This window comes from Pseudomonas fluorescens (genome assembly GCF_902497995.1).
Classification (GTDB): Bacteria; Pseudomonadota; Gammaproteobacteria; order Pseudomonadales; family Pseudomonadaceae; genus Aquipseudomonas; species Aquipseudomonas fluorescens_BK.
In genome coordinates, this window is sequence record NZ_CABVII010000006.1 from 57,672 (window position 1) to 115,342 (window position 57,671).

General features: G+C 58.3%; 49 protein-coding genes and 2 pseudogenes (2 of these 51 cut by a window edge). 39 read left to right on the plus strand and 12 right to left on the minus strand.

The features are described 5' to 3' along the window. The 22 genes and pseudogenes from yidC to F8N80_RS09055 all read left to right on the plus strand — a co-directional run. Nucleotides 1-1,227 carry the 3' portion of a membrane protein insertase YidC gene (gene yidC, locus F8N80_RS08945; RefSeq protein WP_150746245.1) on the plus strand. Its footprint begins 462 nt before the window's first position, so 1,227 of the gene's 1,689 nt are visible here — the last part of the coding sequence; its start codon lies beyond the left edge, outside the window; its stop codon occupies nt 1,225-1,227. Between the two features lie 79 nt (nt 1,228-1,306). Further along, nucleotides 1,307-2,677 (plus strand): tRNA uridine-5-carboxymethylaminomethyl(34) synthesis GTPase MnmE, encoded by a 1,371-nt coding sequence (mnmE, locus tag F8N80_RS08950; RefSeq protein WP_150783710.1) that lies wholly within the window; start codon nt 1,307-1,309, stop codon nt 2,675-2,677. Between the two features lie 731 nt (nt 2,678-3,408). Continuing rightward, nucleotides 3,409-4,800, plus strand: a complete 1,392-nt coding sequence (locus F8N80_RS08955) for a YncE family protein (protein WP_150783711.1) — start codon at nt 3,409-3,411, stop codon at nt 4,798-4,800. Nucleotides 4,801-5,395: 595 nt separating this feature from the next. Continuing rightward, nucleotides 5,396-7,294, plus strand: a complete 1,899-nt coding sequence (gene mnmG, locus F8N80_RS08965) for a tRNA uridine-5-carboxymethylaminomethyl(34) synthesis enzyme MnmG (protein WP_150783712.1) — start codon at nt 5,396-5,398, stop codon at nt 7,292-7,294. Continuing rightward, nucleotides 7,291-7,935 carry a 16S rRNA (guanine(527)-N(7))-methyltransferase RsmG gene (gene rsmG, locus F8N80_RS08970; protein ID WP_150783713.1) on the plus strand — a complete coding sequence of 215 codons (645 nt, stop codon included), beginning with the start codon at nt 7,291-7,293 and terminating at the stop codon, nt 7,933-7,935. Before mnmG ends, rsmG begins: the two co-directional genes overlap by 4 nt. 18 nt (nt 7,936-7,953) lie before the next feature. Continuing rightward, the gene (locus F8N80_RS08975) at nt 7,954-8,751 is read left to right on the plus strand and encodes a ParA family protein (protein WP_128874600.1); all 798 of its coding nucleotides are present in this window, start codon (nt 7,954-7,956) and stop codon (nt 8,749-8,751) included. A 9-nt stretch (nt 8,752-8,760) separates the two neighbouring features. Further along, a complete protein-coding gene (locus tag F8N80_RS08980) occupies nt 8,761-9,633 on the plus strand; it encodes a ParB/RepB/Spo0J family partition protein (RefSeq protein WP_150746240.1) in 873 nt (290 codons plus the stop codon). 148 nt (nt 9,634-9,781) lie between these two features. Beyond that, on the plus strand, nt 9,782-10,189 hold the full coding sequence (locus F8N80_RS08985) for a F0F1 ATP synthase subunit I (protein ID WP_007948092.1): 408 nt from the start codon (nt 9,782-9,784) through the stop codon (nt 10,187-10,189). A gap of 16 nt (nt 10,190-10,205) precedes the next feature. After that, the gene (atpB, locus tag F8N80_RS08990; RefSeq protein ID WP_150783714.1) at nt 10,206-11,075 is read left to right on the plus strand and encodes a F0F1 ATP synthase subunit A; all 870 of its coding nucleotides are present in this window, start codon (nt 10,206-10,208) and stop codon (nt 11,073-11,075) included. A 133-nt stretch (nt 11,076-11,208) separates the two neighbouring features. Then, entirely contained in the window at nt 11,209-11,466 is a 258-nt protein-coding gene (gene atpE, locus F8N80_RS08995) for a F0F1 ATP synthase subunit C (protein WP_002555987.1), read from the plus strand. 56 nt (nt 11,467-11,522) lie between these two features. Next, nucleotides 11,523-11,993: a F0F1 ATP synthase subunit B gene (locus tag F8N80_RS09000; protein ID WP_007903028.1), complete on the plus strand. Its 471-nt coding sequence runs from the start codon at nt 11,523-11,525 to the stop codon at nt 11,991-11,993. Between the two features lie 12 nt (nt 11,994-12,005). Next, nucleotides 12,006-12,542: a F0F1 ATP synthase subunit delta gene (locus tag F8N80_RS09005; protein WP_150746238.1), complete on the plus strand. Its 537-nt coding sequence runs from the start codon at nt 12,006-12,008 to the stop codon at nt 12,540-12,542. Between the two features lie 21 nt (nt 12,543-12,563). Continuing rightward, nucleotides 12,564-14,108, plus strand: coding sequence for a F0F1 ATP synthase subunit alpha (gene atpA / locus F8N80_RS09010; RefSeq protein WP_150746237.1), 1,545 nt, complete (start codon nt 12,564-12,566; stop codon nt 14,106-14,108). 50 nt (nt 14,109-14,158) lie between these two features. Further along, entirely contained in the window at nt 14,159-15,019 is an 861-nt protein-coding gene (gene atpG / locus F8N80_RS09015; RefSeq protein ID WP_045061245.1) for a F0F1 ATP synthase subunit gamma, read from the plus strand. Nucleotides 15,020-15,046: 27 nt separating this feature from the next. Further along, nucleotides 15,047-16,426, plus strand: a complete 1,380-nt coding sequence (atpD, locus tag F8N80_RS09020) for a F0F1 ATP synthase subunit beta (protein ID WP_038980433.1) — start codon at nt 15,047-15,049, stop codon at nt 16,424-16,426. 45 nt (nt 16,427-16,471) lie between these two features. Further along, nucleotides 16,472-16,897 (plus strand): F0F1 ATP synthase subunit epsilon, encoded by a 426-nt coding sequence (locus F8N80_RS09025; protein WP_150746236.1) that lies wholly within the window; start codon nt 16,472-16,474, stop codon nt 16,895-16,897. A 114-nt stretch (nt 16,898-17,011) separates the two neighbouring features. Then, nucleotides 17,012-18,379: a bifunctional UDP-N-acetylglucosamine diphosphorylase/glucosamine-1-phosphate N-acetyltransferase GlmU gene (glmU, locus tag F8N80_RS09030; protein ID WP_150783715.1), complete on the plus strand. Its 1,368-nt coding sequence runs from the start codon at nt 17,012-17,014 to the stop codon at nt 18,377-18,379. 286 nt (nt 18,380-18,665) lie between these two features. Further along, nucleotides 18,666-19,445 carry a DeoR/GlpR family DNA-binding transcription regulator gene (locus F8N80_RS09035; protein ID WP_191632894.1) on the plus strand — a complete coding sequence of 260 codons (780 nt, stop codon included), beginning with the start codon at nt 18,666-18,668 and terminating at the stop codon, nt 19,443-19,445. Nucleotide 19,446: 1 nt separating this feature from the next. Then, complete coding sequence (gene glmS / locus F8N80_RS09040) at nt 19,447-21,279, plus strand: glutamine--fructose-6-phosphate transaminase (isomerizing) (protein ID WP_150746233.1); 1,833 nt, start codon at nt 19,447-19,449, stop codon at nt 21,277-21,279. Nucleotides 21,280-21,396: 117 nt separating this feature from the next. Continuing rightward, nucleotides 21,397-22,299 carry a LysR family transcriptional regulator gene (locus tag F8N80_RS09045; RefSeq protein ID WP_150783716.1) on the plus strand — a complete coding sequence of 301 codons (903 nt, stop codon included), beginning with the start codon at nt 21,397-21,399 and terminating at the stop codon, nt 22,297-22,299. A 130-nt stretch (nt 22,300-22,429) separates the two neighbouring features. Next, nucleotides 22,430-23,056 (plus strand): glutathione S-transferase family protein, encoded by a 627-nt coding sequence (locus tag F8N80_RS09050; protein ID WP_150783717.1) that lies wholly within the window; start codon nt 22,430-22,432, stop codon nt 23,054-23,056. A gap of 63 nt (nt 23,057-23,119) precedes the next feature. After that, nucleotides 23,120-24,058 (plus strand): annotated as a pseudogene (locus tag F8N80_RS09055) (pyridoxamine 5'-phosphate oxidase family protein); the annotation flags it as partial. 84 nt (nt 24,059-24,142) lie between these two features. Here the strand turns inward: F8N80_RS09055 and F8N80_RS09060 are convergent. Further along, nucleotides 24,143-24,772 (minus strand): LysE family translocator, encoded by a 630-nt coding sequence (locus tag F8N80_RS09060; protein ID WP_150783719.1) that lies wholly within the window; start codon nt 24,770-24,772, stop codon nt 24,143-24,145. 145 nt (nt 24,773-24,917) lie between these two features. Here F8N80_RS09060 and F8N80_RS09065 point away from each other — a divergent pair, with 145 nt between their 5' ends. The 6 genes from F8N80_RS09065 (at nt 24,918) to cfaB (ending at nt 32,994) form a co-directional block, all read left to right on the plus strand. Beyond that, nucleotides 24,918-25,391, plus strand: coding sequence for an Lrp/AsnC family transcriptional regulator (locus tag F8N80_RS09065; RefSeq protein WP_150747601.1), 474 nt, complete (start codon nt 24,918-24,920; stop codon nt 25,389-25,391). A 252-nt stretch (nt 25,392-25,643) separates the two neighbouring features. Beyond that, nucleotides 25,644-27,602, plus strand: a complete 1,959-nt coding sequence (gene hflK / locus F8N80_RS09070; RefSeq protein ID WP_150783720.1) for a protease modulator HflK — start codon at nt 25,644-25,646, stop codon at nt 27,600-27,602. Further along, nucleotides 27,599-28,630: a protease modulator HflC gene (gene hflC / locus F8N80_RS09075; RefSeq protein ID WP_150783721.1), complete on the plus strand. Its 1,032-nt coding sequence runs from the start codon at nt 27,599-27,601 to the stop codon at nt 28,628-28,630. Before hflK (F8N80_RS09070) ends, hflC begins: the two co-directional genes overlap by 4 nt. Further along, the gene (gene hflK / locus F8N80_RS09080) at nt 28,627-29,685 is read left to right on the plus strand and encodes a protease modulator HflK (protein ID WP_150783722.1); all 1,059 of its coding nucleotides are present in this window, start codon (nt 28,627-28,629) and stop codon (nt 29,683-29,685) included. Before hflC ends, hflK (F8N80_RS09080) begins: the two co-directional genes overlap by 4 nt. Beyond that, the gene (locus F8N80_RS09085) at nt 29,682-31,592 is read left to right on the plus strand and encodes a cation-translocating P-type ATPase (protein ID WP_150783723.1); all 1,911 of its coding nucleotides are present in this window, start codon (nt 29,682-29,684) and stop codon (nt 31,590-31,592) included. The genes hflK (F8N80_RS09080) and F8N80_RS09085 overlap by 4 nt, the downstream gene beginning before the upstream one ends. 217 nt (nt 31,593-31,809) lie before the next feature. Further along, on the plus strand, nt 31,810-32,994 hold the full coding sequence (cfaB, locus tag F8N80_RS09090) for a C17 cyclopropane fatty acid synthase CfaB (RefSeq protein ID WP_150783724.1): 1,185 nt from the start codon (nt 31,810-31,812) through the stop codon (nt 32,992-32,994). Here the strand turns inward: cfaB and cls are convergent. After that, a complete protein-coding gene (gene cls, locus F8N80_RS09095) occupies nt 32,991-34,430 on the minus strand; it encodes a cardiolipin synthase (RefSeq protein ID WP_150783725.1) in 1,440 nt (479 codons plus the stop codon). The two genes, cfaB and cls, sit on opposite strands and share 4 nt — an antisense overlap. Before the next feature lie 131 nt (nt 34,431-34,561). Between cls and F8N80_RS09100 the strand changes: the two genes are divergently transcribed. Next, on the plus strand, nt 34,562-35,083 hold the full coding sequence (locus F8N80_RS09100) for a DUF3617 domain-containing protein (protein WP_150783726.1): 522 nt from the start codon (nt 34,562-34,564) through the stop codon (nt 35,081-35,083). Between the two features lie 78 nt (nt 35,084-35,161). On the opposite strand, the gene F8N80_RS09105 is transcribed toward F8N80_RS09100, so the two are convergent. After that, nucleotides 35,162-36,067, minus strand: coding sequence for a His/Gly/Thr/Pro-type tRNA ligase C-terminal domain-containing protein (locus tag F8N80_RS09105; RefSeq protein ID WP_150783727.1), 906 nt, complete (start codon nt 36,065-36,067; stop codon nt 35,162-35,164). Between the two features lie 105 nt (nt 36,068-36,172). Beyond that, nucleotides 36,173-36,667: pseudogene (locus F8N80_RS09110) on the minus strand (GTP cyclohydrolase, FolE2/MptA family). Between the two features lie 111 nt (nt 36,668-36,778). Between F8N80_RS09110 and zigA the strand changes: the two are divergent. After that, nucleotides 36,779-37,987 carry a zinc metallochaperone GTPase ZigA gene (zigA, locus tag F8N80_RS09115; RefSeq protein ID WP_150783728.1) on the plus strand — a complete coding sequence of 403 codons (1,209 nt, stop codon included), beginning with the start codon at nt 36,779-36,781 and terminating at the stop codon, nt 37,985-37,987. Then, nucleotides 37,987-38,637 (plus strand): DUF1826 domain-containing protein, encoded by a 651-nt coding sequence (locus F8N80_RS09120; RefSeq protein WP_150747591.1) that lies wholly within the window; start codon nt 37,987-37,989, stop codon nt 38,635-38,637. The genes zigA and F8N80_RS09120 overlap by 1 nt, the downstream gene beginning before the upstream one ends. Nucleotides 38,638-38,641: 4 nt before the next feature. Here the strand turns inward: F8N80_RS09120 and F8N80_RS09125 are convergent, their stop codons facing one another. Then, nucleotides 38,642-38,998: an NADH:ubiquinone oxidoreductase gene (locus F8N80_RS09125; RefSeq protein ID WP_150783729.1), complete on the minus strand. Its 357-nt coding sequence runs from the start codon at nt 38,996-38,998 to the stop codon at nt 38,642-38,644. A gap of 26 nt (nt 38,999-39,024) precedes the next feature. Here F8N80_RS09125 and F8N80_RS09130 point away from each other — a divergent pair, with 26 nt between their 5' ends. Beyond that, nucleotides 39,025-39,990, plus strand: a complete 966-nt coding sequence (locus F8N80_RS09130) for a CobW family GTP-binding protein (RefSeq protein ID WP_150783730.1) — start codon at nt 39,025-39,027, stop codon at nt 39,988-39,990. 12 nt (nt 39,991-40,002) lie between these two features. Here F8N80_RS09130 and F8N80_RS09135 read toward each other — a convergent pair whose 3' ends face one another. Further along, nucleotides 40,003-40,416 carry a DUF3301 domain-containing protein gene (locus tag F8N80_RS09135; protein ID WP_150747588.1) on the minus strand — a complete coding sequence of 138 codons (414 nt, stop codon included), beginning with the start codon at nt 40,414-40,416 and terminating at the stop codon, nt 40,003-40,005. A gap of 117 nt (nt 40,417-40,533) precedes the next feature. Here F8N80_RS09135 and pdxY point away from each other — a divergent pair, with 117 nt between their 5' ends. Further along, complete coding sequence (gene pdxY / locus F8N80_RS09140) at nt 40,534-41,406, plus strand: pyridoxal kinase PdxY (RefSeq protein ID WP_150747587.1); 873 nt, start codon at nt 40,534-40,536, stop codon at nt 41,404-41,406. 147 nt (nt 41,407-41,553) lie between these two features. Here pdxY and F8N80_RS09145 read toward each other — a convergent pair whose 3' ends face one another. Continuing rightward, nucleotides 41,554-42,036, minus strand: a complete 483-nt coding sequence (locus F8N80_RS09145; protein ID WP_150747586.1) for an acyl-CoA thioesterase — start codon at nt 42,034-42,036, stop codon at nt 41,554-41,556. Nucleotides 42,037-42,323: 287 nt separating this feature from the next. Here F8N80_RS09145 and F8N80_RS09150 point away from each other — a divergent pair, with 287 nt between their 5' ends. Beyond that, a complete protein-coding gene (locus tag F8N80_RS09150) occupies nt 42,324-44,087 on the plus strand; it encodes a cation:proton antiporter (RefSeq protein ID WP_150783731.1) in 1,764 nt (587 codons plus the stop codon). A 23-nt stretch (nt 44,088-44,110) separates the two neighbouring features. Here F8N80_RS09150 and F8N80_RS09155 read toward each other — a convergent pair whose 3' ends face one another. The 3 genes from F8N80_RS09155 to uvrD all read right to left on the minus strand — a co-directional run bounded on the left by F8N80_RS09155 (nt 44,111) and on the right by uvrD (nt 47,998). Beyond that, a complete protein-coding gene (locus F8N80_RS09155) occupies nt 44,111-44,518 on the minus strand; it encodes an SMI1/KNR4 family protein (RefSeq protein ID WP_150747584.1) in 408 nt (135 codons plus the stop codon). Between the two features lie 135 nt (nt 44,519-44,653). Beyond that, nucleotides 44,654-45,526, minus strand: a complete 873-nt coding sequence (locus F8N80_RS09160) for a Tim44 domain-containing protein (RefSeq protein ID WP_150783732.1) — start codon at nt 45,524-45,526, stop codon at nt 44,654-44,656. Nucleotides 45,527-45,814: 288 nt separating this feature from the next. Further along, the gene (gene uvrD, locus F8N80_RS09165; RefSeq protein ID WP_150783733.1) at nt 45,815-47,998 is read right to left on the minus strand and encodes a DNA helicase II; all 2,184 of its coding nucleotides are present in this window, start codon (nt 47,996-47,998) and stop codon (nt 45,815-45,817) included. 258 nt (nt 47,999-48,256) lie between these two features. Between uvrD and F8N80_RS09170 the strand changes: the two genes are divergently transcribed. The 3 genes from F8N80_RS09170 to F8N80_RS09180 all read left to right on the plus strand — a co-directional run bounded on the left by F8N80_RS09170 (nt 48,257) and on the right by F8N80_RS09180 (nt 52,543). Further along, nucleotides 48,257-51,130 carry an EAL domain-containing protein gene (locus F8N80_RS09170; protein WP_150783734.1) on the plus strand — a complete coding sequence of 958 codons (2,874 nt, stop codon included), beginning with the start codon at nt 48,257-48,259 and terminating at the stop codon, nt 51,128-51,130. 136 nt (nt 51,131-51,266) lie between these two features. Next, a complete protein-coding gene (gene hexR / locus F8N80_RS09175) occupies nt 51,267-52,133 on the plus strand; it encodes a transcriptional regulator HexR (RefSeq protein ID WP_150745101.1) in 867 nt (288 codons plus the stop codon). A 197-nt stretch (nt 52,134-52,330) separates the two neighbouring features. After that, on the plus strand, nt 52,331-52,543 hold the full coding sequence (locus F8N80_RS09180) for a PA3496 family putative envelope integrity protein (protein ID WP_150745102.1): 213 nt from the start codon (nt 52,331-52,333) through the stop codon (nt 52,541-52,543). Here F8N80_RS09180 and F8N80_RS09185 read toward each other — a convergent pair. Beyond that, on the minus strand, nt 52,485-53,447 hold the full coding sequence (locus F8N80_RS09185; protein WP_150745103.1) for a LysR family transcriptional regulator: 963 nt from the start codon (nt 53,445-53,447) through the stop codon (nt 52,485-52,487). The genes F8N80_RS09180 and F8N80_RS09185 overlap by 59 nt on opposite strands. A 190-nt stretch (nt 53,448-53,637) precedes the next feature. Between F8N80_RS09185 and F8N80_RS09190 the strand changes: the two genes are divergently transcribed. Beyond that, nucleotides 53,638-55,053 (plus strand): acetyl-CoA carboxylase biotin carboxylase subunit, encoded by a 1,416-nt coding sequence (locus tag F8N80_RS09190; protein ID WP_150745104.1) that lies wholly within the window; start codon nt 53,638-53,640, stop codon nt 55,051-55,053. Between the two features lie 11 nt (nt 55,054-55,064). Next, nucleotides 55,065-56,873, plus strand: a complete 1,809-nt coding sequence (gene oadA / locus F8N80_RS09195; RefSeq protein ID WP_150745105.1) for a sodium-extruding oxaloacetate decarboxylase subunit alpha — start codon at nt 55,065-55,067, stop codon at nt 56,871-56,873. A 210-nt stretch (nt 56,874-57,083) separates the two neighbouring features. Here the strand turns inward: oadA and F8N80_RS09200 are convergent, their stop codons facing one another. Further along, nucleotides 57,084-57,671 carry the 3' portion of a GNAT family N-acetyltransferase gene (locus F8N80_RS09200; RefSeq protein WP_150745106.1) on the minus strand. It continues 84 nt past the right edge of the window, so 588 of the gene's 672 nt are visible here — the last part of the coding sequence; its start codon lies off the right edge, out of view; it ends in the stop codon at nt 57,084-57,086.

The window sequence follows — 57,671 nt, forward strand, 5'->3', positions numbered from 1 at the left end:
TACTCCTCGGAGAAGAAGACTTATCAACTGGCTGACGGTCAGGACCAATTGGTCGTGGACCTGAAGTTCAGCAAGGATGGCGTCAATTACATCAAACGTTTCACCCTGAAACGTGGCCTGTATGACGTAACCGTTTCCTACCTGATCGATAACCAGAGCGCACAACCCTGGTCCGGTGCGATGTTCGCGCAACTGAAGCGTGACGCCAGCGGCGATCCTTCCTCAACCACCGCTACCGGTACCGCGACTTACCTGGGCGCTGCCCTGTGGACAAGTAACGAGCCGTACAAGAAAGTGTCCATGAAGGACATGGACAAGGCGCAGTTGAAGGAAACGGTCAGTGGTGGTTGGGTTGCGTGGTTGCAACATTACTTCGTCACCGCATGGATTCCGGCCAAGGGCGAAAACAACGTCGTCCAGACCCGTAAAGACAGCAAGGGCAACTACATCATCGGTTATACCGGCCCGGCAATGAGCGTCGCGCCAGGTGCAAAAGCCGAAACCAGCGCCGTTCTGTACGCTGGTCCGAAAAGCCAGGCAGTACTCAAAGAGTTGTCCCCAGGTCTGGAACTGACCGTCGACTACGGCATTCTGTGGTTCATCGCCCAGCCAATCTTCTGGTTGCTGGGACACATCCACGCAATCGTCGGTAACTGGGGCTGGTCGATCATTTTCCTGACCATGCTGATCAAGGGGATTTTCTTCCCGCTGTCGGCGGCCAGCTACAAATCCATGGCGCGCATGCGTGCAGTGGCACCGAAACTGGCTGCGCTGAAAGAGCAGCATGGCGACGACCGGCAGAAAATGTCGCAAGCCATGATGGAGCTGTACAAGAAAGAGAAGATCAATCCACTGGGTGGTTGCTTGCCAATCCTCGTGCAGATGCCGGTTTTCCTTTCGCTGTACTGGGTTCTGCTGGAAAGCGTCGAGATGCGCCAGGCGCCGTTCATGCTGTGGATTACCGACCTGTCGATCAAGGATCCGTTCTTCATTCTGCCGATCATCATGGGTGTAACCATGTTTATCCAGCAGCAGTTGAACCCGACTCCTCCGGATCCGATGCAGGCCAAGGTGATGAAGCTGATGCCAATCATCTTCACCTTCTTCTTCCTGTGGTTCCCGGCTGGTCTGGTACTGTACTGGGTAGTGAACAACGTGTTGTCGATCGCCCAACAGTGGTACATCACGCGTAAGATCGAAGCGGCTGTGAAAAAAGCCGAGGCGTAACTTGCTCTGTGGATAACCACTCAAAACGCCCCCTAGTGGGGCGTTTTGCTATCTGTCACTTTTGTCTGGATACCGGTTTATGAGCGTTCCTCGTGAAACCATCGCTGCCGTCGCCACTGCCCAAGGTCGTGGCGGTGTCGGCATCGTCCGTATTTCCGGGCCGCTGGCGAGTGTGGCGGCCAAGGCCTTCAGCGGTCGTGAACTCAAACCCCGATTCGCCCACTACGGCCCCTTTCTCAGTGGAAACGATGAGGTCCTGGACCAAGGCATTGCCCTGTATTTCCCTGGACCGAACTCGTTCACCGGCGAAGATGTGCTGGAACTCCAGGGTCATGGTGGTCCGATTGTTCTGGATATGCTGCTCAAGCGTTGCCTGGAACTGGGCTGCCGACTGGCCCGCCCCGGCGAATTCAGCGAACGCGCCTTCCTCAACGACAAACTCGACCTGGCCCAGGCTGAAGCCATCGCAGACTTGATCGAGGCAAGCTCGGCCCAGGCGGCACGCAATGCACTGCGATCGTTGCAGGGCGCATTTTCCGAACGTGTGCATAACCTCACCGAGCAATTGATTGGCCTGCGGATCTACGTCGAAGCGGCCATCGACTTCCCGGAAGAAGAAATCGACTTCCTTGCCGATGGCCATGTACTGAGCATGCTCGACAAGGTACGTGATGAGTTATCCACCGTATTGCGCGAAGCCGGGCAGGGTGCATTGCTGCGCGATGGCATGACAGTGGTGATCGCCGGGCGACCGAATGCGGGTAAATCCAGCCTGCTGAACGCATTGGCCGGTCGTGAGGCGGCGATCGTCACCGAAATTGCCGGCACCACCCGGGACATTCTTCGCGAACATATCCACATCGATGGCATGCCGCTGCATGTGGTCGATACCGCAGGCTTGCGGGATACCGATGATCAAGTGGAAAAAATCGGCGTTGAACGGGCGTTGAAAGCCATCGGCGAAGCAGATCGGGTATTACTGGTGGTCGATGCCACCGCTCCCGAAGCACTTGATCCATTCGCGTTGTGGCCTGAATTCCTGGAAATCCGTCCGGACCCGGCGAAAGTCACGTTGATCCGTAACAAGGCGGACCTCACCGGCGAAGCCATTGCCCTTGAAGTCAGCGAGGATGGCCACGTCACCATCAGCCTCAGCGCCAAGTCCGCCGGCGATGGCCTGGAACTGCTACGAGACCATCTCAAGGCCTGCATGGGCTATGAACAGACCTCCGAGAGCAGCTTCAGCGCTCGCAGGCGTCACCTCGAAGCGTTGCGCCATGCCAGTGCTTCCCTTGAGCACGGCCGTGCGCAGCTGACATTGGCAGGTGCCGGTGAGCTGCTGGCCGAAGATTTGCGCCAAGCCCAACACGCTTTGGGTGAGATCACTGGTGCTTTCAGCTCCGATGACCTGTTGGGGCGGATTTTCTCCAGCTTCTGCATTGGTAAATAACCAAACATCACTTTGTTACGGAATGATGAAAACCTGTAGGAGCCAAGCTTGCTGGCGATAGCGATCTCAAAGACGCCATCGCCGGTAAGACGGGATCCTACAGGGGTTATGTGCGCGACAGCTAAGTGTCGGAGAGGCGGCGGCTCATATCCACTGTGAAGCATACCATCTATATAGTCACGAAAATTAGGCGCTGTGATATTGGCCAGAGCTTACAGTGCGTTTATTGGCCTGCAATCAGCAAGACCATAACTTAAATCAACTAATTTTTGGTCAGATTAATTGCGATTGAACTCCCATTCAACTTTGCAGGCTATCATTCTATTCCCACGGTTTAACCTTAGTCGCAACTGAACATAGAGGGTAGGAAGCAATGGTACTGACTATCCATTTAAGCCGTGCCACTTGCGGCTCTCCCGCACTGATGATTTTGGCCTAATATATTATTCTGGACTACGTGTTTTTTATCTTCACTAGCGATTCGGCGATGAACGCAAAGTAAAAATGTTCCGAACAGGAACATCTCTACCTCATGAACATAAACTGATTAAACCATTTCCACTGGAAGTCAGCGAGGATCGTCACGTCATCGTCCGAACGTTGAAATAACGCGCGCAAAGTCCTCGCCCCCATCGGTCGGAAAAGAGCTCACCTCTGTCATATCTGACAGTAGTCGTTCGCAGCGATTTCCCCTTCAATGAGCGCTCCATCATAGAGAAAGGAATTGCTCCATGAACACACAATTGCCAAACCCAATACTGACGGCTCCTGCAGTGGTAGTCATACGCGATACCGTCGACCAGGATGACTACCGGGTCAGGCTTGCGTCCTGCGAAGGTTTCCTTCCTCACAAAGGATTGAATGTAACGATTGATGACCCTTGTATGTCGCCAGGCACCGAGCTGGAGCTGCTGCTCGACGATCAGGTCATTGTTCGACACATCGTCACGGCCGCAGAGCTGCATACGCCTTTAACAGTTCAGGTGGGTCCTGAAAATCTTACTAAAGACCTGCATGAATTGAACTATCGAGTGAAGAGAAATAATCAACCATTTCAAACATGCGATCAACCCGCAACAGTTCATATTGTAATAAAATCCATGACCGACCTAGGACTGGACGAGGTGACTTCCCGCTACCGAGGTTCATTTGCACGAATCCATATTAGCTACCCACAAGACGAACAATACGCCTCTCCCCCGACGACACTGGCGAACGAAAAAATAGTGTTGGTCCAAGGTCTCAATAGTCTCGTACTCGATCAGGTTAATCCTTTCTTGCATTTCGTTGCGATAAACAGAAGCGAGATTTGCGCAATAGATACACGTACCGGGACAATTGTTCGACGCCACCAAACTTCATTTAGTGGCGCCAAGATAGGTGGATTGTCCCCAGACGGCGTGTATGCCTATATCCATGATCGCGTTAACAAAAACATACTGAAACTCAACACTGTCACAGGTGAGGCCCATGACATCGCCATCACCATCGACATCCCTAGAGAGATGGTGCTGAGCAAATCCGGTGAACGTCTCTACGTCGCCACCAGTTCGGACCTTGAAGTAATCGATACGCCTAGTCAGGGAGTTATCAGGAGGCTGCCGATTAAAAATATAATAGGCCTCGCTATCCATCCCGACGGTCGGCACCTGTATGTATTCACTTTGATCGGCGAAGGAAGCACCGTTTATACTTGGATTCACGCCTATGACACTCAAAGTTTTGAATGGGTCAGAAGAAATCTGATTAGTGGATTTGTAGAGGGGATAGCCATAAGCCCCGATGGAGCTCGTCTTTATGTGGCTGATGAATGGAACGGTAAAATTTCGCTGATCACTACTGCAAACCACCAAACTATCAAGGTCTCCAAGAGTGTGAGACGCCCCTACCGCTTGGGGGTCAGCGCCGACGGTAGACACGTTTATGTAACTGAAACTGACCAGACCACCATTTGGGTTTTGGATGCCGAAAGTCTGGACATTGTCCGGGTTCTCGAAGGGGGACGATTCTATATAAGGGCCCTGCTTGGGGGACCTGATGACACCATTTTTGCGCTTCATCTATCTGCGGACGTGACGTCAGTTCCTGACGACCACGCTGGTGCCAACCCACGGTTAGATTGATGGATTGACATCCATTCTGTTTTCAAGCGTAAGCGATCTAAAAAGCCCTTCCCTTGTCCACAGACAGGTCACCTCGCCTGTCTGTTACCTCCTTTCCCCGACGCCTCCTCCAGTGCCGAGCAGAGTTTCTTCTGCTTGAGCGGATCTTCTGTGCACGGAATTTGCCCAATTGGCGCTTTCCTGTGGATTAAGCCCTGTGAATAACTGCCACTAAGGGCAGTGGATAACAGCGTCAGAAAACTGGCGGTAACTACCCCTGTGGATAACACTGCGTTTTACTCACAGGCTTATAGCGGTTATCCAAGGGCCTCATTGGCACATGATCACAGGGTTTTGATTCTCTGTACGCATTGAATATAAAGGCCTGTAGTAATCTATCCACAGAAATGCACCTCAGTAGAAATAAACATAAAAACAAAGATTTAATATATTTCTTTCTTTTTAATTTCTGTTAAGCCGACTTTTCCACAGCTGGTTAAATTTTGTGCAAAGGGTTCTTTAGGAAGGGCGAAGTCCCTATACTTGCCGACCAGGTCCAAAAACCTGTGGTCAAACTATTTCTGATTACCTGACTGAAGCAGGCACGAGGTGCGTGGTGGATTTCCCTTCCCGTTTTGAAGTGATCGTCATCGGCGGCGGTCATGCCGGTACCGAGGCAGCACTGGCGTCAGCACGCATGGGGGCAAAAACCCTGTTGCTGACGCATAACGTGGAAACCCTCGGTGCCATGAGTTGCAACCCTGCCATTGGCGGGATCGGCAAAAGCCACTTGGTCAAGGAAATCGATGCCCTCGGCGGCGCGATGGCCATGGCTACCGATAAGGGTGGTATTCAGTTTCGCGTGTTGAACAGCCGCAAAGGCCCGGCCGTGCGAGCGACTCGCGCTCAGGCGGATCGGGTTCTGTACAAGGCCGCTGTCCGCGAAGCCCTGGAAAACCAGCCGAACCTGTGGATATTTCAACAAGCAGCCGATGACCTGATCGTCGAACAGGACCAGGTGCGCGGTGTAGTCACCCAAATGGGTCTGCGTTTCCTCGCCGATTCCGTGGTGTTGACCACTGGCACCTTCCTCGGTGGACTTATCCACATCGGCATGCAGAATTTTTCCGGCGGTCGCGCCGGTGATCCGCCATCGATTGCCCTGGCCCATCGTCTGCGTGAATTGCCGCTGCGTGTCGGTCGCCTGAAAACCGGTACACCACCACGCATCGACGGTCGCTCTGTGGATTTCTCGGTGATGACCGAGCAAGCAGGCGATACACCGATTCCGGTGATGTCGTTCATGGGCTCCAAAGAGCAGCACCCGAAACAGGTCAGCTGCTGGATTACCCATACCAACGCCCGCACCCACGAGATCATCGCCGCGAACCTCGACCGTTCGCCGATGTATTCCGATGCAGGGTCGATCGAAGGCATCGGCCCGCGTTATTGCCCGTCGATCGAAGACAAGATCCACCGCTTTGCCGACAAGGAAAGCCATCAGGTCTTCATCGAACCCGAAGGCCTGACGACCAACGAGCTGTACCCGAACGGAATATCCACATCCCTGCCGTTCGACGTGCAATTGCAGATCGTGCAATCGATCCGTGGCATGGAAAACGCGCACATCGTGCGTCCGGGCTATGCCATCGAGTACGACTACTTCGACCCGCGTGACCTGAAGTACAGCCTGGAAACCAAAGTCATCGGCGGTCTGTTCTTCGCCGGGCAAATCAACGGCACCACCGGTTACGAAGAAGCCGGCGCCCAGGGTTTGCTGGCCGGGGCCAACGCCGCATTGCGTGCCCAGGGCAAAGAGGCCTGGTGCCCGCGTCGCGACGAGGCGTACATCGGGGTATTGGTCGACGACCTGATTACCCTGGGTACTCAGGAACCGTATCGGATGTTTACCTCCCGCGCCGAGTACCGCCTGATCCTGCGCGAAGACAACGCCGACCTGCGCCTGACCGAGAAAGGTCGCGAATTGGGTCTGGTGGATGACGCCCGTTGGGCGGCGTTCTGCACCAAACGCGAAAGCATTGCCCTGGAAGAACAACGCTTGAAAAGTACCTGGGTTCGCCCGGGCACTGAGCAAGGCGATGCAATCTCGGAGAAATTCGGCACGCCTCTGACCCACGAATACAATTTGCTCAACCTGTTGAGCCGTCCGGAAATCGACTACGCTGGTCTGATCGCCGTGACCGGTGGTGGCGCAGAAGATCCACAAGTGGCGGAACAGGTCGAAATCAAGACCAAATACGCCGGTTACATCGATCGGCAGCAGGATGAAATCGCACGCCTGCGGGCCAGTGAAGACACGAAACTGCCTGTGGATATCGATTACACCAACATTTCCGGTCTCTCCAAAGAGATCCAGAGCAAGCTCGGTGCGACCCGTCCAGAGACCCTGGGCCAGGCGTCACGTATTCCGGGCGTTACTCCGGCAGCGATTTCGCTGTTGATGATTCATTTGAAAAAACGCGGCGCTGGCCGTCAGTTGGAGCAAAGCGCTTGAGTTCCTCGGTCACCTCGCAACACGCAGAAGAGTTATCAACAGGTGCTCACCAGCTCGGTGTCACACTGACAGAAACCCAGCACGCGCAGCTGCTGGGTTATCTGGCCCTGTTGATAAAATGGAACAAGGCTTACAACCTGACCGCCGTACGCGATCCGGACGAAATGGTGTCCCGCCACCTGCTCGATAGTCTGAGCGTGATGTCGTTCGTCGAAAACGGCCGCTGGCTGGACGTTGGCAGCGGCGGCGGCATGCCGGGTATTCCGTTGGCCATCCTGTTCCCCGAGTCTTCAGTGACTTGCCTGGACAGCAATGGCAAGAAAACCCGCTTCCTGACCCAGGTCAAACTCGAACTCAAACTGGATAACCTTCAAGTTATCCACAGTCGCGTCGAAGAATTTCAGCCTGCTCAAGCCTTCAACGGGATCATCTCCCGGGCGTTCAGCAGTATGGAGAACTTCAGCAACTGGACTCGCCACCTCGGCGACACGGACACACGTTGGCTGGCAATGAAGGGCGTCCATCCGGCTGATGAGCTGGTAGCATTGCCGGCGGACTTCCACCTCGATAGCGAACACGCCCTGGCCGTACCTGGTTGCCAAGGCCAACGCCATCTGCTGATACTGCGCCGCACGGCATGATTGGGAACACAAGCAAGAATGGCTAAGGTATTCGCGATTGCGAACCAAAAGGGTGGTGTGGGCAAAACCACCACCTGTATCAACCTCGCAGCTTCCCTGGTCGCTACCAAGCGCCGGGTGTTGTTGATCGATCTCGATCCACAGGGCAACGCCACCATGGGTAGCGGTGTGGATAAACACGGCCTGGAAAACTCGGTCTACGACCTGCTGATCGGCGAATGTGATCTGGCTCAGGCCATGCACTACTCCGAGCACGGTGGTTACCAGCTTTTGCCGGCTAACCGCGACCTGACCGCCGCGGAAGTGGTTCTGCTGGAAATGCAGATGAAGGAGAGTCGCCTGCGCAGTGCGTTGGCGCCGATCCGTGAGAACTACGATTACATTCTGATCGATTGCCCGCCGTCGCTGTCGATGCTCACGCTTAACGCCCTGGTCGCTGCCGACGGGGTGATTATCCCCATGCAGTGCGAGTACTTCGCACTCGAAGGCTTGAGCGACCTTGTGGATAACATCAAGCGCATCGCCGAGCTGCTCAACCCGAACCTGAAGGTCGAAGGCCTGTTGCGGACCATGTACGACCCGCGCCTGAGCCTGATGAATGATGTTTCGGCCCAGCTCAAGGAACACTTCGGCGAACAGCTTTACGACACGGTCATTCCGCGCAATATCCGCCTGGCCGAAGCGCCAAGCTATGGCATGCCGGCGCTGGTGTACGACAAGACTTCGCGAGGCGCGATTGCCTATCTGGCATTGGCGGGCGAGATGGTTCGCCGTCAACGCAAAAACTCACGCACCGCCGCCGCTCAGGCAACTTAAGGAATCCCCATGGCCGTCAAGAAACGAGGTCTCGGACGAGGACTGGATGCACTGCTGAGTGGTCCGACTGTCAGTTCGCTTGAAGAACAGGCGGTGCAGGCGGATCTTCGTGAGCTGCAGCACCTGCCCCTGGACCTGATCCAGCGCGGCAAGTACCAGCCACGGCGGGACATGGATCCTCAGGCGCTGGAAGAGCTCGCGCAGTCGATCAAGGCCCAGGGCGTGATGCAGCCGATCGTGGTTCGTCCCATCGGCAGCGGCCGCTACGAAATCATTGCCGGCGAACGCCGCTGGCGCGCCAGTCAGCAAGCCGGCCAGGAAACCATCCCGGCGATGGTTCGCGATGTACCGGATGAAACCGCGATCGCCATGGCGCTGATCGAGAACATCCAGCGCGAAGACCTCAATCCGATCGAAGAAGCGGTAGCCTTGCAGCGTTTGCAGCAGGAATTCCAGCTGACTCAGCAACAGGTTGCCGAAGCGGTGGGCAAATCCCGCGTGACCGTGGCCAACCTGCTACGCTTGATCGCGTTGCCGGAAGTCATCAAAACCATGCTGTCCCACGGCGACCTGGAAATGGGTCATGCCCGCGCTTTGCTCGGTTTACCGGAGAATCAACAGGTTGAGGGGGCGCGACACGTTGTCGCACGAGGGCTGACCGTACGCCAGACTGAAGCACTGGTTCGCCAGTGGTTGAATGGCAAACCGGAGCCTGCTGAACCGGTAAAGCCGGACCCGGATATCGCCCGACTCGAACAGCGTCTGGCCGAGCGCTTGGGCTCTGCGGTGCAGATCCGGCACGGGAAAAAGGGGAAGGGGCAGTTGGTGATCGGTTACAACTCCCTCGATGAGCTTCAAGGTGTGCTTGCACACATTCGCTGAAACATTTCCTCATGTAGCGTGCAGGTGGAAATCACTACCTGACAGTTGAATAGGGGCAGAACCGCCCCTATACTCTGCGCGCATTTTGTCGGCACAAATTATGCCAGGTTATTGAGTTCTGGCAGCCGATCATTGGGGAGCAAATACGATGGAAAGCCGCACGCCAAACCGCTTGCCGTTCCATCGCCTGGCAGTTTTTCCGGTCTTACTGGCTCAATTTGTCGTTTTGGTACTGGCCGCTTTGGCGCTTTGGTACTGGCATGGAGTCGTAGCCGGGTACTCGGGACTTTGCGGAGGCCTGATAGCCTTGCTGCCCAATGTTTATTTCGCTCACAGGGCATTTCGGTTTTCCGGCGCCCGAGCAGCTCAAGCCATCGTCCGGTCTTTTTATGCCGGCGAGGCGGGCAAACTGATTTTGACGGCAGTGCTCTTTGCATTGACGTTCGCAGGAGTGAAGCCATTGGCGCCGCTAGCTGTATTCGGCGTCTTCGTGTTGACCCAACTGGTCAGCTGGTTCGCGCCCCTGCTGATGAGAACAAGACTTTCGAGACCTTAGGGCGTTTGAGGCAACCATGGCAGAGACAACCGCTTCGGGCTATATCCAGCACCACTTGCAGAACCTGACCTTCGGGCAGCTACCTAACGGCGGCTGGGGTTTTGCCCACACCGCAGCAGAGGCCAAGGAAATGGGCTTCTGGGCTTTCCACGTCGATACCCTCGGCTGGTCGGTCGCGTTGGGTCTGATCTTCGTTCTTCTTTTCCGCATGGCGGCAAAGAAAGCGACTTCCGGTCAGCCTGGTGCTTTGCAGAACTTCGTTGAAGTATTGGTCGAATTCGTCGATGGCAGCGTGAAAGACAGCTTCCATGGCCGTAGCCCGGTGATTGCACCGCTGGCACTGACCATCTTCGTCTGGGTCTTCCTGATGAACGCCGTCGACCTGATTCCGGTTGACTGGATTCCTCAAGTGGCCATGGCGATCTCCGGCGATCCGCACATTCCGTTCCGCGCCGTATCGACCACTGACCCGAACGCTACCCTGGGCATGGCCCTGTCGGTGTTCGCGTTGATCATTTTCTACAGCATCAAGGTCAAGGGCATCGGCGGTTTCATCGGCGAATTGACCCTGCACCCGTTCGGCAGCAAGAACATTTTCGTTCAAGCCCTGCTGATTCCGGTGAACTTCCTGCTGGAGTTCGTGACGCTGATCGCCAAGCCTATCTCCCTGGCACTGCGTCTGTTCGGCAACATGTACGCCGGCGAGCTGGTCTTCATTCTGATTGCTGTGATGTTCGGCAGCGGTCTGCTCTGGCTTAGCGGCCTGGGCATTGTTCTGCAGTGGGCGTGGGCTGTGTTCCACATCCTGATCATCACCCTGCAGGCGTTTATCTTCATGATGTTGACCATCGTCTATCTGTCGATGGCGCACGAAGAGAACCATTAAGACCAGTCTCGACTGGTCTGATGTCCCACCCGGTCAAACGGGTGGGTGCCCGAACAGGGCTATGAAACGATTTGTTTTACCGCTTTAAAATCTAAAAAACCTAAACCATACGACGTAAAAGTCGGGAGGAAAGATGGAAACTGTAGTTGGTCTAACCGCTATCGCTGTTGCACTGTTGATCGGCCTGGGCGCACTGGGTACCGCAATTGGTTTCGGCCTGTTGGGCGGCAAGTTCCTGGAAGGCGCCGCGCGTCAGCCAGAAATGGTTCCAATGCTGCAAGTCAAAATGTTCATCGTTGCCGGTCTGCTCGACGCCGTAACCATGATCGGTGTTGGTATCGCTCTGTTCTTCACCTTCGCGAACCCATTCGTTGGTCAACTCGCTGGCTAATCACTCGAATCGTCGAGTGATTGGTGTGTTGTGCAACGAACGAGCGAGGTGTTGGCGTGAACATTAATGCAACCCTGATTGGCCAGTCCGTTGCGTTCTTAATTTTTGTACTTTTTTGCATGAAGTTCGTATGGCCTCCGGTCATCGCGGCTTTGCACGAACGTCAGAAGAAGATCGCGGATGGACTGGACGCTGCCGCCCGAGCAGCTCGCGACCTGGAGTTGGCCCAAGATAAAGCGGGTCAGCAACTGCGCGAAGCGAAAGCTCAGGCAGCGGAAATCATTGAGCAAGCCAAGAAACGCGGTAACCAGATCGTTGAAGAGGCTGTTGAAAAAGCCCGTATCGACGCTGACCGTGTGAAGGTTCAGGCTCAGGCCGAGATCGAGCAGGAACTGAACAGTGTCAAAGACGCGCTGCGTGCCCAACTGGGTGCGCTGGCCGTTGGCGGCGCCGAGAAGATCCTGGGTGCCACAATCGATCAAAACGCGCACGCGGAGCTGGTAAACAAACTGGCTGCTGAAATTTAAGCGAGGGCGATCATGGCAGAATTGACCACGTTGGCCCGACCTTACGCTAAGGCAGCCTTCGAGCACGCCCAGGCCCACCAGCAACTGGCCTCTTGGTCAGCCATGCTCGGCCTGGCTGCAGCAGTGTCGCAAGACGACACCATGCAGCGCGTGCTCAAGGCCCCGCGACTGACGAGCGCAGACAAGGCCGCCACGTTTATTGACGTGTGCGGCGACAAGTTTGATGCCAAGGCACAGAACTTCATCAACGTCGTTGCCGAAAACGACCGTCTCCCGCTGTTGCCGGAGATCGCCGCTCTGTTCGACCTGTACAAGGCCGAACAAGAGAAATCGGTAGACGTTGAAGTGACCAGTGCTTTTGCATTGAACCAAGAACAGCAAGACAAACTCGCCAAGGTTCTCAGTGCACGACTCAACCGGGAAGTGCGCCTGCAAGTTGCGGAGGATGCCGCCCTTATTGGTGGTGTCATCATTCGCGCCGGCGACCTGGTAATCGATGGTTCGATTCGCGGCAAACTCGCGAATCTGGCCGAAGCATTGAAATCTTGAGTTTGAAGGGGCAGCAGAGCAATGCAGCAACTCAATCCTTCCGAAATAAGTGAAATTATCAAGGGCCGCATCGACAAGCTCGATGTGACCTCCCAAGCCCGTAACGAAGGCACAGTCGTCAGCGTATCTGACGGTATCGTGCGGATTCACGGTCTGGCCGACGTCATGTACGGCGAGATGATCGAGTTTCCGGGCGGCGTCTTCGGTATGGCTCTCAACCTGGAGCAAGACTCCGTAGGTGCCGTTGTATTGGGCGCTTACCAGTCTCTGGCTGAAGGCATGAGCGCCAAGTGCACCGGCCGCATCCTCGAAGTTCCTGTTGGTAAGGAACTGCTGGGTCGCGTAGTCGACGCACTGGGTAACCCTGTTGATGGCAAAGGTCCGCTGAACAACACCTTGACCGATGCGGTCGAGAAAGTTGCTCCAGGCGTGATCTGGCGTAAGTCGGTAGACCAGCCTGTACAGACTGGCTACAAGGCTGTCGATGCCATGATCCCTGTCGGCCGTGGCCAGCGTGAGCTGATCATCGGTGACCGTCAGATCGGTAAAACCGCTCTGGCGATCGACGCGATCATCAACCAGAAGAACAGCGGCATTTACTGCGTCTACGTAGCGATCGGTCAGAAGCAATCGACCATCGCCAACGTGGTTCGCAAGCTGGAAGAAAACGGCGCCCTGGCCAACACGATCATCGTGGCTGCCAGTGCTTCGGAATCTCCTGCGCTGCAGTTCCTGGCACCGTACTCCGGTTGCACCATGGGTGAATTCTTCCGCGACCGCGGTGAAGACGCGCTGATCGTTTATGACGATCTGTCCAAGCAAGCAGTGGCTTACCGCCAGATTTCCCTGCTGCTGCGCCGTCCACCAGGCCGTGAAGCTTACCCAGGCGACGTGTTCTATCTCCACTCCCGTCTGCTGGAGCGCGCATCCCGCGTTTCGGAAGAATACGTAGAGAAGTTCACCAACGGCGCAGTGACCGGCAAAACCGGTTCCCTGACCGCACTGCCGATCATCGAAACCCAGGCTGGCGACGTTTCCGCGTTCGTTCCGACCAACGTGATTTCCATCACCGACGGTCAGATCTTCCTGGAATCGGCCATGTTCAACTCCGGGATCCGTCCTGCTGTGAACGCCGGTGTTTCGGTATCCCGTGTGGGTGGTGCCGCTCAGACCAAGATCATCAAGAAGCTCTCCGGTGGTATCCGTACCGCTCTGGCTCAGTACCGTGAACTGGCGGCATTCGCCCAGTTCGCTTCTGACCTGGACGAAGCGACCCGTAAGCAACTTGAGCATGGTCAGCGCGTTACCGAGCTGATGAAGCAGAAGCAATACGCACCAATGTCGATCGCTGACATGGCGCTGTCGCTGTATGCCGCTGAGCGTGGGTTCCTGACTGACGTTGAAATCGCCAAGATCGGCAGCTTCGAACAAGCGCTGATTGCTTTCTTCAACCGCGATCACGCCGAATTGATGGCGAAGATCAACGTGAAGGGTGACTTCAATGACGAAATCGACGCTGGCATGAAAGCCGGTATCGTGAAGTTCAAGGCCACCCAAACCTGGTAAGCCGCAGCGGGAGTCGCAAGGCTCCCGCTTGCTAACCTGATAGGTGTTACATGGCAGGCGCAAAAGAGATTCGCAGTAAGATTGCGAGCATCAAAAGCACGCAAAAGATTACCAGCGCCATGGAAAAAGTGGCGGTCAGTAAAATGCGCAAGGCACAAATGCGCATGGCTGCTAGCCGTCCTTACGCGGAGCGCATCCGCCAGGTTATTGGCCATCTGGCCAACGCGAACCCGGAATATCGCCACCCGTTCATGATCGACCGTGAAGTAAAGCGCGTCGGTTACGTCGTGGTGAGCAGTGACCGTGGTCTGTGTGGTGGCTTGAACACCAACCTGTTCAAGGCCCTGGTCAAGGACATGGCGGTAAACCGCGAAAACGGCGTCGAGATCGATCTGTGTGTCGTTGGTAGCAAGGGTGCGGCTTTCTTCCGCAACTTCGGCGGTAACGTCGTAGCAGCTATCAGCCACCTGGGTGAAGAGCCGTCGATCAATGATTTGATCGGCAGCGTCAAGGTGATGCTGGACGCTTACCTGGACGGCCGTATTGACCGCCTGTCCGTGGTGTCCAACAAGTTCATCAACACCATGACGCAACAGCCTACCGTGGAGCAGTTGATTCCACTGGTGGCAACCCCGGAACAGGAACTCAAGCACCACTGGGATTATCTGTACGAACCGGATGCCAAAGAGCTGCTTGACGGCTTGATGGTCCGCTACGTGGAGTCGCAGGTCTACCAGGCGGTGGTCGAGAACAACGCGGCTGAACAAGCTGCGCGGATGATCGCGATGAAGAACGCTACCGACAACGCCGGTGATTTGATCAGCGATTTGCAGCTGGTCTACAACAAGGCGCGTCAGGCTGCGATCACCCAAGAGATCTCGGAAATCGTCGGCGGCGCTGCCGCGGTTTAACGGTTCAAATATTCAGAGGATCCAGCTATGAGTAGCGGACGTATCGTTCAAATCATCGGCGCCGTTATCGACGTGGAATTTCCACGCGACAGCGTACCGAGCATCTACAACGCGCTGACAGTTCAAAGCGCGGCCGGGACCACCCTGGAAGTTCAGCAACAGCTGGGCGACGGCGTGGTTCGCACCATTGCGATGGGTTCCACCGAAGGCTTGAAGCGCGGTCTGGACGTCATCGACTCCGGCGCAGCCATCTCCGTACCAGTCGGTAAAGCGACCCTGGGCCGGATCATGGACGTTCTGGGCAACCCGATCGACGAAGCTGGCCCGATCGACACCGAAGAGCGCTGGGGCATTCACCGTCCTGCGCCATCCTTCGCTGAACAAGCGGGCGGCAACGACCTGCTGGAAACCGGCATCAAGGTTATCGACCTGGTTTGCCCGTTCGCCAAGGGTGGTAAAGTCGGTCTGTTCGGTGGTGCCGGTGTAGGCAAAACCGTAAACATGATGGAACTGATCCGTAACATCGCCATCGAGCACAGCGGTTATTCCGTGTTCGCCGGTGTGGGTGAGCGTACTCGTGAGGGTAACGACTTCTACCACGAGATGAAGGATTCCAACGTTCTGGACAAAGTGGCACTGGTTTACGGTCAGATGAACGAGCCGCCGGGTAACCGTCTGCGCGTAGCACTGACCGGCCTGACCATGGCCGAGAAGTTCCGTGACGAAGGTAACGACGTTCTGCTGTTCGTCGACAACATCTATCGTTACACCCTGGCCGGTACTGAAGTATCCGCACTGCTGGGCCGTATGCCTTCGGCAGTAGGTTACCAGCCGACCCTGGCTGAAGAGATGGGCGTTCTGCAAGAACGTATCACTTCGACCAAGGAAGGCTCGATCACTTCGATCCAAGCGGTATACGTACCTGCGGATGACTTGACCGACCCATCGCCAGCGACCACCTTCGCCCACTTGGACGCCACCGTCGTTCTGTCCCGTGACATCGCTTCCCTGGGTATCTACCCGGCGGTCGATCCACTCGACTCGACTTCGCGCCAGCTGGACCCGAACGTGATCGGCCAGGACCACTACGATACCGCTCGCGGTGTACAGTACGTTCTGCAGCGTTACAAAGAACTGAAGGACATCATTGCGATCCTGGGTATGGACGAGCTGTCGGAAGCCGACAAGCAGTTGGTAAACCGTGCTCGTAAGATCCAGCGTTTCTTGTCGCAGCCGTTCTTCGTGGCTGAAGTCTTCACCGGTGCTTCGGGTAAATACGTTTCCCTGAAAGACACCATTGCTGGCTTCAAAGGCATCCTCAACGGTGACTACGACCACCTGCCAGAACAAGCGTTCTACATGGTCGGCGGCATCGAAGAAGCGATCGAGAAAGCCAAGAAACTGTAATCCCGGCGCCCGGCAACGGGCGCTCATTTAGGTTGAGGCAATCAGATGGCTATGACAGTCCATTGCGATATCGTCAGCGCGGAAGGAGAAATCTTTTCCGGTCTGGTCGAGATGGTGATTGCGCACGGTGCACTGGGTGATCTTGGTATCGCCCTGGGCCACGCGCCGCTGATCACTAATCTGAAGCCAGGCCCGATCCGCCTGATCAAGCAGGGCGGGGAAGAGGAGGTGTATTACATCTCCGGCGGTTTCCTCGAGGTTCAGCCGAACATGGTCAAGGTTCTTGCCGACACCGTGCAACGGGCTGCCGACCTGGACGAAGCCTCCGCTCAGGAAGCCGTCAAGGCTGCCGAGAAGGCCTTGCATGACCGTGGTGCAGAATTCGATTACGGTTCTGCTGCTGCTCGACTGGCCGAGGCTGCAGCTCAGCTGCGCACCGTCCAGCAGATCCGCAAGAAGTTCGGCCATTAAGGCAGCGCTTGTTGTGTGATTGATAAAAAAGGGTAGCCTCGGCTACCCTTTTTTCTTTTCCGATATTCATCACGTTGGTCGCATCCGCTGACCACCCAGGATTGGTAGCCAGTCATGTCTCTAGAAATCGTTATCCTCGCTGCCGGTCAAGGCACTCGCATGCGTTCGGCGTTGCCAAAGGTTCTGCACCCGATTGCCGGCAATTCGATGCTCGGCCATGTTATCCACAGCGCCCGGCAACTTGATCCGCAGCGCATCCACGTCGTGATCGGCCATGGCGCTGAAGCGGTGCGTGAACGCCTGGCCGCCGATGATTTGAATTTCGTCCTTCAGGACAAACAGCTCGGCACCGGCCATGCCGTGGCTCAGGCCGTACCGTTCATCGAATCCGACACTGTTCTGATTCTTTACGGTGATGTGCCGCTGATTGAGGTCGAAACACTTCAGCGCCTGCTCAAGAAAGTAGCCCCTCAACAGCTGGGCTTGCTCACCGTTGAACTGGAGGATCCTACCGGTTACGGCCGTATCATCCGCGATGCCGCTGGCAAGGTGACGGCCATCGTCGAGCAGAAAGATGCCAACGAAGCCGAGCGAGCGATCACCGAAGGCAACACCGGCATCCTGGCCCTGCCTTTCGCAAAACTGGGCGCCTGGATGAGCCGTCTCTCGAATAACAATGCCCAGGGCGAGTACTACCTGACCGACGTGATCGCCATGGCAGTCAGCGATGGTCTCGTGGTGGCTACCGAACAGCCTCACGACGCGATGGAAGTGCAGGGTGCCAACGATCGCAAGCAGCTCTCCGAGCTTGAGCGTCACTATCAATTGCGCGCGGGTCGCCGTTTGATGGCTCAGGGTGTGACGCTGCGAGACCCGGCACGTTTCGATGTGCGCGGTGAAGTGACCGTCGGTCGCGACGTGCTGATCGATATCAACGTGATCCTTGAAGGCAAGGTCGTCATCGAAGACGACGTCGTGATCGGTCCGAACTGCGTGATCAAGGACAGTACCCTGCGCAAAGGCGCTGTGATCAAGGCCAACAGCCATATCGAAGGCGCTATTCTTGGTGAAGGCAGCGATGCCGGTCCGTTCGCTCGTCTTCGTCCAGGTACGGTGCTGGAGGCACGGGCCCATGTGGGTAACTTTGTCGAGCTGAAAAATGCTCATCTGGGTGAAGGCGCCAAGGCGGGTCATTTGACTTACCTGGGCGATGCCGAGGTCGGCGCGCGCACTAATATCGGCGCGGGCACCATCACCTGCAACTATGACGGCGCCAATAAGTGGAAAACCGTATTGGGCGAGGATGTGTTCATCGGTTCCAATAACTCGTTGGTGGCGCCTGTGGATATCTCTACCGGTGCAACCACGGCGGCCGGTTCGACCATTACGCAGGATGTGGATAACGCGCAACTGGCTGTGGGTAGAGCGCGCCAAAAGAATATCGACGGCTGGAAGCGGCCGGAGAAGATCAAGAAGAGCTGAGTTATCCACAGCGCTTCGTGGCGGTCTTGAGATCGCCTTCGCGGGCAAGCCGGTGCGCCACCGGCTCGCTCTTGCAGGCTTGGTTATCCACATCCAGTTTTGGATATCCACATGCAGGTTATCCACACAATGTGTGTACGGCCCTGGTCTGCAGGACGAGGCTTGCCACGAAGCTTTTTATCCACAGGCACTTTTATCCACAGATCGTTCCATCGTTTTCCGCTTGACGAGGTTTCACTTATAGGTTTTGATTGCTTCCGTTATCTTTCGAATCGAAACTTACCAAATCATGTCGAAGCGCAATACACCTCAACGCCGTCATAACATCCTCGCCTTGCTCAATGAGCAGGGCGAAGTCACTGTGGATGAGCTGGCCAAACGCTTCGAAACGTCGGAAGTTACGATACGCAAGGATCTGGCGGCGCTCGAAAGCAATGGGCTGCTGCTGCGCCGTTATGGCGGCGCCGTCACCATGCCTCAGGAATTGGTCGCCGATATCGGTCAACCGATTTCCAGATACAAGCAGGCAATCGCTCGCGCCGCCGTTTTGCGGATTCGCGAGCATGCGCGAATCATCATCGACAGCGGCAGCACGACGGCGGCAATGATTCCGGAACTCGGCCAACAACCGGGCCTGGTGGTGATGACCAATTCGCTGCATGTCGCCAATGCCTTGAGCGAACTCGAACACGAGCCGGTGCTGTTGATGACCGGTGGTACCTGGGACCCGCATTCCGAATCCTTTCAGGGGCAGGTTGCCGAACAGGTACTACGCTCTTACGACTTCGACCAGTTATTCATCGGGGCCGATGGCATTGACCTGGTGCGCGGCACGACTACTTTTAACGAATTGCTGGGACTGAGCCGGGTCATGGCGGAGGTCGCCCGTGAAGTGGTGGTGATGGTGGAGGCTGACAAGATCGGTCGCAAGATTCCCAACCTGGAGCTGCCATGGAGCAGCATCCATACCCTAATTACCGATGATCGACTGCCACTCGAGGCACGGGATCAGATTCAGGCCCGCGGTATCACTTTGATCTGCGCGGCTGCCAGTCAGGAGAAATAGCATGTGTGGAATTGTCGGCGCAGTCGCAGAACGTAACATTACCGCCATTTTGCTCGAAGGCCTCAAACGCCTGGAATACCGTGGTTATGACAGTGCCGGTGTGGCGGTCTTCACTAACAACGAGACCCTTGAGCGCACGCGTCGCCCGGGTAAGGTCAGTGAGTTGGAACAGGCCCTCGAAAGCGAACCGCTGATCGGTCGGCTGGGCATCGCCCACACTCGCTGGGCTACTCACGGTGCGCCTTGCGAACGTAACGCTCACCCGCATTTCTCTGGTGATCTGGCGGTGGTGCACAACGGCATCATCGAAAACCACGAAGCTTTGCGCGAACAACTCAAAGACTTGGGTTACGTCTTTACCTCGGACACCGACACCGAAGTCATCGCCCACCTGCTGGCGCACAAGCTCAAGGACTTGCGCGATCTGACCGTGGCTCTCAAGGCGACTGTCAAAGAGCTGCATGGCGCTTATGGCCTGGCGGTGATCAGTGCCCGGCAACCGGATCGTCTGGTCGCAGCCCGTAGCGGCAGCCCGTTGGTGATCGGTCTGGGCATGGGGGAAAACTTCCTGGCCTCCGACCAATTGGCACTGCGTCAGGTCACGGATCGATTCATGTACCTTGAAGAAGGTGATATCGCCGAAATTCGCCGCGAGAGCGTGCAGATCTGGGACGTTAACGGCCAGGTCGTCGAGCGCGAATCCGTGCAGTATCGTGACGGAGCAGAAGCCGCCGACAAGGGCGAATTCCGCCATTACATGCTCAAGGAAATCCATGAGCAACCGGCCGTGGTGCAGCGCACCCTGGAAGGTCGCCTGAGTCAGAACCAGGTGTTGGTCGAGGCGTTTGGCCCACAGGCAGCCGAGCTGTTCGCCAAAGTGCGTAATGTGCAGATCGTCGCATGCGGTACCAGCTACCACGCCGGCATGGTTGCCCGCTACTGGCTCGAAGAGCTGGCGGGTATCCCTTGCCAGGTCGAAGTCGCCAGCGAATTCCGTTATCGCAAGGTAGTGGTGCAGGCTGACACCTTGTTCGTGACCATTTCCCAGTCCGGTGAAACCGCCGACACCCTGGCCGCTCTGCGCAACGCCAAAGAGCTGGGCTACCTGGCGAGCCTGGCGATCTGCAACGTCGGTATCAGCTCGTTGGTACGTGAATCGGACCTGACACTGTTGACCCAGGCCGGTCGCGAAATCGGCGTGGCCTCCACCAAAGCCTTCACCACTCAGTTGGTAGGCTTGTTGTTGCTGACCCTGTCCCTGGGCCAGGTTCGCGGCACGCTGGCCAATGGCGTCGAGGCCACCCTGGTCGAAGAGTTACGTCGCCTGCCGGCCCGCCTGGAAAAAGCCCTGGCCATGGACAGCATTGTGGAGAAAGTGGCCGAGTTGTTCGCCGAGAAGAACCACACCCTGTTCCTCGGTCGTGGCGCGCAATTCCCGGTGGCAATGGAAGGAGCCCTCAAGCTCAAGGAAATTTCCTATATCCATGCCGAAGCCTATCCGGCCGGCGAGCTGAAACACGGTCCGTTGGCGCTTGTGGATAACGACATGCCGGTAGTCACCGTAGCTCCGAACAACGAACTGCTGGAGAAGTTGAAATCCAACCTCCAGGAAGTTCGCGCCCGTGGTGGCGAGTTGATCGTCTTCGCAGACGAAGAGGCCGGCATGACCAATGGCGAAGGCACTCACGTGGTGCATATGCCGCACATCCACAACATCCTGTCGCCAATCCTCTATACCATCCCACTGCAGTTGCTCTCGTACTACGTGGCGGTATTGAAAGGCACTGACGTCGATCAGCCACGCAACCTGGCGAAGTCGGTGACGGTGGAATAAGTTATCCACAAGTCGCGGTAGAGCAAAAAAGATCGCACTTTTCGCAGCGCCCACAGGAAACACACCTGTTGGAGCTGTCGAAGGCTGCGATCTTTTGATTTTAAAAGGACATGTCCTATGGACCGATTCCAGGAAATGCAGGTCTTTGCCGCTGTCGCCCAGGATCAGGGCTTCTCGGCGGCGGCGCGGCGTTTGGGCATGTCGGCCGCCAGCGTCACCCGAGCGGTGGCTGCGCTGGAGAAACGCATTGGCACGCTGTTGCTCACCCGCACGACGCGTAGCGTACATTTGAGCGAGGCCGGTCAGCGTTATCTGGAAGACTGTCGCAGAATTCTCGCCGAGGTGCAGGAAGCCGAGGACTCGGCGGCAGGCAGCCACGCCCAGCCTCGTGGGCAATTGACGATCACCGCGCCGGTGTTGTTTGGTGAGCTGTTTGTCACGCCATTGATGGTGGAATATCTGACCCGGTTTCCTGAAGTCAGCATCAATGGCTTGCTGGTCGACCGGGTGGTGAGCATGGTCGAGGAGGGCGTTGATGTCGCCGTGCGCATCGGTGAGTTACCCGACAGTAATCAGCACGCGATTCGCGTGGGTGAAGTGCGGAGAGTGATTTGCGGTTCGCCACAGTTTCTGACGGCCCATGGTCGACCTCGACATCCTCACGATCTGGCTCAGGCGCCGGTTATTGCAACGTCCGCTATCGGTCAGCTGAGAAGCTGGCCTTTTCTTGACGCAGGTGAACCCCTGAGTGTTCGTCCGGAACCGCGGCTAGTGGTGACGGCGAACCAGGCGGCCATTATTGCGGCGTGTCTGGGTTTGGGTTTCACCCGGGTCTTGTCTTATCAGGTCGCGAGCAAAGTCGCGGCGGGTGAGTTGGAAATCGTCTTGGCGGATTTTGAACTGCCGCCATTGCCGATCCATGTGGTGTACCAGGGTGGACGCAACGCCCCGGCGCGGATTCGCAGTTTCGTGGATTTTGCAGTGAGCGCGTTGCGGGAGCATCCGGCCTTGCAAAGCTGATTCATTATTGCTCTGGTTGAAATAATGGATTGTGTTTGCTGGTTATTCTGTTGTTTTGGTCCCGAGGGCAAGATAGCGGTCATCGCCACTGATCTTTCCTGAAGAGCGCCACTACCCTGCGGAGTCGACCATGCAAGCGATCAAGCTCTACAACTTCCCCCGTTCCGGCCATGCTCACCGCGTGGAGTTGATGCTATCCCTGCTGCAACTGCCGACCGAGTTGGTCTTCGTCGATCTGGCCAAGGGCGCACACAAGCAGCCGGAGTTCCTGACGCTCAATGCTTTCGGTCAGGTTCCGGTCATTGATGATCAAGGGGTGGTACTGGCGGACTCCAACGCCATTCTGGTTTATCTGGCGCAAAAGTACGGCGAAGGCCGCTGGCTGCCCACCGACCCGGTCGGTGCCGCCAAGGTACAGCGTTGGTTGTCGGTCGCTGCCGGACCGATTGCCTTCGGCCCTGCCCGGGCCAGGTTGATCACAGTGTTTGGTGCGCCTCACAACGCTGAAGAAGCGATTACCCGTTCACATGACTTGCTCAAAGTTATCGATCAGGAACTAGGCCATACGACTTATCTGGCAGGTAGCGAGCCGACCATTGCCGACGTCGCGGCGTATAGCTACATCGCCCACGCACCCGAAGGTAATGTCTCCCTCGAAGACTACGGCAACGTGCGGGCCTGGCTGGCGCGCGTCGAAGCCTTGCCAGGTTTTGTCGGCATGCCGCGCACCGTCGCCGGCCTGCAAAAAACCGCCTGATGCCTGTGGCCCGACACTGACGGGCCGTTCACGCTGCGTCGATGGCGCAGGGGAGAAGCCGTTATGGACCGTTCGCCCTGGCACGCTGGCGAGAAACAGTTGCAGGCTCACGTTGGTGTTGCCGAGCGAATGGAGGCGTTCGGTCGCAGGGTGATTCGCACCGAGATGCCGGACCAGCACCGCACGTTCTATCAACAATTGCCGTTCATGCTGTACGGCGCGGTGGATGCCGATGGCAACCCATGGGCCAGCATTCTCGAAGGTGAGCCGGGCTTCGCTCACTCGCCCGAACCCGGTGTGCTGCACTTGGATAGCCTGCCAAGTGCCGATGATCCTGCGCAATTGAGCGATGGCGCGGCGATCGGCCTGCTGGGCATCGAACTGCACACTCAACGGCGCAACCGCATCAACGGTCGCATTCGCGCAATGACGGTGAGCGGCTTCGGTGTGAGCGTGGAGCAGTCCTTTGGCAATTGCCCGCAATACATTCAGTTGCGGCAGTTTCGCTCGGTGCCGCTGGCGGATCCTTCGACCCGCATCGTCCAACATCGCGACGGACTGGATGACGCGGCTCGAGTCATGATCGCCGGTGCCGATACCTTTTTCGTCGCCAGTTATGTGGACGTCGATGATCAGCGTTCGATTGATATTTCGCACCGCGGCGGTCAGTCCGGGTTCGTGCAAGTGAAAGGCAATCGCCTGACCATTCCGGATTTCGCCGGCAATCGGTTCTTCAACACCTTAGGCAATCTGCTGCTCAACCCTCGCGCCGGTTTGCTGTTTATCGATTTCAACTCCGGTGATCTGTTGCAGCTCAGCGGGCGCACCGAAATCATCCTTGAAGGCCCGCAAATCGAAGCTTTTCAAGGGGCCGAGCGGCTGTGGACAGTCGACGTCGAAAGCGTCGTCCGTCGTCCGGCAGCACTGGCTTTGCGCTGGCGCTTCGATGGCGTTTCACCCACCAGTTTGCTCACCGGTACCTGGGAGCAGGCCAGGGCTCGTTGACAAGGGGCCATGAATGGCCCTTTTCGCATTTGGTGGCGGCGGGTACTGATCAATCGTCGCAAGCGCAAAGCGCTGACGTAATCAGGCCTGTTGCAGGAACGTCAACCGCACGGCGAAACCGATCAGCAGGCTGCCGAACAGCCACTGCTGCAAACGCTGGGCCGATGGACTGCGTTGCAGCCAACGGCCCAGCGCGGCGCCGACCAGTGCGTAAGCACTGTCGAACAAAAAACCGACGCTGACCAGCGCTACGCCCAAGGTCGCAAACTGCGCGAGTACCGGCCCGCCATCAGGATTGATGAATTGGGGCAACAGCACCGAGCAGAACAGCAGCGCTTTAGGGTTGAGCAGGTTGGTGAGCAAACCGCGCTGGATCGCTGCGCGCCAATGAGCTTTCCCGCAGACGGCTTGTGCACCGTTCAAGTTTGGCAGCAGTGTGGTTCGCAGGCACTGAATGCCGATCCACAGTAAATACGTAGCCCCGACTAGACGGACGACGCCGAAGGTCCAAGGCGCAGCTTTGAACAGCGTCGCCAGCCCCAGCGCCGCCAACGCCACATGGCAACCCCGGGCAACGCCCAAGCCCACCGCAGTCGCCAGCGCGGCACCTTTGCCCTGACGGGCACCGGTCTGCAAAAGCAGAATCATGTCCGGGCCCGGTAGCAGATAAACCACAGCCAGCGCCATGAAAAACAGCCAGAGTCCTACCACCTTGCACCCCATTCATTATCGATTCGGTACGCGCAGTCTAGGGCTGAAGAGCCGGGCAGGTGGTTGCGTAGTTTGCTTCTAACTCGTCTTCGGTTGGCATAACCTGCTACTAAACTACGCAAGAGCCATCAGGATCTGCCAAACCATGAAACTTGACGCCTACGACCGCAAAATTCTCGCCGCGCTGCAACGGGATGGTCGCCTGAGCAATGTGCAACTGGCTGACGAGATCGGACTGTCCGCGTCGCCCTGTTTACGCCGGGTACGGATGCTCGAAGAAGCCGGGGTGATTCGCGGCTATCAGGCCAATCTCGATCGTGATGAAGTAGGGCTGGGGCTGACAGTGTTCGTCGGGGTCAAGGTCGAGCGCCACAACGATGAACAGGCGGAGTCCTTTCGTCTGGCCGTGACGGCATTGCCTGAGGTGATTTCGGCATTTCTGGTATCAGGTGAATCGGATTTTCTGCTGCAAGTGGTGGTGCCGGATCTGCGCGCCTATGACCGTTTTCTCACCGAGAGGCTGTTGAAGTTGCCAGGCGTGAGTGACATCCGCAGCAACTTTGCGATTCACACAGTGAAGACGCCGGGAGCGTTGCCGTTGGGGCATTTGCCGGGCTGAAAAGCGAAAAAATCGTCCGAACGCGGCCCGAGCCTTCGGACGATCTTTGGAACTTTCTACAGCTGCGTCGACATCCCCTCCACATTCATCGCCGCTTGGCGCAATGCCAGTTTTCCAGTCCAAGTCCTTGTATGAAAGGCCGACACCCGGCGGAAGGGATTTTTGAATCTGTCGAAACAATACGAAAATTTTCACCCATTTCGTTATATCGTAACGAACGATGACGTCAGCAGAGCTGAACACTGGGGTGGTATGCAAGTCGATCTCGATGGTGATGGAGCAGGGGTAGCCGGGTTGCCGCGCTTTCAGCAGGCGGTCTTCCAAGCACGGCGGTTGCGCCAATTCGCAATCGGCCTGGGAGTGCTGGCGGCGACAGGTCTGGTACTGGCATTTTTCGTCGGGGTATTTGCGCCCCAGTCTCTTTGGTTGGCAGTACTGACCAATCAAAGTGCCGGTTTACTGGTGCTGCTTGCCGGTCTGCAGTCGGCCTGGTGGGTGACACAGTGGCGCGCCCAGGCGATGAATCCCTCTGTGCCGGTGGTCGTTACTGATCAAGTGGCTACCGCGGATGGCTGGTACGAACGGTTGCTGGATCGTATCAATCAACAATGGCTGAGGATGCTGTTGCAGATTGGCGCGCCGACGTTGTGGCTTGGCGGGTGGGCGCTGTTGACACTGTTCAGCATTGACCAGGCCTGGAACCTTACACTGCCGTCTGCCGCGCTGGGCTTCTCGGCCAATGTCGGTGCTGCATTGTCATTATTGCTGGCCTTCGGTTTGCTGGTGCTAGAGCGTCAACTGGCCCAGGAAAACCTGGCCCAGTGGCCCGAAGCAGGGTCATTGGCGCAGCTGGCGCGTGTCGCAATCATCTGTCTGGTGCTGAGCGCCCTGTGCCTGTTGTTCGCCAGCGAGACCTCGGTCTGGCCGGTGCGGCTCGCCGTCCTGATCGGCCTGCTGCCGGGGCTGGTCGCGCTCGAAATGCTGTTACGCGCCGTATTGTCGTTGTTCAGTCCCCGGCGGGAGCGTCTCGAACCGGCGATGCTCGCGCGAAGCTTCGTTGCCGACATGCTGCGCTGGCCACCACAGCCGTTGCTGGCGTTACAACACGAACTGCACAACCGCTTTGGTATAGACCTGCGGCAGATCTGGGCCTTTACCTACATGCGCCGGGCATTTTTGCCTGTGTTGGCGGTGGTCTCACTTGTGGGTTGGTCGCTCACCGGCATTCACGAAATCCCCCTGCAAGGACGAGGCATCTACGAGCGATTCGGCAAGCCGGTCGAGGTCTTCGGTCCTGGTCTGCACGCGGGTTTGCCCTGGCCGCTGGGCCGAGTGCTGAACGTCGAGAACGGTGTGGTCCACGAGTTGGCCACCAGCGTGGGCGAAGCAGCGCCACCGATCATCGCCGAACCCGCCGAAGGTCCGGCGCCGGCGATTGCCAATCGCTTGTGGGATGCGAGCCACGTGAATGACAAATCCCAGGTCATCGCCAGCAGCCGAGCCGATAAACAGAGCTTCCAGATCGTCAACATGGATGTACGTTTCGTCTACCGCATCGGCCTGAGCGATCAGGCGGCGTTGGCGGCGACCTACAACAGTGCCGATGTACCAACCCTGATCCGCAGCACCGCCAGCCGGATTCTGGTTCACGACTTCGCGTCACGCACCCTCGACGGTTTGCTCGGCGAGGACCGGGTAGGGCTCGCCGAAGAAATTGGCCGGGCGGTGCAGGCTGATCTGCAGAAACCCCACAGCGGGGTGGAAATTCTCGCCACCGTGGTCGAGGCGATTCATCCACCGGCGGGAGCAGCTAACGCCTATCACGGGGTGCAAGCGGCGCAAATTGGTGTCCAGGCGTTGATCGCGCGCGAACGCGGTGCGGCAGCGGAGGCCACCCATCAGGCGCAGTTGCAGGCCAGCATCGCCCGCGACCAGGCGACAGCCAACGCTCGTGAAATCAATTCCATCGCCCGGGCGGCGGATCTGAAATTCAGCGCCGAACAAAAGGCTTATGCCAGCGCCGGCCAGGCCTTTGTGCTGGAACAGTACTTTAGCCAACTTTCCAAAGGCCTGGCCACCGCCAAACTACTGGTGCTCGATCATCGTATAGGCGGCAGCAGCAATGCGCCGACCATCGACCTGCGTACCTTCACCCTGCCGGCTGACCCTGCGCCGCCGAGTCAATCCGCTCAACCAGGAGCTGCCCATTGAGCCAGTCGCACGCACACGATGACCACAGCGGCCATGATCACGGCCATGGCGGGCATCACCATGGACATCACCACCACCACGGTGATCCACAACAAGCTGGCCCGTTCCCGTGGCGACGCATGGGCTGGGCTGCGCTGCTGGTGGCGTTCGCCATCGCCGCAGCGAGCCTGGTGCAAGTGCGATCCGGAGAAGCTACGGTGATCACGCGCTTTGGCAATCCGTCGCGCGTGTTGCTGGAGCCTGGTCTCGGCTGGCGTTGGCCGGCGCCGTTCGAAGCGGCAATCCCGGTCGATCTGCGGTTGCGCACCACCTCCAGCGGCTTGCAGGATGTGGGCACGCGGGACGGTTTGCGCATCATCGTTCAGGCTTACGTGGCGTGGCAGGTGCAAGGTGATCCGGAGAATGTTCAGCGTTTCATGCGCGCTGTGCAGAATCAGCCGGACGAGGCCGCGCGGCAGATACGCACCTTCGTCGGTTCGGCGCTGGAAACCACGGCCAGCAGTTTTGATCTGGCCAACCTGGTGAACACCGACGCGAAGCAGGTGCACATTGCCGACTTCGAAACGCAGCTGCGTCAGCAAATCGATCAACAGTTACTGACGACATATGGCGTGCGGGTTGTGCAAGTCGGCATCGAACGCCTGACCTTGCCCTCGGTAACCCTCACCGCCACAGTCGATCGCATGCGCGCCGAGCGTGAAACAATTGCCACTGAACGCACGGCCATTGGCAAGCGTGAAGCGGCTCAAATCCGTTCCGCGGCGGAACGGGATGCGCGAATCGTCCAGGCCGATGCCACCGTCAAGGCGGCCGAGATTGAAGCCGAATCACGCGTCGAAGCCGCTCAGATTTACGGCCGTGCGTATGCCGCCTCGCCGCAGCTGTACAACCTGCTGCGCTCCCTGGACACCTTGGGCACTATCGTCACGCCCGGTACCAAACTGATTTTACGCACCGACGCCGCGCCCTTCAGGGTGCTGGTAGACGGCCCGCCGACCCTTGATAACAAAACCGGGTCGCAGCCATGAGTTTGGTTCCACGTGGAACAAATGAACTGAATAGCCCCTGGATTCAGGCTGGGCGATTAGCGTTCCTTGCCCTGTATGCGGTGACGGTTCTCGCCGCACTGGCTTGGGCATTTTCCAACGTGCGGCAGATCGATCCGCAAAATCGTGCGGTGGTCATGCACTTCGGTGCACTCGATCGCGTCCAGAATGCCGGGTTGTTGTTGGCCTGGCCGCGACCGTTTGAGCAGGTAATTCTGTTGCCGGCTGCGGATCGGGTTATCGAGCGTCGAATTGAAAATCTATTGCGCAGTGATGCAGCCGTGCAGGCGGATAGGGTCGCTACATTCGCCACCCCTCTGAGTGATGCGCTGGCTGGCTCCGGTTATCTTTTGACCGGCGACGCGGGCGTGGTGCAACTGGATGTGCGGGTGTTCTATAAGGTCAGCGAACCCTACGCCTTCGTCCTTCAAGGCGAACATGTGCTGCCGGCCCTGGACCGACTGGTGACGCGCAGCGCCGTCGCACTCACTGCCGCCCGAGATCTGGACACCATTCTGGTGGCGAGACCGGAGCTGATCGGTGCCGACAACAAAGCAGCCGAAAGACGCGAACGACTGCGTGGCGATCTGGTACAAGGCATCAATCAGCGTTTGGCGCAATTGACCACGACAGGGCAGGGGCTTGGGATCGAAGTGACGCGCGTCGACGTGCAATCCAGTCTGCCAGGGCCGGCGGTCAATGCCTTCAACGCGGTTCTGACGGCCAGCCAGCAGGCCGACAAAGCAGTGGCAAACGCGCGCACGGAGGCCGAGAAATTGACCCAGTCTGCCAACCAACAAGCCGATCGCACGCTTCAGGTCGCCCACGCCCAGGCGAGCGAACGGCTGGCCAAAGCCTCCGCTGATACAGCCCCCGTGTTGAGTCTGGCCCCGGCACAACAGCGGGGCAGCGACCCGCAAATGCTGCTGCGCATTTATCGCGAGGGGATGCCGAAAATTCTTGGCCAGGCGGGCTCGGTGACCACGGTCAATCCGAAAGACGATTCACACCTGATCATTCAGGGAGCCGCACAATGACCACCCAAACTGCCGCCGCATCGAGCCTGTTGTCCTCGGATGAACAACGCAGCGCCGCTCGCCAATTGACCCTGGCAATGCTTGCTCTTGGCTTGCTGGCACTCGGACTGATCTGGCGCTGGCTAATGCCGGAGCAGGCTGGCGTCAGTCAATTGCTGTTGGGTTTTGCTTCGTTACTGGTGGCCGTGCCGGTGATGCGCTCGGCGTGGTACAGCCTGCGTTACCCCAGTCTGCACGGGATCACCGATCAGCTGATCGCCCTGGCCATGCTCGGCGCCTGGGCCACGGGCGATCTGCTCACCGCTGCACTGCTGCCAATCATCATGATCTTTGGCCATGTGCTGGAAGAGCGCAGTGTCATCGGTTCCCAGGAGGCGATTCACGCTCTTGGCAAACTCACTCGCAGCCATGCGCGCAAGGTTCAGGCGGACGGCTCGATCGTCGAAGTCGACAACGCAACGCTCAAAAGCGCTGACATTGTCGAAGTACGCGCCGGTGACAGGGTGCCGGCGGACGGTCGGGTTTTATCCGGTCAGGCGAGTCTCGATACGGCGTCCATTACCGGTGAGTCGGTGCCGGTGGAAGCGGCTGTCGGCATGTTGGTGTTCGGCGGCGCGATCAATCTCGATGGCTTGTTGCGCATCGAAGTGACCCGCACCGGCACCGAATCGACCCTTGGCAAAGTCATCGCGCTCATGCAAAGCGCCGAGCGATCCAAGCCGCCGATCACCCGATTGCTGGAGCGCTATGCCGGCAGCTACATGGTGCTGGTGTTGCTGCTGGCGGCCGTAACCTGGTTCGTGACTAACGATGCTCAGGCGATGCTCGCGGTGTTGGTGGCCGCCTGTCCTTGTGCGCTGGTGCTATCGGCGCCAGCCACGGCGATTGCCGGGGTGGCGGTAGCGGCTCGCCACGGGATTCTGATCCGAAGTTCGGCGTTTCTTGAAGAGTTGGCTGACCTGACTTCGCTGGTGGTCGACAAGACCGGGACCCTGACCTTTGGCACCTTGCGTTTGCAATCCATCGACAGCCCGCTCGAGGATCGCAGCCACGTATTGAAACTTGCCGCCAGTCTGGGTTCCGCCAGCAGTCACCCGGTCAGCCGGGCGCTCGCCGGGTTGGTCACGCAGGAGCATTTTCTTTTGCTCTCGGACATTCGCGAGCGTCAGGGCTTGGGTGTTGTGGCGATGACCGAGCAAGGCGAGGCGGCATTGGGTCGTCCGGAGCTGTTCGCACAATTGGGCATCTCCACGTCAACGGTTCCCGACCACGATGGCCCGATCGCCGGTCTGGCGCTTGATGGGGAGTTCCTTGCCTGGCTGTTGCTGGCCGACAGCGTCAAACCTGAAGCGCGTTTTGCCTTGAGTGAGTTGCGCGAACTCGGATTGGGACGCCAGTTATTGCTCACCGGCGATCGGCAGAGCGTCGCACACACGCTGGCTCGTGATGTTGGCATCAGTGATGTCGAAGCGCAGGCCTTGCCCGAGGACAAACTCAATCGCGTGTTGAAAGAAATCGGTAAGGGTTTCCGGCCGATGGTGGTGGGCGATGGAATCAATGATTCGCTGGCGCTCAAGGCCGGTGTCGTGGGTGTCGCCATGGGCGCGGGCGGAGCGGACATCGCGCTGGCCTCGGCCGACATCGTGCTGATCGGCAGCGACCTGCGTCGGCTTGGCACTTGCGTGCGCTTGAGCCGCCAATGCCGGCAGACCCTGCAGGTCAATGTGATCATCGGTTTGGGCTGGACGCTCGCGATCGTCGTATTCGCTGCATTCGGCTGGCTTGGCGCGGCGGGGGCGATGATTGCCGCGTTGTTGCACAACCTCAGCACCTTATTGGTGTTGGGCAATGCCGGTCGGCTGCTGCGATTTCAGGAGCCATTGCTCAAGCTGAAGGACGAGATTTGAATGTACCGCTATACAGGGCTATAAACAGGGTTAGTAACTTTTTAGAACTGTGTACCGAATTCGTAGTCATTTAGGTTGAGGGCATAGCACTTTATGCACTCACGACGGCTGGTTGGAGCGCCGTGAGTTATAGACAACGGCTATTAAATCGATAGCCAGCTATTTTTCCAGGATGGTCTACCCTCTCATCAGACGTCTGAAACAAGGGGGACTATCCATGCTCGCGCAGCTTCCACCGGCCTTACAGAATCTGCAGTTACCCTTACGCCTGCGACTCTGGGACGGCCATGAATTTAACCTGGGGCCGACGCCCAGCGTCACTATTGTGGTCAAGGACCCACAAATGGTTACCCAGTTCACCCATCCCAGCCTCGACGCGCTTGGAGCGGCGTTTGTCGAAGGTAAACTGGAGCTTGAAGGTTCCATCAGTGACGTGATTCGCATCTGCGATGAGTGGAGCCAGGCGTTACTCGGTGATCAAAACAGCCAGCCGGTTCGCCTTGCCCATGACAAGGAAACCGATGCCCAAGCGATTTCCTATCACTACGACCTTTCCAATGCGTTTTATCAGCTGTGGCTCGACAGCGACATGGCGTACTCCTGCGCCTATTTCGAGACCGGTAGCGAAACCCTTGAGCAAGCCCAGCAAGCCAAATTCCGCCACTTATGTCGCAAGTTGCGGCTGCAACCCGGCGAATATCTGCTGGATGTCGGTTGCGGCTGGGGTGGATTGGCGCGGTATGCGGCCCGGGAGTTTGGCGCCAAGGTATTCGGGATTACGCTGAGTAAAGAGCAGTTAGCCCTGGCTTGTGAGCGGGTGAGCGCCGAGGGTTTGGACGATCTGGTCGAATTGCATCTGCTGGACTATCGCGATTTGCCTCAGGACGGGCGCTTCGACAAGGTGGTCAGCGTTGGCATGTTCGAGCACGTCGGTCACGCCAACCTGACCCAGTACTGCAAAACCTTGTTCGGTGCGGTGAAGGAGGGCGGCCTGGTGATGAACCACGGGATCACCGCCAAGTACACCGATGGCCGGCCTGTGGGACGCGGCGCCGGCAGTTTCATTGAGAAGTACGTGTTCCCCAACGGAGAGCTGCCGCACTTGTCGATGATTTCTGCCGAGATCAGCGAAGCAGGGTTGGAGATCGTCGATGTCGAAAGTCTGCGCCTGCATTACGCGCGTACCCTCGATCATTGGAGCGAACGTCTCGAAGACAATCTGGAGGCCGCTGGCAAACTGGTCCCTGAGCAGGCATTGCGAATCTGGCGGCTGTACCTGGCGGGATGCGCCTACGCTTTCGCCAGAGGCTGGATCAACTTGCACCAGATCCTGGCGGTGAAAGCTCACGCCGATGGCAGCCATGAACTTCCATGGACCCGCGACGACATTTACAACCCCTAGAGAATCGGAGAAATCAGCCGGGCGACCCGCATGCCAACCTGTTGCAGGCGGTGGGTCTCCTGGCTTTCTTCTTTGGCGATTTCGTGGGTCTGGGCAAAGTCATCATTGAGCATTTGTTCCACTTCCAGGGCAAATGCGCTGTCCACTGTCAGCAGCATCACTTCGAAATTCAGGCGGAAGGAACGATTGTCCATATTCGCACTGCCGATGGCGCTGATTTCGCTGTCGATCAACACCACTTTCTGATGCAGGAAGCCAGGCTCGTAGCGGAACACCCGCACTCCGGCGCGCACCGCTTCGAAGGCATAAAGGCTGGAGGCGGCGTAGACGATCCGGTGATCCGGTCGCGACGGCAGCAGAATTCGCACATCCACGCCACGCAACACCGCCAGGCGCAAGGCGGCGAATACCGCCTCGTCAGGGATGAAATAGGGGCTGGTGATCCAGATTCGTTCCGTGGCCGCGTGGATAGCTTCGACGAAGAATAACGAACAGGTCTCGTAGGAATCAGCCGGGCCGCTGGCGAGCAATTGGCAGAGCACGCCATCGTCTGGATAGGCGTCGGGCAAGATCAGCGGTGGCAGGGAACGGGCCGCCCAGAACCAGTCTTCAGCGAAGGATTCCTGCATGCAGGCCACTACGGGGCCGCGCACTTGCACGTGGGTATCGCGCCACGGTGCCAGGGGCGGTTTTTCTCCCATGTATTCATCACCGACGTTGTGCCCGCCGACGAAGCCCAGAATTCCGTCTACCACCACTATCTTGCGGTGGTTGCGGAAGTTGACCTGGAAGCGGTTGAGCCAGCCACTGCGAGTCGCAAACGCTTTGACCTCGACGCCGGCATCGCGCAATGGCTGCACGTAGCTGTGGGGTAACGAGTGGCTGCCAATTCGATCGTACAGCAGATAAACCGCCACGCCTTCGGCGGCTTTTTTCAGTAGCAAGGTGTGCAGACGTTGGCCGAGGCAGTCGTCGTGGATGATGAAAAACTGGACCAGCACGGCCTCCCTGGCGTGGCTGATGGCTTGAAAAATCGCATCGAAGGTAACCTGGCCGTTGATCAGCAAGCGCACCTCATTGTTGGCCAGGCATGGCATACGTCCCAGCTTCGGCATGGCCCGGAGTGACGCGTAGGCTTTGGAGGCGCGTGCGGTCAGCGCCTCTTCGACCCAGGGTCGCCAGTTCATCTCGGCGATGGCCTTGCGCATTTCCTCGTTGGCCTGACGCCGGGCCTTGATGTACCCATCGAAGGTACTGCGGCCGAAGACCAGATACGGGATGAGCGTCAGGTAGGGAATGAACAGCAATGACAAGGCCCAGGCGATCGAGCCCTGGGCGGTCCGAACGGTCAATACGGCATGGATGGCGGCGATCATGCCTAACGAGTGCAGAAGGGCGATCAGATAACCGAAAACATGCGGTCCAAAATAATCCATGGGGCAGCCTTGCTCCTGAAGATTCAATACTTAAAAGACCATGTTCCGTGCAAAATGTCGCTAATTAATTGGCCCATGAACCGAAGCCTGTGGCTGACGTCTAACGGCCACTACTGATCAGGAGTTACTCGATGAACGTTCGTCTGCTGGGTTTGGCCGTGGCTTTTGGTTTGGCTCTTCCTGTGGCCGCTCAGGCGCAGATGCTGCAGCCGGGTTTGTGGGAATTAACCTCGAGCAACATGAAAGTCGATAACCAGAACCTGCCCGATCTGCAATTGATCCTTGGGCAGATACAGAGCCAGATAACCCCTGAACAGCGCGCACAGCTGGAGAAGCAGGGCATCACCATGGGTGGAAAAGGGATACGGTCTTGTCTGACGCCTGAGCAGGTCAAGACAGACAACATTCCGCTGACGGATCCGCAATCGGGCTGCAAACAGGAAATTACCGAGCGTACGGGTAACCAGTGGAAATTCCGCTTCAGCTGTCCGAAAGCACAAGGTGCGGGTATCGCTACATTCCTCAGTGATCGTGAGTTCACCACCAAGGTCAACGGCACGTTCAATGCCACCGGTATTCAGCAGCAGGGTAGTCTCGATACCCGCGCCGTGTGGTTGGGGCAGGATTGCGGAACTGTTAAGCCCAGAGCCTAAAAGCTTCGCGAGCAGGCTCGGTCCCACAAGGATCGTGTATGGCTTGTGGGGGGCGAGCCTGCTCGCGATGGAGTTCGCTTAGACCCTTGCAAGCCCTTTTGACTTCAACCACTCACACACCGTCTCAACCGCCATTCTGCCGAAATCCTCCCCGGTGCGGCTGCGTATACTGACAAACCCGCCTTCCTTTTCTTTTTCCCCGATTACCACCAGATACGGCACGTTTTGACTGTGCTCGCGAATCTTGTGGCGAACCTTTTCGTGACGCAGATCCGCGGTGGCACGCACGCCAATTCGGCGCAATGCCTCGGTCACCGACTGGGCATAAGCCAATTGGCGATCATCCATACTCACGACAATCACATGCGGCGGTGCGCGCCAATGTTCCAGTTCCTTTTGGCAAGACCAGCAGGTGCCATATATCCGTTGTGACGAAGTACCGCTGATGTGGTCCAGGGCGAATGCCTGCAATACCCTGGTTGCGGGAACGTGCGGTCCCACAGTCACACATTCGAAATTCCCCATCAGGTACGGCGATAGCGTCTCGAAAGGTGTTGATCGCAATGACGGATCGCGACGGCGGATCGAATGATTGGTCGCCACCAGCGTCTTCATCCGTGCTTCGATGATGGCAAGGTCGACCAGGGTTAAAGGACGCTCGTAGGTAAACTCATAAAAAAAGCCGTCACCCAGCGCCGATCCAATCTGCAACTGCGCACGGGGGTAAAGCTGTTTGACCGCCATGGACAGCATCAGCGCGCAGGAACGGCGGAGGATCTCCAGGCCATCGGGTTCCTGCGGTGTGACGATACTGACCCGCGCATCCGCCTCGATCAGGAACGCACAGTCTACCAGCACCCCGTCTACTCGCCCTGCGACAGCCGCCTTGGCCAACCCTACGCCGATACTCGCGGCAAGCTCATACACGGACAACGGCTGGTCGTATTCTCGCAATGAACCATCAGTCAAAGTGATCTGGATCATGGTCAGGGTTCTCGAAGTTTTCGATCACATGCGCTCGCGCATAAACCCTACGGGCAAACCCTGGCCGCTGTCATTAGGATATTAGTCGTAACCCATGGCAGCGGATCATGCTGCTTCCCAATTCCATCGACTTTCGGCAACCGCGTCGTGGGCGTGGAGGCTTTCGGCGTGGATCACCGGGATGTGAAACGCGTTGATGCCAAGCGAACGTTTCAGGGCGATGTTCAAGCGTCGGGCAGCATCTTCGCAGAACATCAGGTTCTGACCATTGGCCAAGGCGAAGGCTTGTTCGTCGGCGCGTTTCACCGCGGTTTGTACGGCGGTTCCTAGCGCCGCTTCCTCGTCATTGATCGTCGCGATCGACGAATTGCTGCTGAATCAACTGCCGGGACAGCGCCGCCGAGCAAGGGCAGGTCGAGGAATATGCAACGTCTATTTTTAGTTCCACGTGGAACATCTCACGCCCGTGTCGGCCTTTGCACTCAGGCGTTGGCCATTCAGTAAAACAGGTAGAGCAATGCCACACATGCCCACCCACTCCAGTGGCAGGGCTTCGCGTGAGGCCTGCGCGGCGATATCTGGCAGAGTCAGCGCATTCATGAGCAGGTCCATCGTTGAATTCGGTTTTGTATGTTATGTTATTACATTAAGTGCCGCCAAGCCTTTTTCAAGCCCGACGATTTGATCGGTCTGCCCTGTGAGGAACTCCTGATGCCCAATCGTCTTCCTGTCACCGTCCTGTCCGGCTTTCTAGGTGCCGGCAAAAGTACCTTGCTCAACTACGTGCTACGTAACCGCGACAGCCTGCGGGTTGCCGTGATCGTCAACGATATGAGCGAAATCAATATCGACGGCCGCGAAGTCCAGCGCGATGTCAGCCTGAACCGTACCGAGGAAAAACTCGTGGAAATGAGCAATGGCTGCATCTGCTGCACATTGCGCGAAGACTTGTTGGAAGAGGTGAGCGAACTTGCCAGGGAGGGTCGGTTTGATTACTTGCTGATCGAGTCCACCGGCATTTCCGAACCCTTGCCAGTGGCGGAAACCTTCACCTTCCGCGACGAAGATGGGCAGAGCCTGGCTGACATCGCCCGGCTCGACACCATGGTAACGGTGGTCGATGGCATGAATTTCCTGCTCGACTACCAGGCTGCCGAAAGCCTCGCTTCCCGTGGTGAAACATTGGGTGATGAGGACGAGCGCTCAATCACTGATCTGTTGATCGAGCAGATCGAGTTCGCCGATGTGATCCTGATCAGCAAGATCGACCTGATCAGCAGTCGCGAGCGCCAAGAGCTGATCGCGATCCTCGAGCGGCTCAATACACAGGCGGAAATCATCCCGATGGTGATGGGTGAAATCCCCTTGGAGAAGATTCTTAACACCGGTCGCTTCGACTTCGAAAAGGCCGCTCTGGCGCCCGGTTGGTTGCAGGAAATGCGTGGCGAACACGTGCCGGAAACCCAAGAGTACGGCATCGCCTCCAGCACTTATCGCGCACGTCGACCCTTTCACCCGCAGCGCTTTTTCAGCTTCATCGACCGGCCCTGGGTGAACGGCAAATTGCTGCGCTCCAAGGGTTTTTTCTGGCTGGCCAGCAAGCACATGGACGCCGGTAGCTGGTCCCAGGCCGGGGGCTTGATGCGCCACGGTTTCGCCGGGCGCTGGTGGCGTTTCGTGCCAAAAGCCCAGTGGCCGCAGGACGCAGATAGCTCGGCTGCGATCATGCAAAACTGGACAGCCGACACCGGCGATTGCCGGCAGGAACTGGTGTTCATCGGCCAGAACATCGACTTCGCGCTACTCACCGCGGAACTCGATGACTGCCTGCTGACTGATGATGAAATGGCGGCGGGTATCGAGGGCTGGAGGCAGCTGTCCGATCCGTTCGGCCCTTGGCATGAAGAGGCGGCAGCGTGATGTTGCCACCGACTCTGAATCTGAAGCCAATCATTCATCAGGTGCAAGGTGAAGCCCCGCAAGCCTTGGCACGCATCCTCGATGACGGAGTAAACCTCGCGGTTTGGCAGCGGCAATTGCCGGTGCATATCGCCGATTTCGCCTGCTTGCTGTTGTCCCTGGACGAATCGCTGGCCGAGTCACTGTCCCTGGAACTGGCCGACGAAGAAGCCGAACCCGATCTCCACGGATTGGCCTCAGGCTTCAGCGACCTCGAAGGCTATGAAGGCTTCATTACCGACGTTTCCTGGCTGGTCAGCGCATTCGCCTGTTTACTGGGCGCCAAACGTATCGGTCTGCGCCTCAGGGTCCTGGACAAAGCCATGTGCCCGCGTTTTCACGTCGATCATGTGCCGGTGCGGTTGATCACCACCTATGCTGGTATTGGCAGTCAGTGGCTGAAGGAAGGGGTGATGGATCGCGGCCAATTGGGCCAACCCGACGCGCAACCCCAGGGCGATGCGCTGATCCAGCAAATCGCCAGCGGCGACGTGGCGCTGCTCAAGGGCGAGAAATGGCATGGCAACGAAGGCTGCGGCTTGATTCACCGCTCGCCCCAACCCGCGCCGGGAGAGCGCCGCTTGATTCTGACCCTCGATTGGTTGAGCTAGCGGCTCACGGCTTGAGCCAGGTTCCCTGGCTCTGGGCTTCGCAAAACGGCTGCAAGTACGCCGCATCGGTGGCCACTCCGTAATAGTGGATGTCCTGCCGGTACGGCATATTGGCGACTTGAGCGTTGCTGCACACACCGAAGGCACCGGCGGGGCATTGGTCAACGTACTGCACCTCGACTTTCTGCCCGGGCAGGTTTGGTTGACAGAATCCTTCTGCGAACAGGCTTTGCGGGATGGTGCGGTTCTGCTGGCAGACTTTGACGTCGAGTCGTACAGCTGTACTATGTACCACACATGCCTGCGCCACCACATCACTTGAAGTGAGTGCCAACAGCAACGACAACCCCATCAACCGCATTTTTTACCTCCTAGAAAATACCGACCATGTTGCAGAACATCCCGACCCACGTCATTGCCGGCCCATTGGGCGCCGGCAAGACCAGCCTGATCAAGCACCTGCTGGCGCAACGCCCCGCAAACGAGCGTTGGGCGGTGCTGATCAACGAGTTCGGCCAGATCGGCCTCGACGCTGCACTGCTGACCCGGGACATCGAAGGTATAGCACTGGGTGAAGTGGCCGGGGGCTGTTTGTGTTGCGTGAATGGTGCGCCGTTTCAGATCGGGCTCGGGCGCTTGCTGCGCAAGGCGCGGCCGGATCGACTGTTCATCGAACCTTCGGGGCTGGGGCATCCGGCGCAGTTGCTCAGGCAATTGAGTGAGACACCGTGGCAAGGGGTGCTGGCCGTTCAACCTTGTGTACTGGTACTGGATGCCCAGGCGCTTGCTGTCGGTAAACCGCTGCCTGCGACGCAACAAGAGGCGCTGAACAGTGCCGGGTTGTTGCTGTTGAACAAGTCAGAAGATCTCGACGCCGGGGTTCGGCAGCGTATCGCCGCGCAACTGCCGGCGCGTCGGTTGTACTGGACGCAGCAAGCTGTGTTGCCGTTGAGCGAATTACCCGGGCGTGAAATTCAGGCTATGACGGGTGTGGATAACTTCAGCGTGCCCAAGGGACTGGCGCAGATACCGGCGATCTGGAGTGATCCTGCATTGCCGATATGCCTGAGTCAGGAACAGGAGGGCGGCTGGAGCATTGGCTGGCGTTGGCATCCGAGTCAGACATTCGATGCGGCGCTTGTTGGCCGGTGGCTGGAAAGCTTGGCCTGGCGGCGGGCGAAACTGGTTATCCACAGCGTCGGTGGTTGGGGTTCAGCCAATGCGTTGGATAATTCGGTGCTGGAATGGCGGACTAGTGAGTGGCGGCGGGATTCGCGGATCGAGTTGATTTTCAGTGAGCCGCAGGAGGTTGATTTGCTGCAAAGGGCATTGGCGAACTGTCGTTCGAGTTGAAGAACTTTTGATTTATGGGCGCCACTTGGTGTGTTCCTGCCGCCACTGACTCAACTCGATGACCTCGGCTCGAGGCTTCACTGCGTCAACCACCTCGGGTGTATCGTCGAATGGCATGGGGTAGGGCGCCAGTTCGATCTGTGCGCTGTGGGCCCCGAATTGAGTGATCGTACCGTTGTGACGGGTTTCACCAGTCACGGTGAATTCGAAGTTATATACACGGGCCAGGCGCCGCCGATCGTTGGCGTCTTTGATGAAGGCGATTTTTTTCAACGCCACGTTGCCGTCCAGCAATTCGATTCCAAGTTTGCTGCAATGCTGCATGACCCGCTCCAGTGCCCGCTCGCGCAAGCCATGGTTATGCCATAGCCACGCGCCACCGGTGGCGAGCAGCATTAGCACGAAGATATTTCCGAGGGTCAGCATTAAAGGGTGCTCCAACAAGATGGTGTCAGCTTAACTGCGTCTGCGGTCTGTCGTATAGGCTGTGTTTCGTCGCATACTGCGCGGCTCGAATTTCAATCGTTTTACGGAACTCAGTGCATGAAACGTACGCCCCATCTGCTCGCCATCCAGTCCCACGTGGTGTTCGGCCACGCTGGCAACAGCGCCGCTGTTTTCCCGATGCAGCGGGTCGGGGTGAATGTCTGGCCGCTCAATACCGTACAGTTCTCCAACCACACCCAATATGGCCAGTGGGCCGGCGACGTGCTGGCCCCGCATCAGATTCCCGAGTTGGTGGAAGGGATCGCCGCGATTGGCGAACTGGGCAACTGCGATGCTGTGTTGTCCGGTTACCTCGGCAGTGCGGCCCAGGGCCGGGCCATTCTGACGGGGGTGGCGCGAATCAAATCGATAAACCCCAAGGCACTGTATCTGTGCGACCCGGTGATGGGCCATCCGGAGAAGGGCTGCAGCGTGCCGGCGGAAGTCAGCGACTTTCTGCTGGAAGAAGCGGCCGCCGTGGCGGATTTCATGTGCCCGAACCAGCTCGAGCTGGACAGCTTCTCGGGACGCAAGCCGCAGTCACTGTTCGATTGCCTGGCCATGGCGCGAGTGCTGTTGGCGCGCGGTCCGAAGGCGGTGCTGGTCAAGCATCTGGACTATCCCGGCAAGTCGGCGGACGTTTTCGAGATGCTGCTGGTGACAGGTGAAGGCAGCTGGCACCTGCGTCGTCCAATGCTGGCGTTTCCGCGGCAGCCAGTGGGGGTTGGCGACCTGACATCCGGGCTGTTTCTGGCGCGTGTCCTGTTGGGCGATAGCTTGGTGGCGGCTTTTGAGTTCGCTGCGTCGGCCGTGCATGAAGTGCTGTTGGAAACCCAGGCCTGTGCCAGCTATGAGCTGGAACTGGTGCGGGCCCAGGACCGGATTGCCCATCCGCGGGTGCGGTTCGAGGCGATGGCGATAAGCCTTTAAAAGCTTCGCGGGCAAGTCGGATCGCCGCACCGCTCGCTCCTACAGGACGGCGTCGTTCACAACAGATGTGTGCGACTCGGACCTGTAGGAGCGAGCGGTGCGGCGATCCGACTTGCCCGCGAAAGCAGTTTAAAGATCAGGCACGGTTCAGGCGTCGCCCTTGATCTCCTGATAACGCTTTTCCAGTTCCTGCCGGATCTGCCGGCGTTGCTGGGCCTGCATGAAACGACGCTTGTCTTCGCTGTTCTGCGGTTCCAGCGGCGGGACTGCGGCCGGTTTTCGCTGATCATCCACCGCGACCATGGTGAAGAAACAACTGTTGGTGTGGCGCACGGAGCGCTCGCGGATGTTTTCGGTCACCACCTTGATGCCCACCTCCATCGAGGTGTTGCCGGTGTAATTGACCGAGGCCAGGAAGGTGACCAGTTCGCCGACATGAATCGGCTCACGAAAAATCACCTGATCCACCGACAAAGTCACGACATAGCGGCCGGCATATCGGCTGGCGCAGGCGTAGGCCACTTCGTCGAGGTACTTGAGCAGGGTTCCGCCGTGAACATTGCCAGAAAAATTGGCCATGTCGGGGGTCATCAATACCGTCATCGACAGTTGGGCGTTTCCGGGTTCCATAGCGTTCTCACGGTTCAAGGCAGGTTCGGAGGGGGAGCGCACCTCTGCGGGTGCCTGGTCGGTTTTTTTCAAACCACAGTTATCGGGACGCCGGGCGGATGATTGCCGTCACGCCTTAACGATCTGTTTCCATATATTGCACCGCCTTTCTGCCGGAAGTCGCGGTGTTACCCTTCAAATGCCCACCCCGAAGACAATTCCTACATCTAAATCGGATTTTTACTCTGCTCAATTCAGACCTTTCCCGGGCTGGTGCTTGAGCAAAATTTACCCAAGGAGCCCACACCATGCACGCCATCAGTTTTATTCAGGACCTGGCAGTGATCATGCTGGTCGCGGGCGTGGTGACGGTGCTGTTCCATCGTTTCAAACAGCCCGTGGTCCTTGGCTATATCGTCGCCGGCTTCATCATCGGCCCGCACACGCCGCCTTTCAGCCTGATCCACGACGAAGAAACCATCAAGACCCTTGCCGAGCTGGGGGTAATCTTCCTGATGTTCTGCCTGGGCCTGGAGTTCAGCCTGCGTAAGCTGTTCAAGGTCGGTGCCACGGCGTTCATCGCGGCGTTCCTGGAAATCGTGCTGATGATCTGGATCGGCTACGAGATTGGCCGCTGGTTCGACTGGAACACCATGGACTCGCTGTTCCTCGGCGCGATCCTGGCGATTTCCTCGACCACCATCATCGTCAAGGCCCTCAATGACCTGAAGATGAAGAACGAGCGCTTTGCCCAGCTGATCTTCGGCGTATTAATCGTCGAAGACATCCTCGGCATCGGCATCATCGCTTTGTTGTCGAGCATCGCGGTCAGCGGCACGGTCAGCTCCGGTGAAGTTTTTTCCACGGTTGGCAAGCTTTCGCTGTTCATGATCGTCGCGCTGGTCATCGGCATCCTTCTTGTACCGCGACTGCTGGCCTACGTAGCCAAATTCGAAAGCGACGAGATGCTGCTGATCACCGTGCTGGGCCTGTGTTTCGGCTTCTGCCTGCTGGTGGTCAAACTCGAATACAGCATGGTGCTCGGGGCATTCCTGATTGGCGCGATCATGGCTGAATCACGGCAATTGCTGAAGATCGAACGCTTGATCGAGCCGGTACGCGACCTGTTCAGCGCCATCTTCTTTGTCGCGATCGGCTTGATGCTGGATCCGATGATTCTGCTGCAGTACGCCTGGCCGATTGCGGTAATCACCGTTGCAGTGGTTCTGGGCAAGATGCTGTCCTGCGGCCTCGGCGCTTTCATCGCCGGTAATGACGGACGTACCTCACTGCGGGTCGGGATGGGTCTTTCACAAATTGGCGAATTTTCCTTCATCATCGCCTCGCTGGGCATGACCTTGCAGGTCACCAGTAACTTCCTTTATCCGGTGGCAGTGGCAGTTTCGGTGCTCACTACACTGATGACGCCGTACTTGATTCGCGCGGCCGACCCCTTGTCGATCAAGCTGGCGGCGGTGATGCCGCAACGCCTGAGTCGGGTGTTGGGCATGTACGGCGAATGGTTGCGTAGCATTCAGCCACAGGGCGAGGGGGCGCTGCTGGCGTCGATGATTCGGCGGATCCTGTTGCAAGTGGGGGTCAATCTGGCGCTGGTGATTGCGATCTTCTTCTCGGGCGCATACTTCGCCGAGCGCATGTCCGCTTACCTGCAAGACTGGATCAGTGACCCGAGCTGGCAGAAAGCGTTGATCTGGGGTGGGGCACTGCTGTTGTCGCTGCCGTTTCTGATCGCCGCCTATCGCAAGCTCAAGGCGCTGTCGATGCTATTGGCGGAGATGGGCGTGAAACCTGAAATGGCCGGGCGTCACACACAGCGAGTGCGTCGGGTGATCGCCGAAGTGATCCCGATTCTCTCGCTGCTGGTGATCTTCCTGCTGTTGGCAGCCTTGTCGGCCAGTATTTTGCCGACCAACAAGTTGCTGGTACTGATAGTCGTCGTCGCGGCCGCCGTGGCGGCGCTACTCTGGCGCTGGTTCATCCGCGTGCATACGCGCATGCAGGTGGCCTTGCTGGAAACCCTGGACAACCACAAGGATTCGCCCGGGCATTGACCACCGGGGGCGCGTCGGACGGCTCAGCTTTCCAGCCAGACGTCCCGCGCCCAGTGCCATACCGATTCCCAGGTTTCTTCGGCCATCAGCTCTTCCTCGGCGAGCCACAGCACCACGGTGCCGTCTTCTTCGACCAGGTAGTAGTTGTCGCCGTCCTGGCAGATCGGGATCATGCTGCGATCGACACCCGCATCCCAGGCGTTGGCGGCAACGTCCGGCAGATAGGTGTGGGATTGCGGGTCGGTGACGGTCACCGGCTCCAGGCTGCCGTAGACCACGTCGCTGACGGTCAGCAAAAATTCTCTGAAGACAAACGGAATGTCGATGAACAGTTGTTCCTCGATTTCCACCAGTTGATCTTCGTCGGGCAATTCCAAGGGGACCGGTACCGGTTCGTTGGCTTCACGCAGTTGTTCAATGATTTCTTCCACGTCCGGGATCCTCTTGCTGTTGGCGCGGTTTATATGGGGCGGTTTATACAGTAGCTTGCTATAGATGCAACCGCGAAATAGAAAAACCCCGGCCAGGCCGGGGTTTTCATTACAGCATGCTTAACGCAGGAAGGATCAGCCGTTCTGGCGGATACCTGCGACCAGCCAAGGCTGGTTCTCGCCCTGCGGACGCTCCATGTTCCAGCTTTCGCTGAACACTTCGCCCTGGTCGAAGCGCGAGTTCTTCGACACACCGGTGAAGGTCAGGGTGGCGATGGTCTTGTCGGCGCGATCATCCACGCCATCCAGCTGCACATTGAGGTTGTCGACGTAAGTGGACTGGAAACCTTCGCCCAGCTCGGCACGTTCGCGCTTGAGGAACTCGAGCAGTTGCGGGGTCACGAACTCGGAGATTTTGTCCATTTCGTTGGCGTCCCAGTGCTGTTGCAGGGACTGGAAGTGGTTGCGCGCGGCTTCAATGAAGTTCTTTTCATTGAACCAGGCCGGGGCATTGATCACCGGACGAGCGGCGACAGGGGCCGCCGAACCGCCGAAGATCGAGCCCATGGCTGCTGGCTTCTGCTCGAACGCTTCACGCTGCATCGGCGCGCCAGCCGGAGCCAGGTGCTCCTGCTGCTTGCGGCGACGGGCGGCGATGAAACGGAAGACCAGGAAGGCGATGACCGCCATGATCAGGATGTCGAAGATCTGCATGCCTTCGAAGCCACCACCCATGAACATGGAGGCCAGCAGGCCACCGGCAGCGATGCCGGCCAGAGGGCCGAGCCAGCGCGAAGCACCGCCGGCCTTGGCGGCAGCGCCAGCGGCACCGGCGGCACCCGCAGTGGCGGCAGCACCGCCCGCGGCAGAAGAAGGAGCCATTTGGCTGGTCTGGTGAGTCGGCGCAGCGCCGGAGCTCTTGCCGCCACCAAAGCGCTTGGCGTTGGCGTCGAGGCTCATCGTCAGGCCGATGCACAACGCCATGGCGATGCTAAGAAAACGTTTCATAAAGGGAATTCCCATTTGTGGAAGGCACGCGCGCCATGTTGCACAGGTGAAGTGTTGCTGGCTAGCGGCAGAGTGTTTCGGGCTTTTGCCTGACAGGTTTCGTTCAGCTTCAATCAGTGCAAAAAGGCCCGTTAGCTTTGGTCTGTAGGATCAGTGGATTAGTTCTGTAGGAAGATGAGTCCTGTGGGAGCGGGCTTGCTCGCGAAGAACGATAACGCGGTGTTTCTGAAAAACCGCGGTATGGCCTTCGCGAGCAAGCCCGCTCCCACATGGGCACTCTGTCAGGCTTTAAATCGCTTCGAGCTTGGCGTAACCGAGCATCAGCCACTTGCTGCCTTCGCCGAAGTTCACCTGGACCCGGGCCTGAGCCCCGGCGCCTTCGAAGTTCAGGATCACGCCGTCGCCAAACACCGAATGCCGAACGGCCTGGCCCAGACTGAACCCGGTGTCCGGAATCTCGCTGCCGCCAAACAGGCTGGTGGCGCTCTGCTGCTGGCCGCCGCCGAACGGACGGCTGACGCTGTTGGACAGGCGCACTTCCTGGATCAGGCCTTTCGGTACTTCCCGTACGAAACGCGACACTTTGTTGTAGGTCTCGCTGCCGTACAGGCGTCGGGTTTCAGCATAGGTCATCACCAGGTTCTGCATCGCCCGGGTGATTCCGACATAGGCCAGGCGGCGCTCTTCCTCGAGACGGCCGGGTTCTTCCAGGCTCATCTTGTGCGGGAACAGGCCTTCTTCCATGCCCACCAGGAACACGTAAGGAAATTCCAGGCCTTTGGCGCTGTGCAGGGTCATCAGTTGAATGCTGTCTTCGTGCTCGTCGGCCTGGGTATCACCGGCCTCCAGCGACGCATGACCGAGGAACGCCGCCAGTGGCGACAGGTCTTCATCTTCTTCCGCGTTTTCGAAGTTGCGCGCGGCGCTGACCAGTTCCTCAAGGTTTTCTACTCGGGCCTGACCTTTCTCGCCTTTTTCCGCTTCGTGGTAAGCGATCAGCCCCGACTGCTCGATGACGGTCTGGGTCATCAGATGCAGGGGCATCTCCATGCATTTGGCGGCGAGGTTCTCGATCAGCTCGATAAATGCCCCGAGAGCGCCGGCAGCGCGCCCGGTCAGGCCTTTATTGGCGACCAGCAGTCGCATGGCTTCCCACATCGACACGTCGCTGTGACGGGCATGGTCGCGGATAGCTTCGACGGTTTTCTCGCCGATGCCACGGGCCGGAACGTTGATCACCCGCTCCAGCGCCGCATCGTTGCCACGGCCTTCCAGCAAGCGCAGGTAAGCCATGGCGTTCTTGATTTCAGCCCGTTCGAAGAAGCGCTGGCCGCCATAGATGCGATAGGGAATACGTTCGCGCAACAAGGCTTCTTCCAAAACGCGCGATTGGGCGTTGGAGCGGTACAAAATCGCGATATCACTGCGAGCCAGGCCGGTTTTCAGCGCGCTTTCGATGGTTTCCACCACATAGCGCGCTTCATCATGCTCGTTGAACGCGGCATACAGATTGATCGCTTCGCCTTCGCCGCCGTCGGTCCACAGTTCCTTGCCCATGCGCCCTGTGTTATTGGCGATCAGGGCGTTGGCAGCTTTGAGGATCCCGGCGGTAGAGCGGTAGTTCTGCTCAAGACGAATGGTCTCGGCATCCGGAAAATCGTCCGAATACTGATAAATGTTCTCGATTTTCGCGCCGCGCCAGCCGTAGATGGACTGATCGTCATCGCCGACCACCATCAGACTGTCACCGCCCTTGGCCAGCAGACGCAACCAGGCGTACTGCACGGCGTTGGTATCCTGGAACTCGTCCACCAGAATGTGCCGGAAACGCTTTTGATAGTGCGCGAGCAAGCCCGGGTGATCGCGCCACAGGTCCAGGGCGCGCAACAGCAATTCGGAGAAGTCGATGACGCCAGCGCGCAGGCACGCGGCCTCATAGGCTTCATAAATGCTGCGCATGGTGGCCAGGAACAAATCGCCGCTGGCTTGGATGTGTTGTGGACGCAGACCTTCGTCCTTCTGCCCGTTGATGAACCACTGGGCCTGACGGGCCGGCCAGCGCTGCTCGTCCAGGCCCAGCTCGCGGATCACCCGCTTGACCAGTCGCTGCTGGTCGTCGCTGTCGAGTATCTGGAAGGTCTGGCTCAGGCCGGCTTCCTGCCAATGCGCCCGCAACAAGCGGTGCGCCAGGCCGTGGAAGGTGCCGACCCACATGCCGGCCGGGTTGATACCCATCAGCTGCTCGATGCGATGGCGCATCTCGGCAGCGGCCTTGTTGGTGAAGGTTACCGACAGGATCGAGTGGGGCGAGGCGTTTTCGACCTGGATCAACCAGGCGATACGGTGCACCAACACTCGGGTTTTACCGGAACCAGCACCGGCCAGGACCAACTGACGACCTACGGAGGCAGCTACGGCCTGGCGTTGGGCATCGTTGAGGGAGTTCAGCAGAAGGGAGAGATCATCGCGCATCAGGCCATTCTAGGGGGCGGCGCCACCCCGGGCAAACCCCGCTTTGCTTTAGCCGATGAAAGTCATGGGCAGGACGACCGGTCGGTCATCGGCTGCAAGCGTTGACGGGACTCGCCTGGACGCTTTTACGGCGGGGAAGGCAGAGGATATTTTTAGCTGTTTTATGACCCGGGGCAGTGTGGTCCGGGCAGTTGCTTGTGTATGCTCCGTCCACGTTTCGGGCTCATGCTCATCATTATAAGAACAAGAACGTTACCTATGACCCTCAGCTCCGACCTGTCGGGCCCTTCGGTGGAGCCCCGGGTTATCCGCAAACAGTACGCCATGGAAATGGCGGTCGAGCGCACGCGCCTGCTGTATCAAGGCTCATTGCTGCCCACGCTGTTCATGTTGATCAATGGCCTGGTCTGCGCCTGGTTGCTCTGGAGTCCGCAGCGCTACGTCCTGGTCAGCGTCTGGCTGGTATGGTTGTTGTCGTTGGTGGCGTTACGGGTGATTCAGGTCGCGGCCTTCGATTCAGCGATTCCCAACCGCCAGGCCCATCCGATCTGGCGCCGTATGTTTTTGCTGGGTTCGGCCCTGACCGGCCTGACCCTGGCCGGTGCCGGCATTGCGCTGGTCCCCGCCGACAACTTCATGCAGCAAGCCTGGGTGTTCGGTCTGATCGGCGCAGCTGCGCTCTCGGCCAGCGTTGCCTACGCGGTCAGCCTGCCCGCCTTCCTGTCCTTCACCTTGCCCTGCCTGTTGCCGGCCATCGGCTATTTGTTCTGGGGCGGCGATGAGCAGGGACAGGGTTGGGGCTGGTTCGGGCTGATTCTGCTCGGCGCCTTGAGTGTGGTCGCCTGGCAGGTCAATCGGCTGATCGATAGCGGCCTGTTGCGGCGCTTCCAGAATCAGGCACTGATCGAGCACTTGCAGCAGGCTCAAAGCGGCAGCGCCCGGCTCAATCACACGCTGGCCAAGGAAATCGACCAGCGCCGTCGAGCCGAAGACGAACTGCGTGCGATTCAAACCGGGCTGGAAAGTCGCATCGCCCAGCGCAGCCTGGAGCTGGACGTCGCCAACCAGGCCTTGAGCAAGAGTGAAGCGCGACTGGCGCTGGCGTTGAAGGCCAGTGAGCTGGGGTTGTGGGACTGGAACCTGCAAACCGATGAAGTCCACCACACCCGGCTCCAGGAGCTGTTCGGCCTGGAGCCGGAGTGTGTCACGGCGATGCTTCGCCACCTCAAGCCGCGCCTGCACCCCGATGACTTGCCGTCGCTCAAGCGCGCGCTGGTCGAGCATTTGAAAGGCCGCAGCGAGGATTATCAGGTTGAGTACCGTGTGCGCCATGGCGATGGCCATTGGGTGTGGATCGAGGACCGTGGTCGAGCGGTCGAGCGCAATGAAAACGGCCGGGTGATCCGCATGGTCGGCACCCGCCGCGACATCAGCGTCAGCAAAAGCCTGGAAGGGCAGCGGCAACTGGCAGCGACCGTGTTCGAGGCGGCCAGCGAAGGTATCGTGATTTTCGACCCGAATTACGCGCTGATCGCGGTCAATCAGGCGTTCAGTCGAGTCACCGGCTATGCCATCGAGGACATGCTCGGGCGCAACGTGGTCGACTTGCCCTGCAGTCGTGATGCCCGGCGGCACTATGCGACGATCCATCAGGCGCTGGAGCAACACGGGACCTGGCAAGGCGAGCTGGTGGAAACCCGCAAGAATGGTGAGCTGTATCCGCAATGGCTGCAATTGAATACCGTGCGCGATGCTCGGGGAAACGTGAGCCATATTGTAGGCTTCTTCGCCGATTTATCAGTACGACGGCAATCTGAAGAGCGCATGCGCTACCTGACCCATTACGACGAACTCACCGGCCTGGCCAACCGCTCGCTATTCCGTGAGCGGCTGAGCGAGGCGCATCAGCGCGTGCGTCAGGGGGGCCACCGCAGCCTGGCGTTGCTGCACATCAACCTGGATCGCTTCAAACTGCTCAACGACAGCCTCGGCCATGAGATTGCCGACCAATTACTGCAGAAAATGGCCCGGCGCCTGGTCAACGCGCTGCCCGAGGCGGACACCATTGCGCGTTTGTCCGGCGATGAGTTCGCCGTGTTGTTCAATACCTACGGCAACCTCTCGACCCTGGCACGGATGGCGACGCGCCTGTCGACCAAGTTGCGTTTGCCGGTGACCGTCGAGGGGCACGAATTGGTGATTAGCGCATCAATGGGCATCAGTATGTTGCCGGACAACGCCAGGGAAATTTCCGCGCTGGTCAGTCAGTCGAACATCGCCATGCAACATGCCAAGCACTTGGGCGGCAATAACTTCCAGTTCTACACCGACAGTCTGCAAGCCAGCACTTTGGAGCGCTTGCAGCTGGAAAATCAGCTGCGCAAGGCCATTGAAGAAAAGCAATTGAAGGTGTTTTACCAGCCCAAGCTGTGCCTCGCCACGGGCCGGTTGAACGCTGCCGAAGCGCTGGTGCGTTGGGATCATCCGACCATGGGTAGCGTTCCGCCAGGGGTTTTCATTGGCCTGGCCGAGGAAACGGGTCTGATTGGCCCTATCGGCGAATTCGTGTTGCGACAGGCCTGCTGGCAAGCCTGCGAGTGGCAGCGTCAGGGGCTGGCGCCGATTCGAGTGTCGGTCAACCTGTCGGTGCATCAACTGCGTCAGGGCAAATTGGTCAGCCTGGTGCGTCAGGTGCTGGAAGAAACCGGCCTGGCGCCGCATAACCTGGAGCTGGAGCTCACCGAAAGTCATTTGCTGGACAGCGTCGAGTACATCATTGCCACGTTCCAGCAGTTGCGAAATCTCGGGATAAAACTGGCGATCGACGATTTTGGTACCGGCTATTCGTCCCTGAGCTACCTCAAGCGCATCCCGGTGGATTACGTGAAGATCGATCAAGCGTTTATCCGCGGTCTGGGGGAGGGCACTGTGGATGCGGCGATTACCCGGGCAATTATTGCCATGGCTCATGGACTGTCGTTGAAGGTCGTGGCTGAAGGGGTCGAGCAGCCGGAGCAGCTGGAGTTTTTGAAGGCCGAGCACTGTGATGAAGTGCAGGGCTATTTGATCAGTCGGCCAGTCGACGCCGATGCCCTGTTGCAACTGCTACGTGCGGACGCGAAACCCTTGTAAGGGGCTACATGGAGCGCATAGGGCGTGAAATGGGGACATCGAGTTACGCATTGAGCAGGCAAAAAGCCGATTCATGTAGTATAACTACAAGCTTGCTACATCCCCGGCACCTGCCAATAACAAAGAGTCGACCCTTTTGAATCTGCTGCAACATATTGCCCAGTCACGCCACCTGTTACGCAAGTCGGAGCTCAAGGTTGCCGACCACGTCCTGCTTGACCCGGCGGCGGTGATGCACAGTTCCATGGCCGACCTGGCCCACAGCGTGGGCATCAGCGAGCCGACGATCGTGCGGTTCTGCCGCGCCATCGGGTGCTCCGGGTTTCAGGATTTGAAGCTGAAGCTGGCGCAGAGTCTTGCGGCGGGTGCGAGCTTCGGGCAGTTCGCGATCCATGAGGACGATTCGGTCGCTGACTACAGCCTGAAGATTTTCGACACCACCCTGCACACCCTGATGGAGGTTCGCGAGAAGCTCGATCCGGTGGAGTTGCAGCGGGCCGTGACGCTCATGTCCCAGGCGCAACGTGTGGAGTTCTACGGTTTTGGGGCGTCGGGTGCGGTGGCGGCAGACGCCCAGCACAAATTCTTTCGCTTGCTGCTGACGGCAGCGGCGTATTCCGACCCGCACATGCAGGCAATGTCGGCAGTGACCCTGAAGCCGACCGACGTGGCGATCTGCATTTCCCAGTCCGGGCGCTCCAAGGACCTGTTGATCAGTGCCAACCTGGTGCGCGAAAGCGGCGCCTCGCTGATCACCCTGTGCCCGAGCCAGACACCGTTGGCTGAGCTGTCGACTGTCAATTTGGCGATCGATGTGCACGAAGACACTGAAATCTATACGCCACTGACTTCGCGGATTGCCCACCTGGTGGTGATCGACGTATTGGCGATGGGTGTGGCCATGGCGCGTGGGCCGAGCCTGGTCAACCATCTCAAGAGCGTCAAGCGCAGCCTGCGCAGCTTGCGGTTGTCGCCCAAGTCGCTAAAAGCCCTCGACGATTGATTCGTCGTTTGTCTTAAGACCGCCTTCGCGGGCAAGCCTCGCTCCTACAGATTTTGCGCAACCTTGTAGGAGCGAGGCTTGCCCGCGAAGGCGTCCTCGAATACGACAACTTTCATCTGCCTGTAACGCACAAGCCGCCAAACCGTCATCCCCCAAGCCCATCCTGTAACTCCCGTAATCGCCTTGGGAGACTCGACATGGCCCAGTCCTACGAAGAACGCAACAGCGCCGTCAGAACCCGTCGCCAGCAGGAAGACCAGCGCCGCATGGAATTTCGCCGCGCCATCGAAGATCGCTGTGAACGCCGCCAGCTGCTGGCCGAGATCGGCGACTTTGCTGACGAACTGGAACTCAACTATTGGCAGGCAGCTCCCGTAGCTTGCCGTCGAAACGCTCAACCAGGGCGCTGATCTGCACCCGCTCGCTGCGGATAAACGCAAGGAATGCGTGCGCCACCGGTGATAGTCGTTTGGCCTTGGCCTGCACCAGGCACCAGCTGCGATATAGCGGCAGCTCTTCGACCGGCAACTCGATCAGGCCGCCGGTCGCCAACTCAAGGCTCAGGGCGTGGCGCGTCAACAGCGCCAGGCCCAGACCCGCCAACACACATTCCCGTTGTGCTTCGGCTGACGAGACCTCCTGGGTCTGGTTGAAATGCACACGTTTCTCCTTGAAATACTCTTCACAGGCCACCCGCGTCCCGGAGCCGCTCTCACGCAGCAGAAGGGTGTAAGGCTCGAGATCCTGCAAGCGCAGGGGACCCATGTGACACAGCGGATGATCCGGTGGCGCCACGGCGACGATCGGGTTGTTGAGGAACGGCAGGAATTCCAATCCCATATCCTGCGGCACCATGGACATGATCACCAGGTCATCGCGATTATCGGAAAGCCGTCGAATCACCTGCCCACGGTTGACCACCGTCAGTTGCAGATTCACCTCCGGATGCTGGCGCTTGAACGCGGCAAACAGATGCGGCACGAAATACTTGGCGCTGGATTCCACCGCCAGTTTCAGTTGGCCCTGCAACGAGCCTTGCATGTCCGAGAGCTGCATATCGAGATTTTCCAGGCGCCCGAAAATGTCCAGACTGGCGCGCTGTAAAGCCTCGGCCGCTTCCGTCATGTACAGTTTTTTACCGACGTAATCGAACAAAGGTTGACCAATCAGCTCCTCGAGTTGACGAATCTGCAGGCTGACGGCAGGTTGGGTGAGCGACATTTCTTCGGCTGCACGGCTGTAGGACCTCAAATCACAGACTTCGTTGAAGATCTGTAATTGACGCAATGTCAAACGCATCAAAGACTTACGCATAACTTAAGGTCTCTCTCGGCAGGCTGGTGCGTCAACTATAAGTCTTTACTTATGCATGACCCAATAATTAATCATTTTTGTTAATCCCTTGTGGGGGCTAGTGTGGGGCTGCGACTAAATCGAAACATTTGGTCACGCGTCGACCTGGCCTAGCAGGTCGTGGGTACCACCGGCTCAAGGGAACCTCCAAGTGATAAAAAAGATCCTGATCGCCAACCGTGGTGAGATTGCCGTAAGAATCGTGCGTGCCTGCGCCGAGATGGGCATTCGCTCGGTCGCGATCTATTCCGACGCCGACCGTCATGCCTTGCATGTGAAGCGCGCCGATGAAGCCCACAGCATTGGTGCCGAGCCACTTGCCGGCTACCTGAACCCGCGCAAGCTGGTGAACCTGGCGGTGGAAACCGGTTGCGATGCGTTGCACCCCGGTTACGGCTTCCTCTCGGAAAACGCCGAGCTGGCAGACATCTGCGCCGAACGCGGCATCAAATTCATTGGTCCATCGGCTGAAGTCATTCGCCGCATGGGCGACAAGACCGAAGCGCGCCGCAGCATGATCAAGGCGGGCGTACCGGTGACCCCAGGCACAGAAGGCAACGTGTCGGGCATCGAAGAAGCCCTGGCCGAAGGCGAGCGCATCGGTTACCCGGTCATGCTCAAGGCCACTTCCGGTGGCGGCGGTCGCGGTATTCGTCGCTGCAACAGCCGCGAAGAACTCGAACAGGCCTTCCCGCGCGTCATTTCCGAAGCCACCAAGGCCTTCGGTTCGGCGGAAGTGTTCCTGGAAAAATGCATCGTCAATCCAAAGCACATCGAAGCGCAGATTCTCGGCGACAGCTTCGGCAACGTGGTTCACCTGTTCGAGCGTGACTGCTCGATCCAGCGTCGTAACCAGAAGCTGATCGAGATCGCCCCGAGCCCGCAACTGACCCCGGAACAGCGCGCCTATATCGGCGACCTGTCGGTGCGCGCAGCCAAGGCCGTGGGTTACGAGAACGCCGGCACCGTGGAGTTCCTGCTCGCCGAGGGCGAGGTGTACTTCATGGAAATGAACACCCGGGTGCAGGTGGAACACACCATCACCGAAGAAATCACCGGCATCGACATCGTGCGTGAGCAGATCCGCATTGCGTCCGGCCTGCCGCTTTCGGTGAAACAGGAAGACATCCAGCACCGCGGTTTCGCGCTGCAGTTCCGGATCAACGCCGAAGACCCGAAAAACAACTTCCTGCCGAGCTTCGGCAAGATCACCCGTTACTACGCACCCGGCGGCCCCGGTGTACGTACCGACACGGCGATCTATACCGGTTACACCATTCCACCGTTCTACGACTCCATGTGTCTGAAACTGGTGGTGTGGGCGCTGACCTGGGAAGAAGCGATGGACCGTGGCCTGCGAGCCCTGGACGACATGCGTCTGCAAGGGGTCAAGACCACCGCCGCGTACTACCAGGAAATCCTGCGTAACCCGGAATTCCGTAGCGGCCAGTTCAACACCAGCTTCGTTGAAAGCCACCCTGAACTGACCAACTACTCGATCAAGCGCAAACCCGAAGAGCTGGCCCTGGCCATCGCCGCCGCCATCGCCGCCCACGCAGGCCTGTGAGGAATATAACAATGAGCAAGCAAATCCACGTAACCGACACAATCCTGCGCGACGCCCACCAATCGCTGCTCGCCACCCGCATGCGCACCGAAGACATGCTGCCGATCTGCGACAAGCTCGACAAAGTCGGCTACTGGTCGCTGGAATGCTGGGGCGGCGCGACCTTCGACGCCTGCGTACGTTTCCTGAAAGAAGACCCGTGGGAGCGTCTGCGCCAGCTGCGTGCGGCACTGCCTAACACGCGTCTGCAAATGCTCCTGCGTGGCCAGAACCTGCTCGGCTACCGCCACTACAGCGATGACGTGGTCAAAGCCTTCGTCGCTAAAGCCGCGGTCAACGGCATCGACGTGTTCCGTATCTTCGATGCGATGAACGACGTGCGTAACCTGCGGGTCGCCATCGAAGCGGTGAAAGCGGCGGGCAAACACGCTCAAGGCACCATCGCTTACACCACCAGCCCGGTGCACACCATCGAGGCCTTCGTGAACCAGGCCAAGCAAATGGAAGCCATGGGTTGCGACTCGGTGGCGATCAAGGACATGGCCGGCCTGCTGACGCCATATGCCACTGGCGAACTGGTCAAGGCATTGAAATCCGAGCAGTCGCTGCCGGTCTTCATCCATTCCCACGACACCGCTGGTCTGGCTGCGATGTGCCAAATGAAGGCCATCGAAAACGGTGCCGACCACATCGACACCGCGATCTCCAGCTTCGCCTGGGGCACCAGCCACCCTGGCACCGAGTCGATGGTCGCCGCCCTTAAAGGCAGCGAGTTCGACACCGGCCTGAACCTGGAACTGCTGCAAGAGATCGGTCTGTACTTCTACGCCGTGCGCAAGAAGTACCACCAGTTCGAAAGCGAGTTCACCGCCGTCGACACCCGCGTTCAAGTCAATCAGGTACCGGGCGGGATGATTTCCAACCTGGCCAACCAGCTGAAAGAGCAGGGCGCGCTGAACCGCATGAGCGAAGTGCTGGCCGAAATCCCGCGCGTTCGCGAAGACCTCGGCTTCCCGCCGCTGGTCACGCCGACCTCGCAGATCGTCGGCACCCAGGCGTTCTTCAACGTGCTGGCCGGCGAGCGCTACAAGACCATCACCAACGAAGTGAAGCTTTACCTGCAAGGCGGCTACGGCAAAGCGCCGGGCACCGTGAACGAACAACTGCGTCGTCAGGCGATCGGCAGCGAAGAGGTGATCGACGTCCGTCCAGCTGACCTGCTCAAACCGGAAATGACCAAGCTGCGTGCCGAAATCGGCGCCGTGGCCAAGTCTGAAGAAGACGTGCTGACCTACGCCATGTTCCCGGACATCGGCCGCAAATTCCTCGAAGAACGTGCTGCCGGCACACTGACGCCTGAAGCGCTGTTGCCGATTCCGGAAGCGGGCGGCGTGACCTCGGCCGGTGGCGAAGGCGTACCGACCGAATTCGTTATCGACGTCCACGGCGAAACCTACCGCGTGGACATCACCGGTGTCGGCGTCAAGGCTGAAGGCAAGCGCCACTTCTACCTGTCCATCGACGGCATGCCGGAAGAAGTGGTGTTCGAACCGCTCAACGAGTTCGTCGGCGGCGGTAGCAGCAAGCGCAAGCAAGCCACTGCACCGGGCCACGTCAGCACCACCATGCCGGGCAATATCGTCGACGTGCTGGTCAAGGAAGGCGATACCGTCAAGGCAGGTCAGGCCGTATTGATCACCGAAGCGATGAAGATGGAAACCGAAGTCCAGGCGGCCATCGCCGGTAAAGTCACCGCCATCCATGTGGCCAAGGGCGACCGGGTGAATCCGGGCGAAATCCTGATCGAGATCGAAGGCTGAGTTAACAGCCGAGATCACACCGCTTTAAACCTCGGGGGAGCATGTGCTCCCCTTTTTTTTATGCCCGTTATTTGCGGTGTACACACCCATCAATGTGGGAGCGGGCTTGCTCGCGAAGAGGGCCTGACATTCAGCATCATCGTTGACTGTCAAACCGCTTTCGCGAGCAAGCCCGCTCCCACATTGGTTGGGTGTGGTGTCTGTTTAATCTTAAGCGCGACACTCGGCCAGCGTTTTCACCTGCCCTGAATCCGTCTGGTTCTCATCGGCCAGCCACCGTTCAAACCCCGCACCAATCGCTGGCCATTCCGAATCCAGAATCGAGTACCAGGCCGTGTCCCGGTTCTGTCCCTTGACTACCATGTGCTGGCGGAATACCCCTTCAAAACTGAACCCCAACCGTTCAGCCGCGTACTTGGAACGAGCGTTGCCGTTGTTGCATTTCCACTCCAGGCGCCGGTAACCCAGATCGAAGGATGCCTTGGCCAGCAAATAAACCGCCTCGGTGCTTTTGGGCGAACGTTGCATCGGTGCGCCGAAGGTCACGTGACCGATCTCGATACGGCCCTGCGACGCAACGATCGACATCAGGCTGAGGATACCTTGCACCTCGCCGCTGGCGCGGTCGATCACGCTGAAGAAATACGGGTCACTGTTGGCCGCATGATTATTCAGCCAGTCATTGAAAGCACTGCGCTCCGGGAATGGCCCATAGGGCAAATAGTCCCAAAGCGTCGGATCGGAGCCCGGGCCTTGCAGGGCATTCCACAAGCCGTTGCCGTGACGCGCCGGGTCGAG

Excerpts from the sequence above, each read along its gene's own strand:
- atpA (WP_150746237.1), top strand. The coding sequence starts at position 12,564 with ATGCAGCAACTCAATCCTTCCGAAATAAGTGAAATTATCAAGGGCCGC.
- mnmE (WP_150783710.1), top strand. The coding sequence starts at position 1,307 with ATGAGCGTTCCTCGTGAAACCATCGCTGCCGTCGCCACTGCCCAAGGT.
- F8N80_RS09050 (WP_150783717.1), top strand. The coding sequence starts at position 22,430 with ATGCAAGCGATCAAGCTCTACAACTTCCCCCGTTCCGGCCATGCTCAC.
- atpG (WP_045061245.1), top strand. The coding sequence starts at position 14,159 with ATGGCAGGCGCAAAAGAGATTCGCAGTAAGATTGCGAGCATCAAAAGC.
- F8N80_RS09185 (WP_150745103.1), bottom strand. The coding sequence starts at position 53,447 with ATGCGTAAGTCTTTGATGCGTTTGACATTGCGTCAATTACAGATCTTC.
- F8N80_RS09005 (WP_150746238.1), top strand. The coding sequence starts at position 12,006 with ATGGCAGAATTGACCACGTTGGCCCGACCTTACGCTAAGGCAGCCTTC.
- F8N80_RS09120 (WP_150747591.1), top strand. The coding sequence starts at position 37,987 with ATGTTGCCACCGACTCTGAATCTGAAGCCAATCATTCATCAGGTGCAA.
- F8N80_RS09025 (WP_150746236.1), top strand. The coding sequence starts at position 16,472 with ATGGCTATGACAGTCCATTGCGATATCGTCAGCGCGGAAGGAGAAATC.
- F8N80_RS09135 (WP_150747588.1), bottom strand. The coding sequence starts at position 40,416 with ATGCTGACCCTCGGAAATATCTTCGTGCTAATGCTGCTCGCCACCGGT.
- F8N80_RS09105 (WP_150783727.1), bottom strand. The coding sequence starts at position 36,067 with ATGATCCAGATCACTTTGACTGATGGTTCATTGCGAGAATACGACCAG.
- F8N80_RS09170 (WP_150783734.1), top strand. The coding sequence starts at position 48,257 with ATGACCCTCAGCTCCGACCTGTCGGGCCCTTCGGTGGAGCCCCGGGTT.
- F8N80_RS08955 (WP_150783711.1), top strand. The coding sequence starts at position 3,409 with ATGAACACACAATTGCCAAACCCAATACTGACGGCTCCTGCAGTGGTA.
- F8N80_RS08975 (WP_128874600.1), top strand. The coding sequence starts at position 7,954 with ATGGCTAAGGTATTCGCGATTGCGAACCAAAAGGGTGGTGTGGGCAAA.
- oadA (WP_150745105.1), top strand. The coding sequence starts at position 55,065 with ATGAGCAAGCAAATCCACGTAACCGACACAATCCTGCGCGACGCCCAC.
- atpD (WP_038980433.1), top strand. The coding sequence starts at position 15,047 with ATGAGTAGCGGACGTATCGTTCAAATCATCGGCGCCGTTATCGACGTG.
- cfaB (WP_150783724.1), top strand. The coding sequence starts at position 31,810 with ATGCTCGCGCAGCTTCCACCGGCCTTACAGAATCTGCAGTTACCCTTA.
- zigA (WP_150783728.1), top strand. The coding sequence starts at position 36,779 with ATGCCCAATCGTCTTCCTGTCACCGTCCTGTCCGGCTTTCTAGGTGCC.
- F8N80_RS09145 (WP_150747586.1), bottom strand. The coding sequence starts at position 42,036 with ATGGAACCCGGAAACGCCCAACTGTCGATGACGGTATTGATGACCCCC.
- hflK (WP_150783720.1), top strand. The coding sequence starts at position 25,644 with ATGCAAGTCGATCTCGATGGTGATGGAGCAGGGGTAGCCGGGTTGCCG.
- F8N80_RS09085 (WP_150783723.1), top strand. The coding sequence starts at position 29,682 with ATGACCACCCAAACTGCCGCCGCATCGAGCCTGTTGTCCTCGGATGAA.
- hflK (WP_150783722.1), top strand. The coding sequence starts at position 28,627 with ATGAGTTTGGTTCCACGTGGAACAAATGAACTGAATAGCCCCTGGATT.
- F8N80_RS08985 (WP_007948092.1), top strand. The coding sequence starts at position 9,782 with ATGGAAAGCCGCACGCCAAACCGCTTGCCGTTCCATCGCCTGGCAGTT.
- F8N80_RS08980 (WP_150746240.1), top strand. The coding sequence starts at position 8,761 with ATGGCCGTCAAGAAACGAGGTCTCGGACGAGGACTGGATGCACTGCTG.
- pdxY (WP_150747587.1), top strand. The coding sequence starts at position 40,534 with ATGAAACGTACGCCCCATCTGCTCGCCATCCAGTCCCACGTGGTGTTC.
- F8N80_RS09130 (WP_150783730.1), top strand. The coding sequence starts at position 39,025 with ATGTTGCAGAACATCCCGACCCACGTCATTGCCGGCCCATTGGGCGCC.
- atpE (WP_002555987.1), top strand. The coding sequence starts at position 11,209 with ATGGAAACTGTAGTTGGTCTAACCGCTATCGCTGTTGCACTGTTGATC.
- F8N80_RS09180 (WP_150745102.1), top strand. The coding sequence starts at position 52,331 with ATGGCCCAGTCCTACGAAGAACGCAACAGCGCCGTCAGAACCCGTCGC.
- F8N80_RS09065 (WP_150747601.1), top strand. The coding sequence starts at position 24,918 with ATGAAACTTGACGCCTACGACCGCAAAATTCTCGCCGCGCTGCAACGG.
- F8N80_RS09100 (WP_150783726.1), top strand. The coding sequence starts at position 34,562 with ATGAACGTTCGTCTGCTGGGTTTGGCCGTGGCTTTTGGTTTGGCTCTT.
- F8N80_RS09160 (WP_150783732.1), bottom strand. The coding sequence starts at position 45,526 with ATGAAACGTTTTCTTAGCATCGCCATGGCGTTGTGCATCGGCCTGACG.
- glmS (WP_150746233.1), top strand. The coding sequence starts at position 19,447 with ATGTGTGGAATTGTCGGCGCAGTCGCAGAACGTAACATTACCGCCATT.
- F8N80_RS09150 (WP_150783731.1), top strand. The coding sequence starts at position 42,324 with ATGCACGCCATCAGTTTTATTCAGGACCTGGCAGTGATCATGCTGGTC.
- uvrD (WP_150783733.1), bottom strand. The coding sequence starts at position 47,998 with ATGCGCGATGATCTCTCCCTTCTGCTGAACTCCCTCAACGATGCCCAA.
- F8N80_RS09045 (WP_150783716.1), top strand. The coding sequence starts at position 21,397 with ATGGACCGATTCCAGGAAATGCAGGTCTTTGCCGCTGTCGCCCAGGAT.
- glmU (WP_150783715.1), top strand. The coding sequence starts at position 17,012 with ATGTCTCTAGAAATCGTTATCCTCGCTGCCGGTCAAGGCACTCGCATG.
- atpB (WP_150783714.1), top strand. The coding sequence starts at position 10,206 with ATGGCAGAGACAACCGCTTCGGGCTATATCCAGCACCACTTGCAGAAC.
- F8N80_RS09125 (WP_150783729.1), bottom strand. The coding sequence starts at position 38,998 with ATGCGGTTGATGGGGTTGTCGTTGCTGTTGGCACTCACTTCAAGTGAT.
- cls (WP_150783725.1), bottom strand. The coding sequence starts at position 34,430 with ATGGATTATTTTGGACCGCATGTTTTCGGTTATCTGATCGCCCTTCTG.